A 55,733-nucleotide genomic window follows, 5' to 3' on the forward strand; every position below is an offset into this window, starting at 1 on the left:
TCAAATCAATTATGTGATTAGTACCAGGTTTACGCTGGAAAAGGGTTACCTCGTGGAGAGTAAGCGTGGCGGTGGCGGGTACATTCGTATCCAGAAGATTGAGCTTAAGAGCCATGGATCGATATTGGATCATATTTTTCGCACGATTCATACACACATAGATCAAGTCGCTTCTGAAGGACTCATTTACCAGCTGCTGGAGGGCCACTATATTTCAACACGAGAAGCGAATCTAATTCGGGCAGCAATATCCAGAGACGTGTTGACCTTCAAGCTCCCGCTGCGCGATGAAATTCGAGCTAAAATCCTTAAAGCGATGCTGATATCCTTGCTTAGCAGATGAGGAGGCATTTGAAATGATTTGTCAGGAATGCGGGAAACGACCGGCGACTCTTCATTTTACGAAGATTGTGAATGGAGACAAGAACGAGTTCCACATTTGTGAGAATTGCGCCCGCGAGAAGGGTGAAATGATTCCTGGGACATCTGGCGGGTTTTCGATTCATAATCTTTTATCAGGATTACTTGATTTCGACCCTTCCTCTTTATCCGCCGCGAAGTCCCAAGCGATCCGTTGTGAGAATTGTGGGTTAACGTACTCGCAGTTTAGTAAATTAGGCCGTTTTGGATGCGGATCCTGTTATCAGAGCTTTTCGGAAAAGTTAGATCCTCTGTTCAAAAGAGTGCACGGGAACACCGTACATGTGGGGAAAGTCCCCAAACGAAGCGGTGGCATTATCCAATGCAAGCGGGAAATCGATACGCTGAAGAAGGATATGATGACCTGCATTGAAGCAGAAGAATTCGAACAAGCGGCGAAGATCAGGGACCAAATTCGCGAGATAGAGAAGAAAATTGCCGGATTGTGATTTTGTAAGGAAGGTGTGAATCCAGTGACACTACAGCGGTTTACAGGAGATGCATTGAGCGAATGGATGAAGGGAGAGGGACCGGAGTCGGATATCGTCATCAGCAGTCGAATCCGTATTGCACGTAACCTCAGAGACTACCCTTACCCGATGCTGGCTACCAATCAACAATCACAAGAAGTACTGGATCAGTTGTCCGGCGTGCTGGAGAATGATGAGCTGGAGACGATCAGTAATTTTTCGCTTATTCCTCTGTCTGACCTTAACGAGCTTGAGCGAATGGTACTTGTTGAGAAGCATTTAATTAGCCCTAACTTAGCTAACGAATCCAGAAATGGTGCTGTTATTTTAAGCGAAAATGAATCCATCAGCATTATGATCAATGAAGAGGATCATCTTCGCATACAATGTTTGTGCCCAGGCTTCCAAATCAAAGAAGTTTGGGACTTGGCGAACCAGATTGATGATATTTTTGAAACCCAGCTGGATTACGGCTATGATGAAAAGAGGGGCTACCTTACAAGCTGCCCTACGAACGTCGGAACCGGCATTCGTGCTTCGGTAATGATGCATTTACCCGCTCTGGTGCTCAGCCAACAAATCAATCGGATTTTATCCGCTGTTACACAAGTTGGATTGACGGTTAGAGGATTATATGGGGAAGGCAGCGAAGCATTAGGTAATCTGTTCCAAATTTCGAATCAGATTACGCTAGGACAATCCGAAGACGAGATTATTGATAATTTACACAGTGTCGCAAGGCAAATTATTGAGCATGAGCGTGCTGCCAGGCATAAGCTGATGCAAGAGTCTAGAATGCGTATCATTGATCGCGTGAACCGCTCGCTTGGTATTTTGTCTTATGCAGGAATTATGGACTCTAAGGAGGCTGCACAGCGCCTGTCGGATGTGCGATTAGGCATAGACTTGGGGATTATCAATAATGTTTCTTCTAATGTTTTGAATGAACTGCTGGTTATGACACAACCTGGCTTTCTTCAGCAATTCGCTGGCGAGAAGCTGAACGCCGATGAGCGCGATATGCGCCGGGCCGAGCTGATTCGAGAGAAATTCGGCAGGATATAGTCAGTTAAGATTCATCCTTTAGGTTTTCCATAGATATACTACTTTTGGAGGTGTTCTCTATGATGTTTGGCAGATTTACAGAACGTGCGCAAAAGGTGCTTTCTTTGGCTCAAGAGGAAGCAGTTCGCTTAGGGCATAACAATATTGGTACTGAGCACATTTTGTTGGGTCTTATTCGTGAAGGGGAAGGTATCGCCGCGAAAGCACTCGTTGCTTTGGGTTTAGGTCTTGAAAAAATTCAAGATGAAGTCGAATCCCTGATCGGCAGAGGACAAGAGCAGCCTACCAACATTGCGTATACACCTAGAGCGAAAAAAGTCATTGAGTTGTCCATGGATGAGGCAAGAAAATTAGGTCACACGTATGTGGGGACTGAACATATTTTACTGGGGCTAATTCGTGAAGGTGAAGGCGTTGCTGCGAGAGTCCTTAACAATCTAGGTGTTTCTTTGAACAAAGCTCGCCAGCAAGTGCTTCAATTGTTAGGCAGCAGCGAGACAGTGTCTCCAAGCCACGGTAACACTCAGAATGTGAATACACCTACATTGGATGGTTTAGCGAGAGATCTGACCGCATACGCCAAAGAAGGGCATTTAGATCCCGTTATCGGCCGCAGCAAAGAAATCGAACGCGTGATTCAAGTGTTAAGCCGCAGAACGAAAAACAATCCGGTGTTGATCGGTGAGCCAGGGGTTGGTAAAACAGCAATTGCTGAAGGCCTCGCTCAGAAAATCATTAATAATGAAATCCCGGAAACGTTGAAGGATAAAAGAGTTATGACACTCGATATGGGATCTGTGGTAGCAGGGACCAAATATCGCGGTGAATTTGAGGATCGTCTCAAAAAAATTATGGACGAAATTCGTCAAGCAGGGAACATCGTGCTCTTCATCGATGAGCTTCACACGTTGATCGGTGCTGGTGGTGCAGAAGGTGCGATTGATGCCTCTAACATTTTGAAGCCGGCTTTGGCGAGAGGCGAGTTGCAGTGCATTGGTGCTACGACGCTGGATGAATACCGTAAATACATCGAAAAGGATGCTGCGCTGGAGCGTCGCTTCCAACCAATCACAGTGGATCAGCCGTCCCCTGAGGAAGCCATCCAAATTCTCTACGGACTGCGTGACCGCTACGAAGCTCACCACCGTGTGAAAATTACGGATGCTGCTATTCAAGAGGCCGTTAAGCTCTCTGATCGTTATATCACGGATCGTTTCTTGCCGGATAAAGCGATTGACTTGATTGATGAGGCTAGTTCCAAAGTGAGACTTCGCTCTTACACAATACCGCCTTCATTGAAACAGCTTGAGAACAAGCTGGAGGATATCCGTAAGGAGAAGGATGCCGCGGTTCAAAGCCAGGAGTTTGAGAAAGCAGCTGGGCTTCGCGACACGGAACAAAAGCTTCGTGAAGAACTGGATACAACGAAAAACGACTGGAAGGAAAAACAAGGTCGTTTGGATACTGAAGTAACGCCGGATGATATTGCTCAAATCGTAGCAAGCTGGACAGGAATTCCTGTGAGCAAGCTAGCGGAAGAAGAAACAGATCGTCTGCTCAAAATGGAGGACATTCTCCATGAACGCGTCATCGGACAGGAAGAAGCGGTGAAAGCCGTTAGCCGCGCGATTCGCCGTGCTAGAGCAGGCCTCAAAGATCCGAAGCGTCCAATGGGCTCCTTCATCTTCTTGGGACCTACTGGTGTGGGTAAAACTGAGCTAGCTCGTGCATTAGCAGAGTCTCTATTCGGAGACGATAACGCGGTAGTTCGGATCGACATGTCGGAATACATGGAGAAACACTCGACTTCTCGTTTGGTCGGAGCGCCTCCAGGGTATGTTGGCTATGAAGAAGGCGGCCAATTGACGGAGAAAGTTCGCCGCAAACCATACTCGGTTGTATTGCTCGATGAGATCGAGAAAGCACATCCAGAAGTTTTCAATATTCTGCTGCAAGTGCTGGAAGATGGCCGTCTGACGGATTCCAAAGGACGTACAGTCGATTTCCGCAACACATTGATCATCATGACTTCCAACGTTGGCGCGGAAATGATTAAGAAAAACTCCTCACTTGGCTTTACAGCCGCTCTGGATGCTGGTAAAGATTATACCAACATGAAAGATAAAGTGATGGGCGAGCTCAAGAAAAGTTTCCGTCCTGAATTCCTTAACCGGATCGACGAAATCATCGTCTTCCACTCTTTGGATGAGAAACATATCGCTGAAATCGTTTCTTTGATGGCGGATGATCTTCGCAAACGTCTGAAAGAACAAGAAGTTGACTTCTTGTTGACAGACAAAGCCAAAGCCTTCTTGGCCAAAGAAGGATACGATCCGACCTACGGCGCAAGACCGCTTCGCAGAGCGATTCAGAAGCATATTGAGGACCGTCTGTCTGAAGAGCTTCTCAGAGGCAACATCGCGAAGGGCGACTCCTTAACGATTGATGAGAGTGAAGGCGAGCTGGTTGTCCGGAAGGGCGAAGGCGTAGCAGCTAAATAAAAGCAAGCAAAGAAGCATTTTGCTGCATCCGTTGCTGGGTGTGGCAAAATGCTTTTTATTTTCAGATGACCTTTCATGGACTTCGTAAAAATGGTAAACTTTATTGGTAAGGATAGCCAAATATTGAATTTGAAAGATCTAAGGAGTCACTTACGTCATGAGTAAACAGAAGACGAAATTTTGCTGTCAAGAGTGCGGTTATGAATCCCCAAAATGGATGGGCAAATGCCCAGGTTGTCAATCTTGGAATACGATGGTGGAAGAAGTCGAAACGGTGGTACGTACAAAGGGGATGAATTCTTCTGCCCCTCGCACGAAAGAAAAACCGACCCCCATCATACATATAGAAAGTAGCCCAGAGCCTAGGGTTGTGACCAGCAACAAGGAATTGAATCGCGTCTTAGGCGGAGGTATTGTGCCTGGATCTTTGATTCTCGTAGGTGGAGATCCGGGAATCGGGAAATCAACGTTACTGCTCCAAACTTCTTTCGAGCTGACGCAAGCACATCAGAAGGTGCTTTATATATCGGGGGAAGAGTCCGTTAAACAGACGAAGCTTCGTGCGGATCGCTTGAATGCCTCATCTCCGCTGCTTTATGTTCTTTGTGAAACGAACCTTGAGCTTATTGAGGAAGCCATTCAAGAAATTGAACCCGATTTTCTGGTGATTGACTCTATTCAGACTGTCTACCACCCTGCCATCACATCGGCCCCGGGCACCGTTTCGCAAGTTCGGGAATGCACGGGTCACTTTATGAGAATAGCTAAGGGGAAAGGGATTGCAACGGTCCTTGTCGGCCATGTGACGAAGGAAGGCGCCATTGCGGGACCTAGGATGCTGGAGCACATGGTCGATTGTGTTCTTTACTTCGAAGGGGAGCGGCATCATTCCTACCGTGTACTCCGCGCAGTCAAGAATCGATTCGGGTCTACGAATGAAATCGGAATTTTTGAGATGCAGGAAGCAGGACTTGTCGAAGTGAGCAATCCCTCCGAGCTGTTCCTGTCCGAGAGACCGCTCGGTGTTGCCGGTTCTACCGTGGTTGCGAGTATGGAAGGAACACGTCCCGTATTGGTAGAGATTCAGGCGTTGGTTTCTTCGACGAATTTCCCATCTCCAAGAAGGATGGCGACTGGTGTCGATCACAACCGACTTTCTTTGATCATCGCCGTTTTAGAGAAACGCATGGGCATGTTCCTTCAGAATCAGGATGCTTATTTGAACGTGGCTGGCGGCGTCAAGCTTGATGAGCCTGCCGTTGATTTAGCCATTGCGATTAGTATCGCATCCAGCTTCCGGGATCATGCAACGAGACCTTTTGATGTCGTGTTCGGTGAGATCGGGTTGACCGGTGAAGTCCGTGGGGTGTCACGGATTGATCAAAGGGTGAAGGAAGCGGAGAAATTAGGATTCCGCAGAGTCATTATGCCAGAGAAAAGTTTGAAGGGGTGGACGCATCCGCCCGGTATGGAGATTATTGGGGTGAATACAGTGTCCGAAGCATTGAAAGCGGCACTGGATTAGCTCTGAATCATTCAACCTGCAAGCCTTCAGGAGGAAACTATGAGTAAAGAAGAGACAAAGCGAGACGTCATGAGCCAATTGCTGCAAATGGTAGCGCCTGGCACATCGTTCCGTGACGGTTTGGAGAATGTATTACGCGCCAAAACGGGCGGACTTATTGTTGTTGGATACAGCGCGGAAGTAAGGGAAATTGTCGACGGCGGCTTTTCGATCGATTGTGATTTTTCACCTAATTATTTATATGAACTTGCCAAAATGGATGGAGCGATCATCCTCAGCGAAGATATCAAACGTATTCTCTATGCAAATACGCAATTAATCCCGGATTCCTCCATTTCCTCATCGGAGACTGGAATCCGCCATCGGACTGCTGAACGTGTTGCGAAGCAAACCAATAAGCTGGTTGTTTCGATTTCGCAACGTCGCAATGTCATCACCCTTTATCAAGGAAACTTGCGCTATGCGCTCAAAGATATAGGCGTTATCTTAACGAAAGCCAATCAAGCCATCCAAACGTTGGAGCGGTACAAAGTGGTTTTGGATCAGTCGCTGACGAACCTGAGTGCGTCGGAGTTTGAAGAGCTGGTTACGCTCCACGATGTCACCAATGTCATTGCCCGATTTGAAATGGTGTTGCGCATTAAGGCGGAAATCAATCGCTATATTAACGAGTTGGGGAATGAAGGCCGTTTAATAAGCATGCAATTGGAAGAACTTGTTGGCAATGCGGAACTTGAAGCGCGTTTGCTCGTAAAAGATTATGTAAGGGAATTATCCGAAGACCGAGTCAAAGAAATGCAGGCTGGCTTGAAGCGATTATCTTCGGATGAGTTGCTGGAACCGCACCAAATCATTCGATTACTCGGCTATCCGCATACAAATTCTATTGTTGAAGAACCGGTTTCCCCACGTGGGTTCAGGGTTCTTGGGAAAATACCGCGGCTTCCCTCGATCATTATTGCGAATCTTGTAGAGAAATTTGGCTACCTGCCGCACATGATGATGGCAACGATTGAAGAACTGGATGAAGTTGATGGTATCGGTGAAGTGAGGGCGCGCGCTATTAAAGAGGGCCTCAAAAGAATTCAAGAACAAGTGTTCATTGACAGACATATTTAAAGTGGATACAATCATAAAGTATCTAATGTTGAGGTTTTATAAAGTCAAGTTTAGGGCATAGTAAATCCAGAGGTGGACAAAAACATATGTTAACGAAATCAATTCCCAGTCTTTTTACAGTAGGGAACTTATTCCTAGGTGTTCTGTCGATTATTCTTGCTTTCAGTGGTGAGCATGGAGTCGCAGCTGTACTTGTCATCGTTGCCATGCTGCTTGATGGTCTTGACGGCCGTGTAGCAAGGGCATTGAATGCACAGAGTGAATTTGGTAAAGAGCTAGACTCGCTTTCCGACGTTATTTCTTTCGGTGTAGCACCTGCCTTTATCATGTATGTAGTGGCTTTTAATGATCCGAGTGTGATCAGTCCGGCATTTGCTTGGATCGTCACGGCGATCTTCCCCATTTGTGGAGCACTTCGTTTGGCTCGTTTCAACGTTGTTGCTGGTACACCTGGTTATTTCATCGGTTTGCCGATTCCGGCTGCTGGTGGTGTACTTTGTACATTAGCGTTGTTCGTGAACGAAATTAACGTCTACGTGCTTTTGGTAAGTACGATTATGTTGTCATACTTAATGGTAAGTACAGTGAAGTACCCGAACTTCAAGAAAGCGGGTATTCCTAAAGCGGCAATCTGGATTACACCAGTTATCGTTGCCGTAGCTGTCCTGATTGCAATCAAATGGCCTGAGTCCATTTCCAAAATGATCTTCGTACCGCTCCTGTTGTACGCGCTTTATGGCTTAAAAAAAAACGTTGATGGGTTTTTCATCCGAATCCGCAGAAAGAACAAGCGACGCGGTGTAGACGATTCAAACTCCGTTAAGTCCGACGTTTAATCGGCAAATGGCAAAAATAAAAAGCATTTATTTTCTTCTGATCATCTCAGAGAAAATAAATGCTTTTTTGTTTGTTCATCTTCATGTTCATGACATGTTGAAAAGTCCTAGTGTTGTGCATTTCTTGGATTCATTCTCAACGACTTGTTCCAGGTTAACATCAAGAATGTTGCTTAGTGCGGACATATAGAACAAATTCCTGCCCAGTTCACTACTGACAACCTCGATGCATTGTTCACACAAGTGACCGGATACATGAGTGCCCAGCACATCCTTAGCCTCATTCAAGGTCATCTCTGGATGGTATTCTTGCTTCGCTGCGTTGACCTGAATACATCCACATTCTGTAATGGATTTCACCACGGAACGGTTAGCAGCTGCACCGGACTGTTGAAATTTGGATAAGACATCAAGCAGACTTCGGTGACGGAGCAACAATTCGGATACTTGATCTTGAAACTGCTTTAAAGTCAAGGAGCTCATTCCATCCACCTCGGGTGTGTTGGTAACTTCCAATTTCATTATAATGGAAGCCCCTTAATATTTCAATTTTACATCTGAATTAGTGATTAACGATGGATAAATTGGAACATAATTGTAATGAAGCTTTATCAATATGTTGATGCAGGAGGTGAATCTATGATGAGGAAATGGGTACAGTTCATTTTGGCCATCATGGGTGCTAGTTTAGGATTTGGATGGAGTGATGCCATCCTTCGAACGACAGGTTTCATGAATGAGTCAGGAAAAGCAATAGTCATCAATAGTTTATGCGCGCTAGTTATGTTCATTCTTTCAGCATGGGTTGCAGGCAAGGGGATGAAGCTGCTTGTCAAAGGGGAAAGAAATGTTGCGGACATCCCTGTGTCCGATCTGCTCTCAGGTACATTAGGACTAGTAATTGGACTGCTTATATCGGTATTGATGTTCCCTGTGCTCGATCAGGTGAAGTGGGCAAGTCCTATTTTACCCTTCGTCGTCTCGGGGGTTCTAGCAGTTATGGGGTTTCGCATTGGTTACAGCAAGCGGGAAGAGCTGGTTCAGATTATTGCGATGAGCCGGGTGGTCGCTCCAGAGAAGCAGACACACCGTCCTTACGAGGAACATAAGATTCTCGATACAAGTGTCATTATTGACGGGCGTATTGCGGATATTTGCAAAACAGGATTCATCGAAGGGACCCTCGTTATACCTGAGTTTGTACTTGAAGAGCTGCAGCATATTGCGGACTCATCGGACTTGCTCAAGCGGAATCGCGGGCGGCGCGGACTTGATATTTTGAACAAAATTCAAAAGGAACTCGAAGTGAAAGTGCTGATTTATGAAGGCGATTTCGAAGAGATTTCCGAAGTAGACAGCAAGTTGGTTCGTCTGGCGAAGGTGCTGCAAGGCAAAGTGATTACGAACGATTTTAACCTGAATAAAGTCTGTGAATTGCAAGGTGTTTCCGTGCTAAATATCAACGATTTGGCGAATGCCGTGAAGCCTGTTGTTCTGCCGGGTGAAGAAATTATTGTTCAAGTCATTAAAGATGGCAAAGAGCATGGACAAGGTGTCGCTTATCTTGACGATGGCACGATGATTGTCGTAGAAGGCGGTCGTGAGTTCATTGGCATGACGCTCGAAGTGATGGTTACTAGTGTGCTGCAAACATCGGCGGGCCGAATGATTTTCGCGAAACCGAAATTATTGGAAAAAGCGCAATAAAACCAGTATGATAAGGAGATGTAACATAGCACTTACTAGTTGATAGGAAAGCTTTCGAATAGAAAGCGCTCAGTTGGAGTTGGAGGGCTTAGGACTTATGGGGAAGCTAGGGGTTATCCTCGTGGCGGCGGGCAAGGGCTCGCGCATGGGAACGGCGGAAAGCAAACAATATTTACAACTGGGACAGAAGCCAATTCTGGTACATACGTTGCAATTATTTCAAAACATACATGAAGTGAATGAAATCATTTTAGTTGTAGGCGGAAATGACGTAGAGCGCTGTACAGGCTATGTGCAGAGCTATGCGCTTTCCAAGGTCACTCATGTGCTAGCAGGCGGGGCGGAGCGTCAGGACTCCGTCAGACGGGGCCTAGAAGCCCTAGAGCAGGATACCGCTTGGGTACTCGTACATGACGGTGTTCGTCCTTTCGTCAAAAAAGAACATGTGTTCGATTGTCTATTAAAGGCGAAAGAACAGGACGCGGCTGTGCTGGCGGTACCCGTGAAGGATACGATCAAAATCGTAGATTCCGAAAAGCGAATACAATCTACACCGGATAGACGAAGCTTGTGGGCCATCCAAACCCCGCAAGCTTTTCGGCTTTCTCTTTTACAGGAGGCGCACCAGCGTGCACTTCAGGAAAACTTCCTGGGGACAGACGATGCTATGTTGGTAGAGCGTATAGGAACAACGGTGCATGTTGTTGAAGGGGACTATTACAATATCAAGATAACTACACCGGAAGATTTGCCATGGGCAGAATGGATACTACAAAACGTAAGGGGAGAGGAACAACAATGATTCGCGTAGGACAAGGATTTGATGTTCATCAGTTGGTGGAAGGCCGTAAATGTATTATTGGAGGCGTGACGATTCCTTATGAAAAGGGGCTGCTCGGCCATTCCGATGCGGATGTGCTCCTGCATGCGGTTAGCGATGCGATTCTAGGCGCGCTGGGCTTAGGAGATATCGGGAAGCACTTCCCGGATACGGCGGCGGAATTCAAGGATGCGGACAGCCTGGTCCTTTTGAAACACGTATGGCAGCTTGCCAAAGATAGAGGATATCGTCTGGGGAACACAGATTCCACGATTATTGCCCAGAAGCCGAAGATGGCACCATATATCCCGCAAATGGTTGAAATTATTGCCGATGCATTAGAAGCGAAACCGGAGCAAGTCAATGTGAAAGCTACGACGACGGAGCAGCTAGGTTTCACGGGACGAGGCGAAGGGATTGCGGCGCAATCGGTTGTTTGTTTAATTCGAGATGTGCTAGAATAGCAGGTATTATTGGGGAGAGAGGGTATAGTCATGAACCAACCTTTACGTGTGCGCTATGCACCAAGTCCAACGGGACATTTACATATAGGCGGTGCTCGTACAGCACTTTTTGATTATTTATTGGCGCGTCGCCATGGCGGTGCCTTCGTTGTGCGGTTTGAAGATACGGATCAAACCCGTCACAAAGAATCCGGCATTGAGGATCAATTGAATGGTCTAAGATGGCTTGGATTAGAGTGGGATGAGAGCGTAGATATCGGGGGGCCGTATGGTCCTTATCGTCAGATGGAAAGACTTGATATTTATCAAACCCACCTCAACCAGCTTCTTCAAAGTGGTCATGCGTATCCTTGCTACTGTTCGGAAGCCGATTTAGAGCAGGAGCGAGCAGAACAGGAAGCGCGCGGCGAGATGGGCGGTTACTCCGGGAAATGCCGTCACTTGACGCCTGAGCAAATTGCCGCTTTTGAAGCGGAGGGCCGCAAGCCTTCGACTCGATTCCTTGTACCTGCGGACCGCATCATCGGCTTCGAAGACAAGGTTCGCGAGCATGTTGAGTTTGAATCCAATGGCATCGGCGATTTTATTATCGCGCGCCCTGACGGGATTCCTACGTATAACTTTGCTGTTATCGTGGATGACCACATGATGAAAATTAATTTGGTTATTCGCGGAGAAGAGCATCTGTCCAATACGCCTAGACAAATTCTGATGTATGAAGCTCTCGGCATGCCTGTTCCGGAATTCGCGCACTTGGCGCTGATTCTCAATCAGGACCGGAAGAAGATGAGCAAGCGGGATGAGTCTATTATCCAGTTCATCGAGCAGTACCGGGAGTTAGGTTATTTGCCGGAAGCCGTTGTGAACTTTATCGCTCTGTTGGGATGGTCTCCTGGTGGCGAAGAAGAGATGTTTACGAAGGAAGAATTGATCGCCCAGTTTGACCTCGACCGTGTGTCGAAGAGTCCAGCTGTGTTTGATATGGATAAATTGAACTGGATGAACAACGCCTATTTGAAAAAAGCTCCGCTCTCTCGCGTTGTTGAGCTGTGTGTACCTCATCTGCAAAAGGCCGGATACATCGAGCCGCAGTTGGATGAAGCGGGCCAGGCGTGGGTGACGGCTCTAATCGGCCTCAATCAAGAGAGAATGCGCTTCGCGGCGGAAATTGTCGAACTATCGAGCATCTTCTTCAAGGAAGAGCTTGTTATCGACGAGGAAGCGGCAGCTGTTTTGAAAGAAGAGCATGTGCCTGTCGTATTGACCAGCTTCTTGGGGCAAGTCGAGCAAGCTGAGTCTTTCACGGTAGAAGCAATCCCTGCTTTGTTGAAGCAAGTTCAGAAGGATACGGGTTATAAAGGGAAGCAATTGTTTATGTCGATCCGTTCTGCGCTGACAGGGCAAGTGCATGGACCTGATCTAAATGTGTCGCTTTACCTGCTTGGAAAAGAAAAAGTCGCTTCGCGTCTACGGAACTTGTTGTAATACAGGGTTCTTTTCGCTATACTTAATTCAATAAGGAACGCAATGATCAGGAGAGTACGTTTATTTAGGGATTTATCAGAGAGGATAATCGAAGCCGTCAGGCTTTGGCTGTGAGTTATCCATTCCCTGTAACCGGAAATGCACCTGGGAGCTGCCGCGCCGAATACTCGGATTCAGAGTAAGGTAGGCGCAGCCGAAATGCCCACGTTACGGGTTATTGAGTTGGGAGACTTCCGAGTCACCAAGCAGAGTGGAACCGCGATTAATTACGCCTCTGCAGCCATATGGCTGCGGGGGCTTTTTATTATACGCAGGAGTATGATTTCCTACAAAAGAAGGTGAGAGCATGTGGCGAACGATCAAATCTGATATTTCCGCCGTATTCGATAACGACCCGGCTGCACGCAGCTGGTTTGAGGTTGTGTTTACTTACTCTGGCCTGCACGCCATATGGGCCCATCGAGTCGGTCATTGGTTTTATAAAAGGAAGATGTTCACTATTGCCCGTATTGTTTCCCAGTGGAGCCGTTTCATGACAGGTATCGAGATTCATCCAGGTGCTACGATCGGCCAAAGATTGTTTATTGACCATGGGATGGGTGTCGTCATTGGGGAAACCTGTGAAATTGGCGACGATGTGATTTTGTATCAAGGGGTAACACTGGGGGGGACTGGGAAAGAAAAGGGTAAGAGACACCCAACTATTGGCAATAATGTAGTTATTGGATCAGGTGCCAAAATTTTGGGCTCCTTCCTTGTTGGCGAGAATTCACGAATTGGCTCCAATGCGGTCGTTATCCAAGAGGTTCCTTCGAACAGTACCGTTGTAACGATGCCTGCTAAGCTTGTGAAGCGGGATGGTGTGCGTGTGAACCGGTTGGACCATGGCAATTTGCCGGATCCGATTATTGATATATTCCAGGAAATGCAGCAGCAAATTAATGAATTACGAAGACAGTTAGAACTAGAACGGGTTAAGAATGGAGGAGCGAGAGAACATGACGCTCAGAATGTATAATACGCTAACACGCAAGAAGGAAGAGTTTGTGCCTTTAGAACCAGGTAAGGTAAAGATGTATGTGTGCGGCCCGACCGTATACAATTATATCCATATTGGCAATGGCAGACCGGTCATTTTCTTCGATGTTGTACGCCGCTTTTTAGAGTCTCAGAACTATGAAGTCACTTATATTACAAACTTTACCGATGTGGATGATAAAATGATTCGTAAAGCCGAGGAAATGGCTGTTACCGTTCCGGAGCTGGCAGAAACTTTCATTGCCGCCTTCTTGGAGGATATCCAAACGCTTGGGGTACATGACGCTACTTTGAATCCCCGCGTAACGGAAAATATTCAAGAAATCATTGAATTTATCGCTGCTTTAGTTGAGAAAGGCTTCGCTTATGAAGCACGCGGCGACGTCTATTACCGGACGACCAAATTCGCTGAATACGGCAAACTTTCACATCAAAATCTGGAAGAACTCCAATACGGAATTCGCATTGAAGTGGATGACCGCAAAGAGAATCCGCAGGATTTTGTTCTTTGGAAAGCGGCCAAACCGGGAGAGATCTATTGGGATAGCCCTTGGGGCCAAGGTCGTCCTGGCTGGCATATCGAGTGCTCTGCGATGGTGCGCAAATATCTGGGCGAAACGATTGATATTCACGGCGGCGGTCAAGATCTGACGTTCCCGCATCATGAGTGCGAAATCGCCCAAACCGAAGCGGTGACTGGCCAACCAATGGCCAATTACTGGTTGCACAATGCGTTCCTTAACATTGATAATGAAAAAATGTCCAAATCGCTGGGGAATGGCATTCTCATCCGCGATCTTGTGAAGCAAATCAAACCGGAAGTTTTCCGTTTCTTTATGTTATCCGCTCACTACCGCAATCCGTTGAACTTCAGCGATGAGAGCCTCAAACAAGCGGCTAATGCGTTGGAGCGCATTCAAAATGCAAATGATAACCTGAAGCATCGTCTGGCCACAGCCTCAATAACAGGCGAGATCGAGGCTGCTCATACGGAGCGTGTAGCGGCGATTGCCAGTCAGTTCGTCGAGAAGATGAACGACGACTTTAATACCCCGGATGCGATCACGGCGGTGTTCGACCTCGTTGCAGAAGCGAATCTGTACCTGCAGCAGGAGCGGGTGAATGCTGCCGCTTTGCGAATGTTCCTGGATCAGCTGCAGGTATTTGATCAGACGTTGGGGATTTTGTCGAAACAGGCTGACGAATTGTTGGACGAAGAAATTGAGCAGTTGATTGTCGATCGGACGGAAGCGAGGAAGTCGAAGAACTGGGCACGTGCGGACGAAATCCGCGATCTGCTCACAGAGAAAGGGATATTCCTTGAGGATACACCGCAGGGAATTCGTTGGCGCCGCAAATGAGTGAAACTTTTACTGATGCTGCGAATCTGTTCGTTTTTCCGCCGTCCAAGAGCCCTCATTTGCTGAATCCTCTTGTGCTTGCCTATATTGGCGATGCCGTCTATGAGGTCTATATTCGGCAATATGTGATTTCTGGCGGGAACCACCGGCCCAATCATTTGCACAAAGCAGCGACCGGCTATGTATCGGCTAAGGCGCAATCCAAGGTTTTGGATGCGTTGATGCCGATGCTGACGGAAGAAGAGATTGACATGGTGAAGCGCGGACGCAATGCCAAATCAGGAACGACAGCCAAAAACGCGGATGTGCTTGAATACCGGCATAGCACCGCGTTTGAGTGCTTAATTGGATATTTGTATTACAAGCAATCTTTTGAGCGGTTGAAGGAAATATTGGATTTTGTTCTGACACATAAGAATAAAGCTTAATCCTTTTTGGATGTAACTTTTGTTAAACGAGGAATTTTTAGGAGGAAGCAAGAGATGGATGAGGAATATATTGGCGGGAAGCACTCCGTAATGGAGGCGATCCGTGCCGGTCGAACAATCAACAAGATTTGGATTGCTGAGAATGCACAGAAGCAATTCGCTGGCCCGATTGTAGCGGAGGCCAAAAATTTAGGGATTCTTGTACAATTTACAGATAAACGCAAGCTTGATCAAATGGTAGAAGGGCTTCAGCACCAAGGAGTTATAGCGCAAGTAGCAGCCTATGAATACGTAGAAGTAGAGGATATTCTTGCTAAAGCTAAAGCGCTTGGCCAGGATCCTTTTATCCTCATTCTTGATGAGATTGAAGATCCGCATAATCTGGGTTCGATCCTGCGAACAGCGGATTGCACGGGAGTTCACGGTGTCATTATTCCCAAAAGACGTTCCGTAGGGCTGACAGCTACGGTTTCCAAGACATCGGCGGGAGCGGTAGAGTATGTTCCTGTTGCTCGAGTAACCAATATCTCGCAGACTATCGAGCAGCTCAAAAAGCAGGGAGTTTGGGTCGCGGGAACGGATGTGACTGCAGCGCAAGACGTATATAAAGCGAATTTCAGTATGCCCATAGCTCTTGTCATTGGCAACGAGGGGAAAGGTGTTGGAAGGTTGATTAAAGAGAGATGTGACTTCTTAGTTAAACTGCCGATGGCGGGACATGTGAACTCTCTGAATGCTTCTGTTGCCGCGGGTGTTTTGATGTATGAAGTGGTTCGCCAACGAAATAAGAGTTAAAGCAGATGGAAGAGTTTCTAATCGTAGACGGCTACAATATCATAGGCGCATGGCCTGAACTGAGTAAGCTGAAGGATACCGACCTGGAAGGGGCCCGCGATAAGTTAATTCATATGCTGGCGGAATACCAATCGTACTCGGGTATGAAGGTATACCTGGTTTTTGACGCTTACATGGTACCGGGGCTTGGGAAGAAGTATGTACAGAGCAAGTTGAACGTCCTCTACACCAAAGAGAAGGAAACCGCGGATGAACGGATCGAACGATTGGTTACGAATCTGATGGGAAGACGTAAACAAATCTATGTGGCCACCTCCGATATGATTGAGCAGCATGTTATTTTCGGTAAAGGAGCTCTTCGATTGCCGGCTGGTGAACTTCTCATCAAAATCAAACAGAATCGCAAAGAAGTTCGAGACCGCATTCAACCAGAAACGACAGCGAAACGCAATCCGTTTGAAGGCAAATTGAGCAACGAGTTGAAGGCGCAGTTCGAACGATGGCGAAGAGGGGAGTAATCCTCCAAATGCTAGAAATGGTGGGGGTCCCCGTTGACGGTGTGAGATTTCATCATGTATACTTAACCTAAACTTTTAATGTGAATCTGGGTAGTCCTGCAGGCCGGAGGGATTGTTGGTGAGTGTCGACCTCAAAGAACTGAGAATGTATGATTATGACCTCAAGCCAGATGAAGACATTGTCGAGGCAGTCCGTGAAGGCAGTAGCGAAGCGTTGGAATATCTTATCAACAAATATAAGAATTTCGTGCGTGCCAAAGCACGTTCTTATTTTTTGATAGGTGCAGACCGAGAAGATATTGTGCAGGAAGGAATGATAGGTTTATATAAATCTATCCGCGACTTCCGAGGAGACAAGCTTGCTTCTTTTAAAGCCTTTGCTGAACTGTGCATTACCCGACAGATCATCACGGCGATTAAGACAGCAACACGTCAGAAGCACATTCCTCTTAATTCCTACGTGTCACTGGACAAGCCTATCTATGATGAAGATTCTGATCGTACGCTGCTTGACGTCATCAGCGGTTCCAGGGTCACAGATCCTGAGGAGCTTGTGATTAATCAAGAAGAATTTACGGGACTTGAAGATAAAATGGGAGAGATATTGAGTGAATTAGAGCGTAGGGTTCTTATGCTCTATCTCGATGGGAGATCCTACCAAGAAATTGCGGTGGACCTTGATCGTCATGTCAAGTCGATTGACAATGCTCTTCAACGTGTGAAACGCAAGCTTGAACGCTATTTGGAAGTTAGAGATTTGTAGAATGTGCCCGCGCTGCCTTGCTTGGTCTTGGCTGCGCGGGCCTTTTATTTGTACGAGGTTTATTATCATACCGGAGCGTCTATACTGATATTACTCTTGCGATTGTGAGACTTCTTCCTTGACACTCTGTAACCGGTTGTGATAAAGTATTTCAGGTAGCCCTAAAAGTCGCTTTCTTTTTGACGCGCTTCGAAGGGCTTTAATTAGAACGTGTCTGTAGGAGGTGTACATCATGCGGGTCATCATCACATTAGCGTGCACAAATTGCAAACAAAGAAACTATGCATCCACTAAAAATAAGCGCAACAATCCCGACCGTATTGAGTTGAAGAAATATTGCAAATTTTGCAATGAACATACTGCTCATCGCGAGACTAGGTAGTTCTTTGGAGGTGTAGTTTGTGGGGTTCTTGGCTAGAATGAGACAAAGCTTCGGATCCACTTTTTCCTTCTTCACCGACAGTTGGACAGAACTCAAAAAGGTCAAGTGGCCAAGTCGCAAAGAGATGATCACCTATACGCTTGTTGTGTTGGGTACTGTAGCTTTTGTTGCTATTTATTTTTTTGTGCTGGATCTTGGAATTTCTGAGTTGCTGCGCCTTGTTTTTAAATAAACAGGACTATAGGTGAATTTATTCATGGAAAAAAGATGGTACGTCGTACATACCTATTCAGGGTATGAGAACAAAGTGAAAGCCAACCTGGAGAAACGTGTTGAATCCATGGAAATGACGGACAAGATCTTCCGTGTGCTTGTGCCTATGGAAGAGGAACTGGTAAATAAAGACGGCAAGAAAAAAGTCGTCATGCGTAAAGTTTATCCAGGTTATGTTCTCGTAGAAATGATTCAGACGGACGACTCTTGGTACGTAGTTCGTAATACGCCAGGAGTCACTGGATTCGTAGGCTCTACGGGATCCGGCTCTAAACCGACTGCATTATTACCTGAGGAAGTTGAATCTATTTTGAAGCATATGGGAATGGAAGAGCCGAAGGCGAAGATCGACTTCGAACTCAAAGAGACCGTACGCGTCAAGGTGGGACCTTTCGCAAACTTTGTCGGATCTGTTGAGGAAATTGTGGCTGACAAGGGTAAACTTAAGGTGCATGTCAACATGTTTGGTAGGGAAACCCCGCTTGAGCTCGATTTCGACCAAGTGGAAAAGCTATAACACAAGACAACCAAGGGTTTCTACCAGGTCTATTCCTCGGGATAGACCTTCGTTAGTGGGATCTATATTATAAACAGGAGGTGTCTAACATGGCAAAAAAGGTTATTAAAATCGTGAAGCTTCAAGTTCAAGCTGCGAAAGCAAATCCAGCACCACCGATCGGTCCAGCATTGGGTCAAGCAGGTGTGAACATTATGGCTTTCTGTAAAGAGTTTAACGCTCGTACTGCTGATCAAGTAGGCCTTATCATTCCGGTTGAGATTACAGTATTCGAGGATCGTTCCTTTACATTCATCACTAAAACGCCTCCGGCTGCAGTTCTTCTTCGCGTCGTTGCTGGTATCGAAAAAGGATCCGGTGAACCAAACAAAAAGAAAGTTGCAACTGTGAAACGTGCAAAAGTTCGCGAAATCGCAGAACAAAAAATGCCTGACCTGAATGCTGCATCCGTTGAGGCTGCAATGCGTATGGTTGAAGGTACAGCTCGCAGCATGGGAATCACTATCGAAGATTAATTCCGCAAGGAATGCGGCTGTGTAAACAGCGGTTTACGTAGAAGTTTTCTTGGAAAACTTTGAGGTCGCTCGGTGGGAGGATTATCCGCTAATACCACTAAGGAGGATATACATTATGCCTAAACACGGTAAGAAATACCGCGAAGTATCTCAGCTTGTTAATGCTGAAACTTTGTACGATCCGTCAGAAGCAATCGAGCTTGTTAAGAAAACAGCTCCTGCTAAATTTGATGAAACTGTAGATGTTGCAGTTCGTCTGGGTGTAGACCCAAGAAAACAAGACCAGGCTGTTCGTGGTGTCGTAGTACTTCCACACGGTACTGGTAAAACGAAACGTGTACTTGTATTTGCTAAAGGCGAGAAAGCGAAAGAAGCTGAAGCAGCTGGTGCAGATTTTGTTGGTGATGCTGACATGATCAACAAAATTCAACAAGGTTGGTTCGAGTTCGACGTTTGCGTAGCTACTCCAGACATGATGAGCGAAGTTGGTAAACTGGGTCGTATCCTCGGGGGTAAAGGTTTAATGCCGAACCCTAAAGCAGGAACAGTTACTTTCGACGTTACGAAAGCTGTTCAGGAGATCAAAGCTGGTAAAATCGAGTATCGTCTTGACAAAGCAGGACAAATTCATGCTCCACTTGGTAAAGTATCTTTCGATGCAGACAAGTTGAACGAAAACTTCAAAGCATTGGTTGATGCGCTTGTAAGAGCGAAACCAGCAGCTGCTAAAGGTGTTTACCTGAAAAACATTGCTGTATCCTCCACAATGGGACCAAGTGTTCGAGTGAACGTAAGCTCCTTCAGATAAGTAATAGCTTCCAGTTGACTTCGGTTGCTGGGCGTGATACTCTATCAAAGGTCATAAAAATGAATATGCAAACCGTAGACAGTAGGTGCCTCGTGCTTAATTTCCTACCGAGGTGTTATGATATATATAGCGATTTCTTTGTACATCAGGGAAAAAGTGAACACATCATGCCTTCGTAGCGTCTACGAAGGCATTTCTTATTGTTATAAGGAATGCTGATGCTCCTACAGTTTGTGATATTGAATCATAAATGCATAAGAAGTGAGGTGTACTATGGCAAACGCGAAAATTCTTGCAGAGAAACAACAAGCGGTAGCTGAAGTAACTGAAAAGTTCAAAGCTAGTGCTTCTACAATCATCGCTGACTACCGCGGTTTGAACGTAGCTCAAGTAACTCAGCTGCGTAAAACCCTGCGCGAAGCTGGTATTGAATTCGTAGTTCTCAAGAACTCGTTGGCTAGACGCGCATCGGCAAATGCTGAACTAAGTGAATTGGATGAGTACCTAACAGGTCCTACTGCCATTGCTTTCAGCAAAGACGATCTAGTTGCTCCAGCGAAAATCTTGACTGAATTTGCGAAAAAGAATGATCAATTGAGCGTAAAAGGTGGCGTGGTCGAAGGCCGCGTAGTTGGATACGATCAAATTAAAGCACTTGCTGAACTTCCATCCAGAGATGGTCTTCTCTCCATGTTGCTTAGCGTTCTTCAAGCTCCTGTTCGTAACTTTGCACTTGCTGTTAAAGCAGTTGCTGAGAAAAAAGAAGCTGAAGGTCAAGCTTAATTTCAGTTTACGAAGTGTTTTACAACAACAAACTAATTTATTAATGATAATGGAGGTTTAACCATGAGCACAAATGCAACGATCCTAGAAGCAATCAAAGGCATGACAATCTTGGAATTGAACGACCTGGTTAAAGCAATTGAAGAAGAGTTTGGCGTAACAGCAGCAGCTCCAGTAGCAGCTGGCGGTGGCGCAGCAGTAGCAGTAGAAGAAGCTCAAACTGAGTTTGATGTTATCTTGACTAGCGCTGGTGCTTCCAAAATCAACGTAATTAAAGTAGTTCGCGAAATCACAGGTCTTGGCCTGAAAGAAGCGAAAGATCTAGTTGACGGCGCTCCAAAACCAGTAAAAGAAAAAGTTAGCTCCGAAGAAGCAGAAGCTGTTAAAGCTAAGCTTACAGAAGCTGGCGCATCTGTAGAAGTTAAGTAATTTCTTTTCAGGAAACCTCTTGAAGCTTGCCTTCAAGAGGTTTTTTTACCTAAGCTTTTACCCTTAGGAAAGCCTTAGGAACGCTCGCAGTTATTTGATTTTCCTATTGGTAAAAATGAGGAGGGAATCTTAACGTGTCAGAGCATTATTATACGCAGCGTCCTACAGTTAAGCATGATGTCAATGTAGCGCAAGAGGAACTGCGTGGCAGAAAGTACACATTCCTGACGGATGCTGGCGTCTTTTCGAAAAAAGGTGTGGATTATGGAAGCAAACACTTAATCGAAACGATGCAGTTGAAAGAGGATGCCAAGGTGCTTGATGTTGGTTGTGGTTATGGACCGATTGGCTTATCAGCAGCGGTGATGTGTCCGAAGGGGCATGTGACAATGGTCGACATTAATGAACGGGCTATTGAGCTAAGTACTGAAAATGCACGGCGCAATGGAATTACTAATGTGTCGATCCTACAGAGCGATCTTCTGGAGGAGGTGAAAGAGCAACGTTTCGATGTTGTGCTCACCAATCCTCCAATTCGCGCCGGTAAAGAAATTGTACACCGCATTTTTACAGATGCCTATGATTGTTTGGTTGATGGCGGATCGATATGGGTTGTCATTCAGAAAAAACAAGGTGCGCCTTCAGCGATGAAGAAACTTGAGTCTGTCTACAACGAAGTTGTCGAAGTATCCAAGGACAAAGGGTATAAAATACTCAAGGCCACAAAGTAAGGCTTCAGTATTATGTAAGCGGAAGTCTTATCTGACAATCGTGGAAATTAGTTTGACTTGATTTTTCATATGTGGTATTATTAAAAAATGTCAGTATTAAGATGGGACACATGTCTTTAGTTAACAAAAATGTCAAGTCTTTTTTTCCTCCAGGATGAATAAAATTTGAACTCGTAACGTATAATGTTTGAATTTTAGGAAACTCTAACAGGATGGGAAGAAATATTTGGAAAGTCTTATTGATTACAGGGAAAAATCTTCATCCATACAGTCGCTTAATTCGGACGGGCTCCAATAACGGAGGCGTCCTGAGTGTACGTCGGTCGAAGTTTTTCTTCTTCTTTTTATTTATTGAGTAGAGTTGAGGGGTGAATGAAAGTTGGCGGGACATCTTGTTCAATTTGGACGACGTAAACGCAGGACTTATGCACGAATTAATGAGGTGCTGGGCATTCCAAACCTGATTGAAATCCAGCAAAAATCGTATGAGTGGTTTTTGGAAGAGGGATTACGTGAGATGTTTCAGGATATCTCTCCGATTCAAGATTTCACAGGTAACCTAGTACTGGAGTTTATTGACTATAGCTTAGGCGATCCTAAGTATTCGGTTGATGAATCCAAAGAACGCGACGTAACCTATGCGGCGCCGTTAAGAGTCAAAGTCCGTTTGATTAATAAGGAAACCGGCGAGGTCAAGGAACAGGAAGTGTTCATGGGGGATTTCCCTATTATGACCGATACGGGAACGTTCATTATTAACGGTGCGGAGCGTGTAATCGTCTCCCAGCTCGTTCGTTCCCCCAGTGTTTATTATAGCACGAAAGTGGATAAAAACGGCAAAAAAACTTACACGGCAACGGTTATTCCGAACCGTGGGGCTTGGTTGGAGCTTGAGACGGATGCGAAGGATATTATCTATGTTCGTATCGATCGCACGCGCAAAATTCCAGTTACGGTATTGCTTCGTTCTTTAGGATTTGGCACAGATGCAGAGATTTTGGATTTGCTCGGTGACAACGAATATATCCGTAATACGCTCGATAAAGATAACACGGATTCTACGGAAAAAGCGTTAATCGAAATCTATGAGCGTCTTCGTCCGGGTGAGCCACCTACGCTTGATAATGCAAGAAGCTTGATCGTTGCTCGTTTCTTTGATCCGAAGCGTTATGATTTGGCTAACGTAGGTCGTTACAAAATCAATAAAAAATTACACATCAAAAATAGATTGTTCAACCAACGTCTAGCTGAAACTTTGGTAGATTCCGAAACGGGAGAAATCATCGCCGAAGCAGGACAATTGCTGGATCGTCGTGTATTAGACGAAATCCTTCCTTTTATCGAAAAAGGAGCAGGCTACAAAGAGTTCTCCATTCCAAAAGGTGTAACTGGCGCGGATACAATCCCTGTTCAGTGCATTAATGTGTACTCACCTACAGAAGAAGGCAAGGTTGTTAAAGTAATCTCTAACGGGGTTATCGACAAACAAGTTAAAAACATCACGCCTGCCGATATCATTTCATCCATTAACTATTTCATCAACTTGCTGCATGGCATCGGGAATACGGATGATATTGACCACTTAGGTAACCGTAGACTTCGTTCTGTTGGTGAGTTGCTGCAAAACCAATTCCGTATCGGTTTATCCCGTATGGAACGTGTTGTTCGTGAACGTATGTCCATTCAAGACGCGAATGTCATTACGCCGCAAGCATTGATCAACATTCGACCAGTTATTGCGTCGATTAAAGAGTTCTTTGGTAGCTCTCAGCTTTCTCAATTTATGGACCAAACGAACCCGCTTGCTGAGTTGACGCACAAAAGACGTCTATCTGCACTCGGACCGGGCGGTTTGACGAGAGAACGCGCAGGGATGGAAGTTCGTGACGTGCATCACTCTCACTATGGCCGTATGTGTCCAATTGAGACTCCAGAGGGACCGAACATTGGTTTGATCAACTCCTTGTCTACGTTTGCCCGTATTAATGAGTATGGCTTCATTGAAGCTCCATACCGTTGGGTAGATCCGAAGACGGGAACTGTTACTGACCAAATCGCTTACCTGACTGCTGACGAAGAAGATAACTACGTTATCGCGCAAGCGAACGCGCAGTTGACGGAAGATAACAAGTTCGTTGATTCAGCGATTATCGTACGTTACAAGGATGATAACTTAACGCTGCCGGTTGAACGTGTCGACTATATGGACGTTTCTCCGAAGCAAGTTGTTTCCGTTGCGACTGCGTTAATTCCGTTCCTTGAAAACGATGACTCCAACCGTGCGTTGATGGGATCCAACATGCAGCGTCAAGCGGTACCGCTTTTGATTCCAAAAGCACCTCTTGTTGGTACAGGTATGGAGCACAAAGTCGCTAAGGACTCGGGAGTATGTATTGTCTCCAAATTTGATGGAATTATTGAGAAAGCTGCTGCAAATGAAATTTGGCTGCGCCGCCAGGAAATGGTAGACGGCAAATTGGTTAGCGGTAATATCGTCAAATATAAGCTTCACAAATTCATGCGTTCCAACCAAGGTACGTGCATTAATCAACGCCCGATCGTGAAGAAGGGTCAATTGATTAAAGCTGGAGATATTCTTGCTGATGGACCATCGACCGAGCAAGGCGAATTGGCTTTGGGTCGTAACGTTGTCGTTGCCTTCATGACTTGGGAAGGTTACAACTACGAGGATGCGATCTTGTTAAGCCAGAAGCTTGTGAAAGAAGATGTCTACACATCCATTCACATTGAGGAATATGAGTCAGAAGCACGTGACACGAAGCTGGGACCTGAAGAGATTACGCGCGATATCCCGAACGTTGGGGAAGATGCGTTGAAGAATCTTGACGAGCGCGGAATTATCCGTGTCGGTGCTGAGATCGGCGCAGGCGATATCCTTGTTGGTAAAGTAACACCTAAGGGTGTAACTGAACTTACTGCGGAAGAAAGATTGCTGCATGCGATCTTCGGAGAGAAAGCTCGTGAAGTTCGTGATACGTCCCTTCGCGTACCGCATGGTACAGATGGTATCGTTGTTGATGTGAAAGTATTTACTCGTGAGAACGGCGATGAGCTGCCTCCAGGCGTGAACCAACTCGTACGTGTCTACATTGCGCAAAAACGGAAAATTTCCGAAGGCGACAAAATGGCGGGACGTCATGGTAACAAAGGGGTAGTAGCACGTATTCTCCCTGAAGAAGATATGCCTTTCCTTCCGGATGGTACGCCGGTTGAAGTTGTACTGAATCCACTAGGGGTTCCTTCTCGGATGAACATCGGTCAAGTGCTTGAAGTCCACTTAGGTATGGCTTCCAAGTACCTTGGTATCCATGCAGCTACGCCTGTATTCGACGGAGCGCGTGAGTACGACGTATTTGATGCAATGGAAGAAGCCGGCATGCAACGCAGCGGTAAAACGATTCTGTACGATGGTCGTACAGGGGAGTCGTTCGAACGTGAAGTTACGGTTGGCGTCATGTACATGATCAAATTGGCACACATGGTTGATGATAAAATCCATGCCCGTTCCACAGGACCTTACTCCCTTGTTACTCAGCAGCCGCTGGGTGGTAAAGCACAGTTTGGTGGACAACGTTTCGGGGAGATGGAGGTATGGGCGCTTGAAGCATACGGTGCTGCCTATACGCTGCAAGAAATTCTTACTGTGAAGTCCGATGACGTCGTGGGACGTGTGAAAACATATGAGTCCATTGTCAAAGGTGAGAATGTTCCAGAACCGGGTGTTCCGGAATCATTCAAAGTTTTGATCAAAGAACTTCAAAGCTTAGGTATGGATGTCAAAATCCTTTCCGGCGACGAAGAAGAGATCGAAATGCGAGAAGCCGATGATGACGATGAAGTCACTAGCGATAAATTAAACCTAAATTTAGAGGGCTCTGAATTAGGAGTCAACGAATAAAGAACGCCACAATAGATCGAGATCGATTCACTGCATAGTGGGTTTAAATTCTTAAAGGAGGGTTGCTCCTTGATGGACGTTAACAACTTCGAGTTTATGAAAATCGGTTTGGCATCACCCGATAAAATTCGCTCTTGGTCCCGTGGGGAAGTAAAGAAGCCGGAAACCATTAACTACAGAACTTTAAAGCCTGAGAAAGAAGGTCTTTTCTGTGAAAAGATCTTCGGGCCAACCAAAGATTGGGAATGTCATTGCGGTAAATACAAACGCGTCCGTTACAAGGGCGTCGTTTGTGACCGTTGTGGTGTTGAAGTAACCCGCCAAAAAGTGCGCCGCGAGCGTATGGGTCACATCGAGCTTGCAGCTCCTGTATCCCATATCTGGTACTTTAAAGGCATCCCAAGCCGCATGGGGCTTGCGTTAGATATGTCTCCAAGATCTTTGGAGGAAATCATCTACTTCGCTTCCTACGTGGTAACTGATCCAGGGGATACACCTTTGGAGAAAAAGCAGTTGCTTTCCGAAAAAGAGTACCGTAGCTACCGTGAGAAGTATGGCTATGCGTTCCAGGCTGGTATGGGTGCTGAAGCCGTTAAAAAGCTTCTGATCGATATCGACATCGAACGTGAAGTAGATACACTCAAAGAAGAATTGAAAACAGCGCAAGGTCAACGACGTAATCGTGCGATCAAGCGCTTGGAAGTTATGGAAGCTTTCCGTAACTCGAAGAACCTTCCAGGTTGGATGATTCTAGATGTACTTCCTGTCATCCCGCCGGAGCTTCGTCCGATGGTACAGCTTGACGGAGGACGCTTCGCGACTTCCGACTTGAATGATCTCTATCGCCGAGTTATCAATCGTAACAACCGTCTCAAAAGATTGCTCGACCTAGGGGCACCGGACATCATCGTTCAAAATGAGAAGCGCATGCTGCAAGAAGCAGTAGATGCTCTTATCGACAACGGTCGTCGCGGCCGTCCAGTAACGGGTCCTGGTAACCGTCCATTGAAATCCCTCAGCCACATGCTGAAAGGTAAACAAGGGCGTTTCCGTCAAAACTTGCTCGGTAAACGTGTTGACTACTCCGGTCGTTCCGTTATCGTAGTAGGTCCTAACCTGAAGATGTACCAATGTGGTCTTCCGAAGGAAATGGCGCTTGAATTATTCAAGCCTTTCGTAATGAAGGAGCTTGTGAATAAAGGGTTGGCCCATAACATTAAGAGTGCGAAGCGTAAAGTCGAGCGCGTAAGTCCAGATGTATGGGATGTTCTTGAAGAAGTCATTAAGGAGCACCCGGTTCTTCTGAACCGTGCCCCCACACTGCACAGACTCGGGATTCAGGCGTTCGAGCCGATTCTCGTTGAAGGTCGTGCCATCAAGCTGCATCCGCTAGTATGTACAGCGTATAACGCTGACTTCGACGGTGACCAAATGGCGGTCCACGTTCCATTGTCATCTGAAGCTCAAGCTGAAGCTCGTCTGCTAATGCTGGCATCAGGTAACATTTTGAACCCGAAAGACGGTAAACCGGTTGTTACGCCTTCACAGGATATGGTTCTTGGAAGCTTCTATTTAACAACGGATAACAAATTTGCTAAAGGTGCTGGTTCTATCATTAGAACTGTACATGAAGCAATCTCGTCCTACCAATCGGGCAAAATGGCGTTGCATGCACGTGTTGCGATTCCGGCTAAAGCGTTGAACAAAACTAGCTTTACCGAAAAACAACAAAATGCGATGTTGATTACGACAATCGGTAAAATCATTATGAACGAAATCTATCCAAGTGATTTCCCGTTCATCAATGAGCCTACCAAAACGAACTTGCTGAATGGTATTCCGGATTCTCACTTTGTATTTGACAAAGGTGCTGATCTAAGAGCCATCATGCTTGAGCGTCCTGAGAATAAAGCGGTTGGTAAGGAATACCTTGGCTCCATCATTGCTGAGTGTTTCCGTAAATACCACACGACGCAAACATCGATGATCCTTGATAAAATTAAAGAGCTTGGATTCACGTATTCCACTAAAGCGGGTATTACCGTAGCTGTCTCTGACGTAGTTGTTCCGACTGAAAAAGAAGGAATTCTTAAAGATTGTGAAGAGAAAGTACGCGTAGTAACGAACCAATACCGCCGCGGTTTGATTACGGATGAAGAGCGTTATGACCGTGTTATCGCGATCTGGAGTAAAGCGAAGGATGAAATCACAGATATTCTGATGAAATCCCTTGATAAATACAACTCCATTTCTATGATGGTTGAGTCCAAAGCACGGGGTAACAAATCACAGATTACACAGCTTGGCGGTATGCGTGGTTTGATGGCGAATCCATCCGGTAAAATTATGGAGTTGCCGATTAAATCGAACTTCCGTGAAGGTCTGACAATCTTGGAGTACTTTATCTCCACGCACGGTGCGCGTAAAGGTCTTGCCGATACAGCGCTTCGTACAGCTGACTCCGGTTACTTGACTCGTCGTCTCGTAGACGTAGCGCAGGACGTTATCGTTCGTGAGGACGATTGCGGTACGGATAAAGGTTTCATGGTTAGCAAAATCCAAGACGGTAAAGAGGTTATTGAGGATCTCTACGACCGTATTGAAGGTCGCTATGCATTTGAAACGGTTCGTAATCCACAAACAGGCGAAGTTATCGTTCAACGCAACGAATTGATCGAGTCTGAAATTGCGGATGCGATTATCGATGCTGGCATTGAAAGACTTCAAATTCGTTCCGTTCTTAGCTGCCGTACGAACCACGGCGTTTGTAAGAAATGTTATGGACGCAACTTGGCGACTGGCCAATTCGTTGAGATCGGTGAGGCTGTAGGTATTATTGCCGCTCAATCCATCGGTGAGCCAGGAACACAGTTGACAATGCGTACGTTCCATACCGGTGGTGTTGCCGGAGACGATATTACGCAAGGTTTGCCGCGTATTCAAGAGCTTTTCGAAGCTCGGAATCCGAAAGGTCAAGCGATCATTTCCGAGATCGACGGTGTCGTCAAAGAAATCCGCGAAGCCAAAGATCGTCGTGAAATTGAAGTCCAAGGTGAAGCGGAATCCAAGGTATATGCAGTTCCTTACGGTTCCCGCGTACGTGTATCCCTGAACCAACAAGTGGAAGCCGGAGACGAGCTGACAGACGGATCTATCGATCCGAAAGAAATGCTTCGCATCAAAGGTATCCGCGGCGTGCAGAACTACATTCTGCAAGAGGTTCAACGTGTTTACCGTAACCAAGGGGTAGAAATTAACGATAAGCATATTGAAGTTATGGTTCGTCAAATGTTGCGGAAAATCCGCATCGTTGATGCTGGAGACACAACTCTGCTTCCAGGTTCCTTCGTAGACATTCATGAATATGAAGCAGCCAACAAAGTAGCCTTGTTCGCCGGCAATGAGCCAGCCGTTGCAAGACCTATCTTGCTCGGTATCACCAAAGCGTCTCTTGAAACTGATTCCTTCTTGTCTGCGGCGTCCTTCCAAGAAACAACTCGTGTCTTGACGGATGCAGCTATCAAAGGTAAGGTCGACCAATTGCTTGGTCTGAAAGAGAACGTTATTATCGGTAAACTCATTCCTGCAGGAACGGGTATGCCTCGTTACCGGAACATCCGTATTACGGATCCTAACGAAGTGCTCGTGCAAGATGAGGATCTCGAAAAAGAAACAGTAGCCGTTGAATAACGACTATTCATCTGAGAGGGATGGCCACATGTGCTGTCCCTCTTGGTTTTTCTTGGGAATCTATGATTATGTCAAAAGATAAGAAGTTCTTCCTTGACACTGGAACACCAAAATGCTAATATATCGTAGTGTGCCTAAGTTGATATTCTTTCCTTTCTCTGGAGGGGGTGCCTTATGTCTTATGATAAAGTCAAACAGGCGAAGAATATAAGTGTAGGGACGAAGAAAGTCACTAAGACGGTCGAGCAAGACAGGGCTGTTGAAGTTTTTGTTTCTAAAGATGCAGATCCGCGATTGACGATAAAGCTGGTAGCTCTCTGTAATCAAAAGGGTGTGCCAATAACCTACGTAGATTCTATGAAGATGCTAGGTAAAGCATGTGGAATTGAAGTTGGAGCTGCGGTAGCAGCTGTTGTAAATGAATAAACGCTCAAGACGTTTTTGTTAGTGGGATAGCGTACATAAGTTTTCGTGACTTTTTGCTGCTGCCCTTGGCAAAGACTTTCTCTTTGCTCATTTATGACTCGCCTGGATCTGTGGGCTTGCAAGAAGTTTATCATGTTATGAATGTAGGGAGGAGGTGGCGATATGCCAACAATTAACCAACTAGTACGTAAAGGTCGTCAAGCGAAGGTGGATAAGTCTAAATCACCAGCTTTGCAAAAAGGTTTTAACGCTTTGAAAAGAGAAGCAACGGATTTGAGTGCACCTCAAAAACGTGGTGTCTGCACGCGTGTAGGTACTATGACTCCTAAGAAGCCTAACTCCGCACTTCGTAAATATGCTCGTGTTCGTTTAACGAACCGTGTAGAGGTGACAGCATACATTCCAGGTATCGGTCACAACCTGCAAGAGCACAGCGTTGTATTGATCCGTGGAGGTAGAATTAAAGATCTTCCAGGGGTACGTTATCACATCGTGCGTGGCGCGCTGGATACTTCCGGTGTTAACAACCGTAAGCAATCCCGTTCCAAATACGGTACTAAACGTCCGAAAGTAAAAAAATAAGAAATAATAATCAGGGATGATTCTTATAAGAAAGGGGGATAACTATGCCTCGTAAAGGTCCAGTTACTCGCAGAGACGTATTGCCAGATCCGATTTATAATAGCAAACTTGTTACTCGTCTTATCAATCGTATTATGATCGATGGAAAAAGAGGGGTAGCACAGTCCATTCTATATAACGCTTTTAACCTCGTGAAAGATCGTACAGGTAAAGAGCCGATGGAAGTGTTCGAAGCTGCTATCAAAAACATCATGCCAGTTCTTGAAGTTAAAGCTCGCCGCGTAGGTGGAGCGAACTATCAAGTGCCGATCGAAGTTAAACCAGAGCGTCGTACGACACTTGGTTTGCGTTGGTTGGTCAACTATTCCCGTCTTCGCGGTGAGAAGACGATGGAAGAAAGATTGGCTTATGAAATTATCGATGCTAGCAATAGCACAGGTTCTTCCGTTAAGAAACGTGAAGATACACACAAGATGGCTGAAGCTAACAAAGCGTTCGCTCACTATCGTTGGTAGAATATTAAAACAGATTATAGAAAGGAGACATAACGACCTATGGCTAGAGAGTTCTCCTTAAAAAACACACGTAATATCGGGATCATGGCTCATATTGATGCTGGTAAGACAACTACTACAGAGCGCATTCTGTACTACACTGGTAAAGTTCACAAAATCGGAGAGGTGCACGAAGGTGCTGCTACGATGGACTGGATGGAGCAAGAACAAGAGCGCGGAATCACGATTACTTCCGCCGCTACAACTGCGCAATGGGAAGGTCACCGCATCAATATTATCGATACCCCGGGGCACGTTGACTTTACCGTTGAGGTAGAGCGTTCCCTTCGTGTGTTGGATGGAGCAGTTGGTGTATTTAGTGCGAAAGAGGGCGTTGAGCCTCAATCGGAAACGGTTTGGAGACAAGCTGATAAATACAACGTTCCTCGTATTGCTTACGTAAACAAAATGGATATCATCGGTGCAGACTTCCTGCAAGTAGTTGATTCCATGCGTCAAAAACTTGGTGCAAATGCTGTTGCTATTCAACTTCCAATCGGTGCTGAGAGTGATTTCAAAGGTATCATTGATTTGGTTGAAGAAGTGGCGTATATGTACAAAGACGATCTTGGCAAGGATATCGAGAAAGTTGAAATTCCTGCTGAGTTCAAAGATCAAGTTGCAGAACTTCGTTTGGAACTAATCGAGAAAGTTGCTGAGCTTGATGAAGAGCTTACAATGAAATATCTCGAAGGTGAAGAACTGACTATCGACGAGATCAAAGCAGCTCTACGTAAAGGTGTCTGCGAAGTGAAAATCTTCCCAGTTATCGTAGGGTCTTCTTACAGAAACAAGGGTGTTCAATTGATGTTGGATGCAGTTATTAACTACCTGCCATCCCCACTTGATGTACCTGACATTAAAGGTGTACTTGACGATGGTACTGAAGTGACTCGTAAGTCTGCTGACGATCAACCGTTCTCAGCGCTTGCATTCAAAATCATGACAGATCCTTTCGTTGGTCGTCTTACATTCTTCCGTGTATACTCTGGTACCTTGAACTCCGGTTCCTATGTCGTTAACGCGACTAAAGGCAAACGTGAGCGTGTTGGCCGTATCCTGCAAATGCATGCGAACAGCCGTCAAGAGATCAGCATTGTATACGCTGGTGACATCGCCGCAGCCGTTGGATTGAAAGATACAACGACTGGTGATACACTATGTGATGAGAAAAACCCAGTTATTCTTGAGAAAATGGTCTTCCCTGAACCGGTTATCCAGCTTGCTGTTGAACCGAAGACGAAAGCCGATCAAGATAAAATGGGTATCGCATTGCAAAAGCTTGCTGAAGAAGATCCGACTTTCCGTGCTTCCACAGACGAAGAAACAGGACAAACGATCATCGCAGGTATGGGTGAGCTTCACCTTGAGATCCTCGTTGACCGTATGCTTCGCGAGTTCAAAGTAGAAACCAACGTAGGTAAACCACAAGTTGCTTATCGTGAAACATTCCGCGCTGCGGCTAAAGTTGAAGGTAAATTCGTTCGTCAATCCGGTGGTCGTGGTCAATACGGACATTGTTGGGTTGAGTTCGAACCTCAAGAAGCGGGTGCAGGTTTCATTTTCGAAAGCAAAGTAGTGGGCGGATCTATTCCAAGAGAATACATCGCACCTATTCAAGCTGGTATCGAAGAGTCCATGAAAAACGGTGTAATCGCAGGATTCCCGCTTGTGGACATCAAAGCCACAGTTGTTGATGGATCTTACCATGATGTTGACTCCAATGAAATGGCGTTCAAAATCGCGGGTTCCATGGCACTTAAAGCTGCGAAAGAAAAATGTAAACCGGTTCTTCTTGAACCAATCATGAAGGTTGAAGTTACTGTGCCAGAAGAGTACATGGGCGATGTTATGGGTGACCTTAACTCCCGTCGTGGACGTATTGAAGGTATGGATAACCGTCATGGCGCTCAAATCATCCGTGCTAAGGTACCTCTTTCCGAAATGTTTGGATATTCCACAACACTTCGTTCGAGAACACAAGGCCGTGGTGTTTACTCCATGGAACTTTCACATTATGAAGAAGTACCTAAGTCCATTGCAGAAGAAATCATTGCAAAAGGCAAAGGCGCTTAATATAAAACTAATAGTTACTCTAAGGAGGAATCGTTTAAAATGGCAAAGGCTAAATTTGAACGTAATAAACCGCATGTTAACATCGGTACTATCGGTCACGTTGACCATGGTAAAACAACTTTGACAGCTGCTATCACAACTGTATTGTCCAAAAGATACGGTGGAGCTGCAGTAGCTTTCGACCAAATCGATAAAGCACCAGAAGAGCGCGAGCGCGGTATCACAATCTCCACAGCTCACGTTGAGTACGAAACTCCTAACCGTCACTACGCACACGTTGACTGCCCAGGACATGCTGACTATGTTAAAAACATGATCACTGGTGCTGCTCAAATGGACGGAGCGATCTTGGTTGTATCCGCAGCTGACGGCCCTATGCCGCAAACTCGTGAGCACATCCTTCTTTCCCGTCAAGTAGGCGTACCTTACATCGTAGTATTCCTTAACAAATGTGACATGGTTGAAGACGAAGAGTTGCTTGAATTGGTTGAGATGGAAGTTCGCGACCTTCTTAACGAATACGAGTTCCCAGGCGATGATACTCCAATCATCCGCGGTGCTGCTCGTGAAGCTCTTCAAAACCCAGATGGCGCATGGGCTGATAAAATTGTTGAGTTGTTTGAACAAGTTGACACTTATATCCCAACTCCAGAGCGTCAAACTGACAAACCGTTCCTTATGCCTGTTGAGGATGTATTCTCCATCACTGGTCGTGGAACAGTTGCTACTGGCCGTGTTGAGCGTGGAACTGTTAAAGTTCAAGAAGAAGTTGAAATCGTTGGTATCGCTGAAGAAACTCGCAAATGCGTAGTAACAGGCGTAGAGATGTTCCGCAAATTGCTTGACTCCGCTCAAGCTGGTGACAACATCGGTGCCCTTCTTCGTGGTGTTGACCGTAAAGATATCGAGCGTGGACAAGTACTTGCGAAACCAGGTTCTGTTAAACCACACACGAACTTCACAGCTCAAATCTACGTACTAACTAAAGAAGAGGGTGGCCGTCACAAGCCTTTCTTCACTGGTTACCGTCCACAGTTCTACTTCCGTACAACTGACGTAACAGGTATCATCAACCTTCCAGAAGGTACTGAAATGGTTATGCCAGGTGATAACATCACAGTTACAGTTGAACTGATCAACCCAATCGCTATCGAAGAAGGAACTCGTTTCGCGATTCGTGAAGGCGGACGTACTGTTGGTGCGGGCGCGGTTGCTACGATTCAAAAGTAATTCCTTTTTATAGAAGAAACACTCATCGTTTAGGCGATGAGTGTTTTTTTATGCGAATGCCTAAAGTTTTGCTTGCATTTCCTTTTTGAATTTTATATAATATAAAACGTTGGTCTGTGACGTTGCGATGATGCGAAAGGTTGCCGACACACCCGGACCCTTTGCCATGGGAAAGGTTGTTGGAGAATTTTCGCGGAGTATGTCCGATACTAAATTGGGCGATAGAAGGAGGGACTTATATGGCAAAGCAAAAAATTCGTATCCGTTTGAAAGCTTATGATCACAGAATCATTGATCAATCAGCTGAGAAAATCGTGGAAACTGCCAAGCGTTCCGGTGCAGGTGTATCCGGTCCGATTCCGCTTCCGACAGAGAAGCAAATCATCACGATTCTTCGTGCGGTACACAAGTACAAGGATTCGCGTGAGCAATTCGAAATGCGTACGCATAAGCGTCTAATCGATATTGTGAATCCAACACCACAAACAGTTGATGCTCTAATGCGTTTGGACTTACCGTCTGGCGTAGACATCGAGATCAAACTGTAAAACAACTATAGAATGAACGTTTAGGAAGGAAAAGAGGTGTCAACGATGAAAGGTATCTTAGGAAAAAAACTAGGGATGACTCAGTTGTTTACTCCGGAGGGTAATGTAGTTCCGGTAACTGTCATTCAAGCGGGACCATGTGTGGTTCTTCAAAAGAAAGATGTGGATAACGACGGATATGAGTCAATCCAAATCGGTTTTGATGATGTGAAAGCTAGCCGTATCATTAAACCAGAGCTTGGCCATGCGAAAAAAGCAGGGGCAACGCCTAAGCGCTACGTTAAAGAAATTCGCGGCATTCAATTGGGTGACTATGAAGTTGGCCAAGAATTGAAAGCAGATCTGTTCACAGAGGGCGAATTCGTTGATGTAACGGGTACTTCCAAAGGTAAAGGTTTCCAAGGTAATATCAAAAGACATAACCAGTCAACAGGCCCTATGGCTCACGGCTCCCGTTACCACCGCGGACCAGGTTCGATGGGTTCCATTCAAGCGAACCGCGTTCCAAAAGGTAAAAAGTTGCCAGGACACATGGGTAACGAGACTGTAACTTTACAAAATCTTCAAATCATTAAAGTAGATGCTGAGCGTAATGTATTGCTAGTTAAAGGTTCCATTCCGGGTCCTAAAAACAGCTACGTTAGCGTGAAGTCTGCTGTTAAAAAGTAAGAAAGGAGGAAGACAGATGCCAAAAGTAGCTTTATATAATGTAACAGGTGCTCAGGTAGGAGAAGTTGAACTGTCTGACGTTGTTTTCGGAATTGAGCCTCACGTTCATGCGATTCACGAAGCTGTTCTTTTGCAACAAGCAGCTGTGCGTCAAGGAACTCACAAAACAAAAGGTCGTTCGGAAGTTCGCGGCGGTGGTCGTAAACCTTGGAAACAAAAAGGAACAGGCCGTGCTCGTCAAGGTAGTATCCGCGCTCCACAGTGGAAAGGCGGCGGTACCGTATTCGGACCAACTCCTCGTAGCTATGGTTTCAAATTGCCAAGAAAAGTTCGTCGCTTAGCGATCAAATCCGCTTTGTCCTCGAAAGTTCTTGATAACAACTTGATCGTATTGGATCAACTTCAATTGAATGCTCCTAAAACGAAAGAATTTGTAGCAATCTTGAACAACCTGAAAGTTGATCGCAAAGTATTGGTTGTAGGCGTAGATAACGACTCCAACGTAGCTTTGTCTGCTCGTAACATCCCAGGTGTGAAATTCGTTGCTGCTAATGGCGTAAATGTTCGTGATGTCATGTTGTATGACAAATTGATCATTACGCAAGAAGCTGTACAGAAAGTTGAGGAGGTGCTTGCACAATGAAAAATCCACGCGACATTATCAAGCGCCCGATCATCACTGAGCGTACAAGCGACCTAATGGCTAACAAAAAGTATGTTTTCGAAGTGGATCTTCGCGCTAACAAAACAGAAATCAAACAAGCCATCGAAGCAATCTTCAAAGTGAAAGTTACAAATGTAAACACACTTAGAATGCCAGCTAAGCCAAAACGTTATGGTCGTCACTCTGGTTACACTTCCATCTGGAAGAAAGCTATCGTGTCCCTAAGCGCAGAAAGCAAAGAATTGGAATTCTTTGAATCGGTATAAACCATTTCTTAAAGTAAGGAGGAAATCAGAGTGCCAATTAAAAAATATAAACCAACCTCACCAGCTCGTCGTGCGATGTCGGTTTCTACTTTTGAAGAAATCACAACATCAACACCGGAGAAATCATTGCTTGCTCCTTTGTTCAAGCATGCTGGTCGTAATAACCAAGGTAAAATTACAGTTCGTCACCATGGCGGCGGACACAAACGTAAATACCGTATTATCGATTTCAAACGTACTAAAGATGGAATACCAGGACGCGTTGCTACAATTGAGTACGATCCTAACCGTTCCGCAAACATCGCATTGATCCATTATGCTGATGGTGAGAAAAGATACATCATCGCTCCTAAAGGTCTTAAAGTGGACGATCGTATCGTATCCGGACCACAATCCGACATCAAAATCGGTAACGCTCTTCCTTTGGAAAACATTCCAGTAGGTACAGTTATCCACAACATCGAGTTGAAGCCTGGTAAAGGTGCACAACTAGTGCGCGCTGCTGGTACGGAAGCTCAACTTCTTGGTAAAGAAGAAACTTATGTAACAATTCGCCTATCCTCTGGTGAAGTTCGTAAAGTTCTTAAAGTTTGCCGCGCAACTGTAGGTTCTGTTGGTAACGAAGATCACGAACTCGTGAAAATCGGTAAAGCAGGACGTAATCGTTGGAAAGGCAATCGTCCTCAAGTTCGTGGGGTTGTAATGAACCCGAATGATCACCCACACGGTGGTGGTGAAGGACGCGCACCAATCGGACGTAAATCACCTATGTCTCCATGGGGTAAACCGACGCTTGGTTTCAAAACTCGTAAAAAAGGTAAAGCATCCGATAAATACATTGTACGTCGTCGTACGAAGTAATCTAGGATATATGAATTTTCTTGAGGTTCAAGGAAGGGAGGAACACCCATGGGTCGCAGCTTAAAGAAAGGTCCATTTATCGATGGATACTTACTGAAAAAAGTAGAAGACTTGAACACATCCAGCAAAAAGTTGGTTATCAAAACGTGGTCCCGTCGTTCTACGATTTACCCGCAATTCGTTGGTCACACTTTCGGAGTGTACGATGGAAGAAAACACGTGCCTGTATACGTAACAGAAGATATGGTTGGACATAAGCTTGGTGAATTTGCTCCAACACGTACTTACAAAGGTCACGATGACGATAAGAAAACCGGTAAACGTTAATTTCAATTTTTAACCGAGAGGAGGTACTACCATGCAAGCTAAAGCAATATTGAACCACGCTCGGATTGCTCCTCGTAAAGCAAAGCTAGTTGTTGACTTGATTCGGGGAAAAGCGGTAGGTGAAGCGATCGCGATTCTGCGTCATACACCTAAAGCAGCTTCTCCAATCCTGGAGAAACTTCTAAACTCCGCAATTGCCAATGCAGAGCATAACTACTCATTAGATCCTAATAAGCTAGTGGTTTCTGAGACGTTTGTTAACCAAGGACCAACAATGAAAAGGTTCCAACAACGTGCAATGGGCCGCGCTAGCGCGATCAAAAAACGTACCAGCCACATTACAATCGTGGTATCTGAGAAATAAGGAGGGATAACGTGTGGGTCAGAAAGTCAACCCGGTAGGCCTAAGAATTGGTATTATTCGTGATTGGGAGTCCAAATGGTTTGCAGAGAAAGATTTCGGAACTCTGTTGCTTGAAGACGTCAAAATCCGCGAATACTTAAAAAATAAACTTAAAGATTCTGCAGTTTCCCACATCGACATCGAGCGCGCGGCTAACCGTGTGAACGTAACGATTCATACTGCAAAACCAGGAATGGTTATTGGTAAAGGCGGAGCTGAAGTTGAAGTTATTCGCAACTACATCGCTGGCTTGTCCAATAAAAAAGTTCACATCAACATTTCTGAAATCAAAAGCCCTGACCTTGATGCTATCCTAGTAGCTGAAGCAGTTGCACTTCAATTGGAGCGTCGTGTTTCTTTCCGTCGTGCAATGAAACAAGCTATGCAAAGAACAATGAGATCCGGAGCAAAAGGTATCAAAGTAGCAACTAGCGGACGTCTTGGCGGCGCTGAGATCGCTCGTACGGAAGGATATAGCGAAGGAACTGTTCCACTTCATACGCTTCGTGCTGATATCGACTACGGTACTGCAGAAGCGCACACTACTTACGGACGTATTGGTGTAAAAGTATGGATCTATCGTGGAGAAGTGCTTCCGACAGCTAAGAAAAAGGCTCAGCCGGAAGGAGGAAATTAAATCATGTTAGTACCTAAACGTGTAAAACACCGTAAAGAACACCGCGGTAGCATGAAAGGTCGCGCTAAAGGCGGAACGGAAGTAGCTTTTGGCGAATATGGTCTGCAAGCAGTTGAACCGGCTTGGGTAACCAACCGTCAAATCGAAGCAGCTCGTATTGCCATGACACGTTATATCAAACGTGGCGGTAAAGTTTGGATTAAAATTTTCCCAGCTAAACCAGTTACACAAAAACCGCTTGAAGTTCGTATGGGTAGCGGTAAAGGTAACGTGGAGAAATGGGTTTCCGTAGTAAAACCGGGCAAAATTTTGTTTGAACTTGCTGGTGTTAGTGAAGAGGTCGCTCGCGAAGCGATGCGTCTTGCTGCTCACAAGCTTCCAATCAAAACGAAGTTCGTGAAAAGAGAAGAAGTAGGCGGTGAAGCAAATGAAGGGTAGTGAATTCCGGAACTTAACCACTGCTGAAATCGAGCAAAAAGTTAATGGTTTTAAAGAAGAACTCTTTAACCTCCGTTTTCAACTAGCTACTGGTCAATTGGACAATCCGACTCAAATTCGTGATTTGCGTAAAGAGATCGCTCGTGCCAAGACTATTTTGCGTGAAAGAGAATTGGGTATTGGGTAACCAAATCTAGAAGGGAGGCTTCCTTAGATGGCTGAACGTAACGATCGTAAAGTTCTGATCGGTAAAGTTGTCAGCGATAAAATGGATAAAACCATTGTTGTTGCTGTTGAAACTTACAAAAAACATGATCTCTACCACAAGAGAATCAAATATACGAAGAAATTCAAAGCTCATGATGAAAACAATCAAGCTAAAATCGGTGACACTGTGAAAATTTCCGAAACTAGACCATTGTCCAAAGATAAATCTTGGAGACTTGTTGAAGTTCTTGAAGTTGCAGTTGTTATCTAATAATCTAGATATGAACCCCGAAAGGAGGGAATACGATGATTCAACCATTTACTCGTTTGGCTGTCGCTGACAACTCCGGTGCTAAGCAATTGATGTGTATCCGTGTTTTGGGTGGTACTGGTCGTCGCGTTGGTCACATTGGTGATTTGATCGTATGTTCAGTAAAAGAAGCAACACCTGGTGGCGTTGTCAAAAAAGGTGACGTTGTTAAAGCAGTTATCGTTCGTACGAAGAGCGGTGCTCGCCGTAAAGACGGATCATATATCTCATTTGATGAGAATGCGGCTGTTATCGTGAAAGAAGATAAAAGTCCACGTGGTACACGTATCTTTGGACCAGTTGCACGCGAACTTCGTGACAGAGACTTCATGAAGATCGTATCCTTGGCTCCAGAAGTTATCTAAGAACAGTTAGTCTGTTTTCCTTACGGGAAACCTCAGGAGGTGTAGAAGCTAATGCCAAGAACTAAAAAGAGATTAGAATCTCATAACAATAAACTGCACGTGAAAAAAGACGATACGGTTTTTGTAATCACTGGTAAAGACAAAGGTAAGAAGGGCCGTGTAATCGCTGCTTATCCTCGTCAAAACCGTGTACTGGTTGAAGGTGTAAACATGGTTAAGAAACATGCGAAACCATCCCAACAAAACCCACAAGGCGGTATCTTGAATCAAGAAGCTGCAATCCACGTTTCTAACGTGATGCTGATTGATCCTAAGAGCGGCAAACCTACTCGCGTAGGATACAAAGTATTGGATAACGGAACGAAAGTTCGTATCGCGAAAAAATCCGGCGAAGTTATCGACTAATACAAACAAGCATGGAAAGGAGGCAATTGAGTCATGGCAGTAAGAATGAAAGATCGTTATTTGAACGAAATTACTCCAGCGTTAATTCAAAAGTTTAACTACTCAACAGTTATGCAAGTTCCTAAAATCGAGAAAATCGTTATCAACATGGGTGTTGGTGAGGCTGTATCGAATTCCAAAGTGCTTGATACTGCAGTAGAAGATCTTCAAAAAATCGCTGGTCAAAAACCAGTTGTAACTAAATCCAAAAAAGCAATCGCGGGTTTCAAACTTCGTGAGAACATGCCAATCGGTGTGAAGGTTACACTTCGCGGCGAGCGCATGTATCATTTCTTGGATAAACTTTTCAACGTATCACTTCCACGTGTACGTGACTTCCGCGGTATTTCCAACAAGGCTTTTGATGGCCGTGGGAACTACACGCTTGGTTTGAAAGAACAACTCATTTTCCCTGAAATTGAGTATGATAAGGTTGATAAAGTTCGTGGTATGGATATCGTTATCGTAACAACGGCTAAGTCCGACGAGGAAGCTCGCGAGCTTTTAACACAACTCGGAGCGCCTTTCGTTAAATAGGTTCCAGGTCGTACCTATCAGGAGGTGTTATATTAAGTGGCAAAAACTTCGATGAAAGTCAAACAACAACGTACCCCGAAGTTTAAAGTGCAAGCATACACACGTTGTGAGCGCTGCGGACGTCCGCATTCAGTGCTTCGCAAGTTCAAAATTTGTCGGATTTGTTTCCGCGAATTAGCACACAAAGGTCAGATTCCAGGCGTGAAAAAAGCAAGCTGGTAATCACCCTATTTTCGGGAAGGAGGTTTACACAAATGGTCATGTCAGATCCAATTGCAGATATGCTAACTCGCATTCGTAATGCGAATATCGTACGTCATGAGACAGTTGAAATCCCTGCATCAAAAGTGAAAAGGGAAATCGCTGAAATCCTTAAAAAAGAAGGATTTATCCGTGATGCTGAGTACGTTGAAGATAGCAAACAAGGTATCATTCGTTTGTTCCTGAAATACGGTTCAAACAATGAGCGTGTTATCTCCGGTTTGAAGAGAATCTCCAAACCAGGACTACGCGTTTACACAAAATCACAAGAAATCCCTCGTGTATTGGGCGGATTAGGGATTGCCATCATCTCCACATCTAAAGGAGTTATGACGGATAAAGATGCTCGTCAATCCAAAGCTGGCGGAGAGGTTATCTGCTACGTTTGGTAATACAATTGTAATTGAATGGAGGTGCAAACATGTCTCGTATTGGTCGCAAACCAATCACCATTCCAAGTGGTGTAAATGTAACACTAGAGAATACTCAAATCACGGTTAAAGGTCCTAAAGGTTCTTTGTCCCGTGAACTTCATAAAGATATGAAAGTAAGTGTTCTAGAAAACGAGATTTCCGTTGAGCGCCCTTCCGACAATAAGCTCCACCGTGCTTTGCATGGTACAACACGCAGTGTTGTTGCCAACATGGTAAGTGGTGTAACGGAAGGTTTCGCGAAATCTTTGGATCTAGTAGGTGTAGGTTACCGTGCTAACAAAAGCGGTGACAAACTGGTTCTTAACGTAGGGTACTCTCACCCAGTTGAAATCACTCCAGAGGGCGGTATTGAGTTTGAAGTTCCTTCAAACACTAAAATTATCGTTCGCGGAATTGATAAAGAACTCGTTGGTGCTATGGCAGCTAAAGTTCGTGCAGTACGTGAGCCTGAGCCGTATAAAGGTAAAGGTATCAAGTATGAAGGCGAGCGTATTCTTCGTAAAGAAGGTAAAGCTGGTAAGAAGAAATAAGATCGTAAGATCGCGGGTAATAGCTAAGAGCTTTCGTGAGAAAGCTTGCTATCTAAGCATAAGCCTCGCATCATAAGTGATGAAAGGAGTGTAAGTATAGATGATTACTAAAGGCGATAAAAACAAAGCACGTTTGAAAAGACACCTTCGCGTTCGTAAGAAAATTGAAGGTACTACTGCTCGCCCACGTTTGAACATTTTCCGTTCTTCCAAACACATGTATGCACAACTGATTGATGACACTACTGGTGTTACAATTGCTGCAGCATCCACTCAAGATAAAGATCTGAAAAGTGATATCGGTAACGGTGGTAACGTAGAAGCTGCTCGTAAAGTTGGCGCATTGATCGCAGCACGTGCGAAAGAAAAAGGTGTAAACCAAGTGGTATTTGACCGCGGTGGATACCTTTATCATGGACGTGTGCAAGCATTGGCTGACGCAGCTCGTGAAGCTGGACTAGAATTCTAGGAAATAGATATATAAGGAGGTAAAAGACTTGCGTGTAGATCCTAATACTTTAGAGCTAACAGAAAAAGTTGTTAATATTAATCGCGTAGCTAAAGTAGTAAAAGGCGGACGTCGTTTCAGCTTCAGCGCACTTGTTGTCGTTGGCGATGGCAATGGCTGGGTTGGCGCAGGAATCGGTAAAGCTTCCGAAGTTCCTGATGCAATCCGCAAAGGAATTGAAGATGCGAAAAAGAACTTGATTCATGTTCCAATCGTAGGCACTTCTATTCCTCACCTTGTAACTGGTAAGTTTGGAGCAGGACGCGTTCTGCTTAAACCAGCTTCCCAAGGTACAGGAGTTATCGCAGGTGGACCAGTTCGTGCAGTACTTGAACTTGCTGGTATCGGCGATATTTTGACAAAATCCCTGGGTTCATCGAACTCTATGAACATGGTTAACGCAACGCTTGAAGGCTTAAGCCGTTTGAAAAAAGCGGAAGAAGTTGCAAAGCTTCGTGGTAAAACTGTTCAAGAGTTACTAGGTTAGGAGGGGTAAACATGGCGAAACAACTACAAATTACCCTAAAACGCAGCCTGATTGGCCGCCCTGAAACGCAACGTGTTACTGTGAAAACTCTTGGTCTGCGCAAGCTGCACCAAACTGTTCTTCACCAAGATAACGCAGCAATCAGAGGTATGGTTAATCAAGTGAGCCATTTGGTAGAAGTTAAAGAAATCGAAGCATAATTGCACGATATTAAGATCTAGAGGAGGTGTACAACGATGAAGTTACATGAACTAAGTTCTGCTACAGGCGCTCGTCAAACTCGCAAACGTGTTGGACGTGGAACAAGTAGTGGTATGGGTAAAACATCAACTCGCGGACACAAAGGTCAAAACGCACGTTCCGGTGGTGGCGTTCGTCCTGGATTCGAGGGTGGACAAAATCCATTATACCGTCGTTTACCTAAACGTGGTTTCACGAACCGTTTCCGTACGGAGTACGCAATCGTGAACCTTGAAGATTTGAACAATTTCGCAGCTGGTACCGAAGTTACTCCAGAAGTTTTGATGGAGTCTGGTATTGTTAAAGCTCCTAAAGACGGCATCAAGATTTTAGGAAACGGTGAAATCACAGTAAAATTAACCGTTAAAGCGAATAAGTTCTCTCAATCAGCGATTGAGAAAATCCAAGCTGCCGGCGGTCAAACCGAGGTGATTTAATGTTCAGTACCATAGCCAACATCTTCAAGGTAGAGGATTTGCGTAGAAGGATTGTATTTACACTCATCTTGTTAATCGTCTACCGCTTAGGTGCGTTCATTCCGGTGCCTAATATAAATACAGATGTTCTTAAACTTCAAGACCAAGCGAATCAGAGCGATGTCTTTGGTTTGCTTAACACGTTTTCCGGCGGTGCGCTCTTCCAGTTCTCCATCTTCGCGATGGGAATTATGCCTTACATCACAGCTTCTATCATCGTTCAGCTTTTGTCCATGGATGTAGTCCCGCGCTTTGCGCAATGGGCGAAAGAAGGCGATGTTGGAAGAAAGAAGATGACGCAAGTTACTCGCTACGGTACGATCATCCTAGGTATTGTGCAAGCATTCGGTCTTTCAATCGGGTTCAACCGCTTATATAGCGGGCTCGTTATCGATCCAGGTATCGCAACATTTGCTTTGATTGCTATCGTATTGACTGCTGGTACAGCTTTCTTGATGTGGCTCGGGGAGCAAATCACTGAATTTGGGATTGGCAACGGTATTTCCATTATCATCTTTGCAGGTATCGTCGCGGCGATTCCTACAAGCATACAGCAAATCTACAAGTCACTGTTTGCGACCGAAGGAGCTTTGTTCCTGAATATCGTAAAACTGATCATTATTGCTATCGTTGTTGTGCTGATTATTGCTGGTGTCATCTTTGTACAACAAGGGGTTCGTAAGATTCCTGTACAATATGCTAAGCGTGTAGTTGGTCGTAAAATGTATGGTGGTCAAACTACGCACATTCCACTTAAAGTGAATGCTGCTGGTGTAATCCCAGTTATCTTCGCACTGTCGTTATTAATGTTCCCTCCAACGATCGCAAGTTATTGGAGAGGTAATGTCGTTGCAGAATGGATTATTAACAACTTGAGTATTAACCAGACTGCTCCGTTAGCGATTGTTCTGTATGTACTGTTGATTATCGGTTTCACATACTTCTACACTTTCGTACAAATTAATCCAGTTCAAATGGCTGATCAGATGAAGAAAAATGGTGGCTACATACCGGGGATCAGACCTGGTAAAACAACTTCTGTTTATCTGACTCGTGTAATGACTAGAATTACTCTTTCTGGAGCTCTGTTTCTCTCAGCAATCTCGATTCTTCCAATGCTTTTTGGAGGTCTTGCAGGCTTGCCAAGTTCGGTTCGGATTGGCGGTACATCTTTACTTATCGTAGTAGGCGTTGGTCTTGAAACAATGAAACAAATCGAGAGCCAATTGATTAAACGGCATTACAAAGGGTTTATCAATAAATAGCAAATAGGTTCTGATGGGGCAAATTATGCGACATCGGCACCTATTGTGCTGTTCGTAATGCCGAGTGCGATGGGAGGATTTAAAGTTGAACGTAATTTTTATGGGGCCTCCTGGTGCAGGCAAAGGTACGCAAGCTGAAAAGATCGTAACTGAATTTCAAATTCCTCATATTTCAACTGGTGATGCGTTTCGCTTGGCGATGAGCCAGGGAACACCACTTGGTGTTGAAGCCAAAGGTTATGTGGATAAGGGTCTTCTTGTTCCTGATGAAATCACGAACGGTATTGTAAGAGAGCGTCTTGCTCAACCGGACTGCGATAAAGGTTTCCTGCTTGACGGGTTCCCGAGAACTGTTGCTCAGGCAGATGCTTTGGCTGAAATTGTAGATTCCTTAGGCAAGAAGATTGAATTAGTAATCAATCTTTCCGTTGATCGCAGCTTTTTGCTCGCACGACTAACCGGCCGAAGAATTTGTAAATCCTGTGGTGCTACGTATCATGTAATCTTCAACACACCAAAGCAAGAAGGCGTATGCGATAAGTGTTCAGGTGAGTTGTACCAACGATCTGATGATACGGAAGAGAAAGTCGGAACGCGTTTGGATGAGTACATCAACAAAACCGCTCCGCTACTGGATTACTACCAAAAGAGGGAATTATTGCGTGAGGTTAACGGGGAACAAGACATTCATGCGGTAACCGAACAAATTAGTTCACTACTACGAGGTCTAGCGTAATGATCATTTGTAAGTCCGAGGTTGAACTAGACCTTATGCGAGAAGCAGGTCGTATCGTAGCAGAAACGCACCGCTTATTGGCAAGGGCAATTCGTCCGAACATTACAACGAAAGAACTTGATCAGATCGCAGAGGATTACATTCGCAGTCAGGGAGCAATTCCATCTTTCAAAGGCTATAACGGTTTTCCTGGAAGCATTTGTGCTTCAGTCAACGAAGAATTAGTTCATGGTATTCCTGGTCCAAGAAAGCTGGTTGAGGGCGATATTATCTCTGTTGATATTGGCGCTCAGTATAAAGGTTATCATGGAGATTCTGCTTGGACGTATCCTGTCGGTGAGATATCTGAAACAGCCAAACGTTTGTTAGCCGTGACAGAAGAATCGCTGTATCGAGGCATAGCAGAAGCTAAACCGGATGCTAGACTCTACACGTTGTCGCATGCAATCCAAACTTGTATTGAAGACGCAGGCTTCTCCGTGGTTATAGAGTATGTCGGTCACGGTATCGGAACGGATCTTCACGAAGAACCACAAATTCCGAATTACGGTGTACCTGACAAAGGTCCCCGTCTCAAACCAGGCATGGTCCTAGCCATTGAACCCATGGTGGTCGTTGGCGAAAGATTCGTCCAAACACTCGAAGACGATTGGACTGTTGTCACCGCGGATCGTACATTATGCGCTCATTTTGAACATACGGTTGCAATAACGGCTGCTGGTTACGAAATATTAACCTTGCCTAGATCGTAGGTGATGATGAATGGATAGGTTGATGCCGAAGGTGGGTCAAATCGTAAAGGTGCTTCGCGGTAGAGACCCCGGAGAATATGCGGTCGTGATTGCCATTGTCGATGATCGCTTTGTCTGGCTTGCAGACGGCGTACATCGGAAATTCGATCAGCCGAAGAAGAAGAACCTGAATCATCTTCAAATACAAGAAACGATTAGTAGTGAAGTGGAGTCAAGCATTAGGGAAACAGGTCGTGTTACTAATGGAAAGTTGCGCTTCGCAATTGCCAAATTCGTTGAACTCAAGCAAGTTGAAGCACAAGAGAAAGGAGAATGACTGTGGCCAAAGAAGATGTAATTGAAGTAGAAGGTACAGTGATTGAACCTCTTCCGAATGCAATGTTTAAGGTTGAATTGGAAAATGGTCATAAAATCCTAGCCCATGTATCTGGTAAAATCAGAATGCACTTTATCCGCATTTTACCTGGAGACAAGGTTACCGTAGAATTATCGCCTTATGATTTAACGAGAGGCCGTATAACCTACCGCTTTAAATAAATGTTCGGCTTACATGTAAGTTACTCTCTCAAGGCGTATGCTTACGAAGCAAGTTTTCTAACAGAAAACGCAACATGGTTGCTTACGATGATAAGGAGGGCTTAGAAATGAAAGTTAGACCATCGGTTAAACCGATTTGCGAGAAATGCAAAGTTATTCGCCGTAAAGGTAACATTATGGTAATTTGCGAAAATCCAAAGCACAAACAAAAACAAGGTTAAAAGGAGGTGCAATCTGTAGATGGCACGTTTAGCTGGAGTTGACTTACCTCGTGACAAACGAGTAGTAATCGCGTTGACTTACATTTTCGGAATCGGCACTACAACTGCTCAGAAAATCATCGCTACAACAGGTATTGACGGCAGCACTCGCGTTCGCGACCTGACGGAAGATGAAGTGAGCAAAATCCGTGATGTAATTGACAAAACCCTTAAAGTAGAAGGCGACCTTCGCCGTGAGATTTCCCTAAACATCAAACGTCTAATCGAAATCGGATCCTACCGTGGTCTTCGTCACCGCCGTGGTCTTCCTGTTCGTGGTCAACGTACTAAAACTAATGCTCGTACACGTAAAGGTCCTCGTCGTACAGTAGCTAATAAGAAGAAATAATAAAGGGGGTTAGAGCTAATGGCAAAACCTAAAAAAGTAGTCCGTACAAAACGTCGTGACCGTAAAAATATTGAGTCCGGAGTTGCACACATCCGTTCAACATTTAACAATACGATCGTAACGATCACGGATCCTCATGGCAACGCAATTTCCTGGGCATCCTCAGGAAACCTTGGATTCAAAGGTTCCCGTAAAAGTACTCCTTTTGCGGCACAAATGGCAGCTGAAAAAGCAGCTAAAGCAGCTATGGAGCACGGCTTGAAAACTGTTGAAGTTATGGTTAAAGGTCCAGGCGCTGGCCGCGAAGCAGCAATCCGCTCTTTGCAAGCAGCAGGTCTTGAAGTAAACCTGATTAAAGACGTGACTCCGGTTCCTCACAATGGCTGCCGTCCTCCAAAACGTCGTCGCGTATAATTCAGGATTACTTTGTAGTATAATTATCTTAAAAACGTGAATAATGGTTTGAAGGATAGGCATACTATGAAATTTTGAAGCGAAGTATCCAGAGGGAAACGACGTATTGAATGGAGGGTACATTTCATGATCGAAATCGAAAAGCCAAAAATAGAAACCGTAGCATTAAGTGAAGACGGCGCTTATGGAAGATTTATCATAGAGCCTTTGGAGCGTGGCTATGGTACAACATTAGGTAACTCACTACGTCGTATTTTACTGTCCTCTTTACCCGGGGCTGCAGTAACCTCTGTCCAAATCGATGGCGTTTTGCATGAGTTTTCAACGATTCCTGGCGTGCTTGAGGATGTAACGGAAATTATCCTTAATCTTAAAGGACTTTCGTTGAAAATTCACTCCGATGAGGAGAAAGTGCTTGAAATTGATGCAGAAGGAGAAGGTAATATTACTGCGGCAGATATCCGCGGTGATAGCGATGTGGAGATTCTTAACCCGGATCTGCATATTGCAACCTTATCTCCGGATGCGCGTCTTCACATGAGGATTCATGCGGGCAGAGGACGCGGTTACGTCCAATCGGACAAAAATAAGCATGAAGAACAACCAATTGGTGTCATTCCAATTGATTCGATCTACACGCCTATTACCCGAGTAAATTACAGTATCGAGAATACTCGCGTCGGCCAAGTGACGAACTATGATAAGTTGACCCTCGAAGTGTGGACCGATGGAAGTATCAGACCAGAAGAAGCAGTAAGCTTGGGCGCCAAAATCTTAACTGAACATCTGAACTTATTCGTCGGTTTGACGGACGAAGCCAAAGATGCTGAGATTATGGTGGAGAAAGAAGAAGATAAGAAAGAGAAAGTTCTGGAGATGACTATCGAAGAGCTGGATCTATCTGTTCGTTCTTACAACTGCCTCAAGCGTGCAGGGATTAACACCGTACAAGAGCTAATTACCAAAACAGAAGAAGACATGATGAAAGTTCGGAACTTAGGTCGCAAATCGCTTGAAGAAGTTCAAGAAAAGCTCGAAGAGCTTGGTTTGGGTCTTCGTACCGAGGAATAGTCTTGTCAGAAGGAGGTTAATTCAATGAACTACAGGAAGTTGAACCGCGATTCCAGTAATCGTAAAGCATTGTTCCGTGATCTGGTTACAGATTTGTTCATACATGAACGCATTCAAACTACAGAAGCAAAAGCAAAAGAAATTCGTTCCATCGCTGAGAAGTTAATCACTCTTGCGAAACGCGGAGATCTTCATGCACGCCGTCAGGTTGCTGCTTTTGTTCGTAGAGAGGCTGCAAACGAAAACCAAGATGCGATTCAAAAACTTTTCTCCGATTTGGCTACTCGTTACTCCGAGCGTCCAGGTGGATACACTCGTATCCTTAAACTGGGACCACGCCGCGGTGACGCAGCACCAATGGTATACCTAGAGCTAGTAGATCGCGCATAAGACGGATGGGAAAGGGTGGACGGAATCATAGATTCTGGTGAAGCCCTTTTTTTGCAGTCTTTTACCTGACCTATAAGGTAGGAAGGATGACTCATGGAGGAACAAGCCTTGAGAAATCTACGGTTTACCATAAGCTATGATGGCACAGCATACTCAGGCTTTCAGATTCAACCCAATGCGGATACCATCCAGCAGCGGTTAGAACAGGCTGTTTATCTGTTGACTGGTGAGCAAGTGAAAGTGGCCTCCTCGGGGCGCACTGACGCTGGTGTTCACGCCAAAGCGCAAGTTATTAATTTTACCACGAATTCCAAGATACCTGTGGAACGTTGGTGTTTAGCCCTAAACGCTAGACTACCCAAGGACATCGTCGCTCATACGGCGGAGGAGGTCCCCCCATCTTTTCACTCCCGCAAAGCCGCGAAACGCAAGACTTACTGTTACACGATTCGTTCGGTGCGCTTCCCTGATGTCTTTCACCGCAATTATGAATACCATCACCCTACGCATTTAAACGTGGAAGCCATGAGAGAGGCGCTCCCTTGTTTGCTAGGAGAGCATGATTTCACTTCGTTTTGCACGGTGAGAACGGATAAGGAAGTAAAGGTGAGAACCCTCTACGAGGCTCGTATGGTGCTTGAAACCGATGAGTTAACCGGCGGGGGTCAGGTTGAAAGGATTCGTATCATTGTGACGGGGAACGGCTTCCTTTATAACATGGTTAGGATCATTGTAGGCACGTTAATTCAGATTGGCGAAGGTAAGAGACCTAGCAGCGATATGCAGCGCATTCTTGAGGCCAGAAACCGGGCTGAAGCAGGGCCAACTGCCGAAGCGATGGGGTTAATGTTGTGGAAAGTAGAGTATTAAAAAACTTGAAACTTTTCTTGCTTCTTCACTAGATTTCGTGTAAAATATAACTTGGCGTTTCGTGATCGGCTATCCCACAGCCCCTGATCCGCAGCTGCCACAACCATCCATCGTTTATGTAAGTTAACTATAATAAATATGTATTTGAGATATATTTTTAGGAGGATTCAGCATGCGCACGACATATATGGCGAAGCCAAATGAAGTAGAGCGTAAATGGTACATTGTTGACGCTGCAGGCCAAACACTTGGCCGTCTTGCAAGTGAAGTTGCTAGCATTATCCGCGGTAAGCACAAACCGGAGTTTACTCCACACGTAGATACTGGTGATTTCGTAGTTGTTATCAATGCTTCCCAAATTAAGCTTACTGGTAAAAAAATGCAAAACAAAATGTACTACCGTCACTCTTTATACCAAGGTGGTTTGAAAGTGACTTCCGCTCAGGACTTGCTTAACAGCAAACCTGACCGTATGATCGAATTTGCCGTACACGGTATGCTTCCTAAGAACCGTCTTGGCGACAGCTTGAAAACAAAGCTTAAAGTATACGGTGGAGCAGAACACCCACATCTAGCACAACAACCAGAAGTTTGGAATCTTCGCGGTTAATATAAGGAGGAACGTTTCGTGGCACAAGTTCAATATTATGGAACGGGTCGTCGTAAACATTCGGTAGCGCGTGTGCGCCTAGTACCGGGTGAAGGACGCATCATTATCAACAAACGTGATCTAGATGAGTATTTCGGTCTAGAAACTTTGAAACTTATCGTTAAACAACCTTTGGCTTTGACAGAAACTGTCGGTAAATACGACGTTTTGGTTCTTGCTAATGGTGGTGGAATCAGCGGACAAGCTGGAGCAATCCGTCACGGTATCTCCCGCGCTTTGTTGAAAGCTGATCCTGAATACCGTGGATCCTTGAAAAAAGCTGGATTCCTAACACGTGATTCCCGTATGAAAGAGCGTAAAAAATATGGATTGAAAGCCGCTCGTCGTGCTCCTCAATTCTCCAAACGTTAAAATCTTGCGCTTCGGCGCTCGAAAGAAACCTTCCTGGCAGCTTGCTGGGGAGGTTTTTTCTGTCTTTACGCAGGTTTTTATCTTTTTCGCTGAAAAGTATTCTCAATTCATGTCGTTTTTTATCGTCATTTTCATCAAAGTATTTAAAACAGGTAAAGTTAATACCAAAATGATGAAAAGTCATTGACAGCAAGAAGAACTCAGCTATAATTAAATATAAATCATACAATATCACTCGGAATTAAAAATGGAGGTAATGTACCAATGAATCTTTTCGAAAAAGAAGCCTTTGTTAATAAAGCCGCTGAAGAATTTGAAAATCAGCCTGCTGAAGCTGTTTTGAGATTAGCTGTTGAAAAATTCCCCAGTTTAACGCTTGCATGCAGTTTTGGTGCGGAAGATGTTGTGCTTGTTGATATGCTGCAAAAGATTAATCCGAACGTAGATATTTTTTACTTGGATACGAACGTTCATTTTCCAGAAACATATGAGACTCGGGATCGTCTTGAGCAGCATTATGGAACGAAATTCGTTCAAGTACTGCCTAAGCTTACGCTTGAAGAACAAGCAGAGAAATTTGGCGATGAGCTTTGGAAAAGCGATGCAAACCAATGCTGCAACATTCGTAAGGTGGATCCGCTCACAGATATTCTAAAAAACTACGATGCATGGATTACCGGGATCCGCCGCGACCAAGCTCCGACTCGTGCGAATGCTAAAAAAGTAGAATATGATGTGAAATTTGGGCTGATTAAATTCAATCCGTTGGCTAACTGGACGTCAGAAGATGTATGGAATTACATTCGTGGGAATAATGTAATTTATAACCCGTTGCATGATCGTAACTATCCAAGCATCGGCTGCTCGCATTGCACGCGTCAAGTAGCAGAAGGAGAAGATCCACGCGCAGGCCGATGGGCGAATACGGAAAAAACGGAGTGCGGACTCCACAAATAAGAATAGCGGAATGATGGGGGGACTACGTCAATGACGAGGATCAAACCACATGGTGGCGAATTAATCAATCGCTTGGTACCGGCAGAGCATAGAGAAGAATTGCTCAAAATCGCGGCATCCTTGAAACAAATTCGTGTAAACTCATGGACCATTTCTGACCTTGATCTTATTGCAGTAGGTGCTTTTTCCCCTCTAATCGGTTTTCTTGATGAAGCAAATTACAATACGGTTGTAGAAACTATGCGCTTAACAGATGGGACGGTTTGGAGTATTCCAATTACGTTGTCCATTCCTCCGGACGTTGCTGCTTCCATTACCATTGGTGAGCAGGTTGCGCTTGTCGGCGAAGAAGATGGCGTACCCTATGCTATTTTAGACACGACTAGCATCTACAAAGTCGACCAAGTGAATGAAGCTGTTAAAGTTTTCAAAACGGATGATTCGGAACATCCAGGTGTTAATAAGCTGTTTTCTCGATCCTCTACTAATATCGGTGGACCGATCCAGATGCTGAACCGTCCTAAGCCGAAGAAGTTTGAAGAGTTCTACTATGATCCATCGGAGACACGTCGTATTTTTGCGGAAAAGGGTTGGAAAACCGTTGTTGGTTTCCAAACACGTAATCCAGTCCATCGTGCGCATGAATACATCCAGAAATCTGCGATGGAGATCGTGGATGCTTTATTTCTCAACCCGCTTGTTGGTGAAACAAAGTCCGACGATATTTCCGCTGATGTTCGGATGAAAAGCTATCTTGTTCTCCTCGAGAACTACTATCCAAAGAATCGCACGCATCTAGGCGTTTATCCGGCCGCTATGCGCTATGCAGGGCCCCGTGAGGCGATTCTGCACGCTATAGTTCGTAGAAACTATGGTTGCACTCATTTTATCGTAGGACGCGACCACGCGGGCGTAGGTGACTACTACGGTACGTATGAAGCTCAAGAGATTTTTAGCAGTTTTACAGCAGATGAATTGGGGATCACACCTCTATTTTTTGAGCACAGCTTCTTCTGCACGAAATGCGGTAACATGGCATCTAGTAAAACTTGTCCACATGATAAGTCATACCACATGCACCTCTCCGGTACTAGGGTACGCGGCCTTCTTAGAGATGGACAGTGCCCACCGCCGGAGTTTACACGTCAAGAGGTTGCTCAAGTTTTAATTGAAGGGCTTCGTGACCCTGATTATCACGTGTAAGCAAGGTATATTTGTCCACCCTGTCCCATATAGATGATACAGAGTCTATGGGGAACAGAGGTGGATTTTTTATGCGTAAAAGGAAGAAGCGGTTGGTCGTCTGGCTGACTATTCACAGTAGCCTCAAGCTGGCACTTTCGACTTTATTGGTAGCGCTCGTGGTTTTTATCTATGCCTATGAGCTTCCGGCGACGAAAACATGGTCAGACTGGACATTACCGTTATCGGGTAAAACCATAGCGCTGGATGCGGGGCATGGTGGTCCGGACGGCGGGGCTTCGAGCAAAGAAGGTGTGATTGAGAAAGATATCAATCTTGCCATTACTTTGCAATTGCGTGATTATTTACAGCAAGCAGGGGCGCTCGTTGTGATGACCAGAGAAACCGATACAGATCTAGCGGACCCAGGTACCAAAGGGTACAGCAAAAGAAAAACCGAAGATCTCCACAATCGCGCGGATATGATAAATGAGAAAAATGCAGATATGTTCTTGAGCGTACATTTGAACAGTATTCCATCGCCGAAATGGAAAGGCGCACAAACGTTCTACTACACAAATAATCCCAACAACTCCAACCTTGCTGCGCTAATTCAACTCGAATTAAAAAGAAATTTGGAAAATACGGATCGTATCGCCAAGCCTGCAGATAAAACGGTCTATTTGTTAAAAACATTAAAAATTCCAAGTGCACTCGTAGAAGTAGGGTTCCTTTCTAATCCGGATGAAGCAAGACTTCTTGCTGACGAGAAATATCAAAAAATGGTCGCGGCAGCCATTTATCAGGGTGTTCTTAGATTTTATGCCGGTGAGAAAGTGGGTTCTGAATCATAATGTGTTATAATAAAGGCCACTAATATAATTACGATCTCTTAATAAAGGTGAGTGGCTATGATAAATAAAGAGCAGCTATTAGAAGCTTTAAAACCTCTGCAAGAGCCTCGATATAACCAAAGTGTTGTCGAGCTGAATTTGGTTCGGGATATCCTAATAAAAGAAGAAAGTGTCTCGCTGAGTTTGATTGTTGCAACGGATGATGAAGCTTATAAAGAAACAGCGAAGAAATTTATTCGTGAAGCTATAGAACAACTAGGAGCAGATCAGGTTCATATTCGATTTAGATTGATGACTGACTATGAACGTAATCAGATTGAAGAGCTGAATAAACCAACCTCAACTGCTTCAGATAAGCCTAAGGATAGCAAACCGGTACAACCTCCTATCGATCAGCCCATCTTAGGTGAAGCATCCAAGGTACAATTTATTGCTGTGGCCAGTGGTAAAGGGGGCGTCGGGAAATCGACGGTGACGGTTAATCTAGCTGTTGCTCTGGCACGCCAAGGGAAAAAAGTAGGCATCATCGATGCGGATATTTACGGCTTCAGCATTCCGGATATGATGGGCATTGAAGAACAGCCTAAGCTTGTCGATAATGTCATCATGCCGGTAGAGAAATTCGGTGTCAAAGTGATTTCCATGGGATTCTTTGTTCAAGATAATGCACCGGTTATCTGGCGCGGGCCGATGCTTGGTAAGATGCTGCGGAACTTTTTCAACGAAGTGAACTGGGGGGATGTTGAGTATATCCTTCTCGATCTTCCACCTGGTACAGGAGATGTTGCACTTGATGTGCATCAGCTAATTCCACAAAGCAAAGAAGTGATCGTTACTACGCCACATGCGACTGCGGCTTTTGTAGCGGCTAGAGCTGGTGCAATGGCAATTCAAACGAACCATGAAGTCTTAGGGATTGTTGAGAATATGTCCTACTATGAGTGCAAAGATTGCGGCAGCAAAGATTATGTCTTTGGAAAAGGTGGCGGAGCTAGACTGGCGGATGATCTGCACAGTGAACTATTAGCTCAAATTCCGCTAGGAGCTCCTGATAATCACATTTCAGAAATTGATTATTCACCGTCGGTGTATAAACAAGACTCCAAAACCGGTCAAATCTATCTGGATATAGCCGCGAATATCATCGCCAAATTAGAAAAGTAATAGAAAAGGGCTGGCGGAGAACTTCTCCGTTAGCCCTTTTTCGTGTTCTATTGCGAATCGGATGAACCG

The 55,733-nt window shown here is 45.0% G+C and carries 72 protein-coding genes and 1 other annotated feature (2 of these 73 only partly in view); of the genes, 70 read left to right on the plus strand and 2 right to left on the minus strand.

Annotated elements, in window-relative coordinates; all coding sequences use genetic code 11:
* From ACUN27_RS02090 to pssA, 7 genes are all read left to right on the plus strand, one after another.
* Window positions 1-343, plus strand: the 3' portion of a protein-coding gene (locus tag ACUN27_RS02090; protein ID WP_145669433.1) for a CtsR family transcriptional regulator. 119 nt of this gene lie to the left of the window's left edge; the window shows 343 of its 462 coding nt (coding positions 120-462); its start codon lies off the left edge, out of view; the stop codon is at window positions 341-343.
* A gap of 13 nt (window positions 344-356) precedes the next feature.
* Window positions 357-869: a UvrB/UvrC motif-containing protein gene (locus ACUN27_RS02095; RefSeq protein ID WP_127457567.1), complete on the plus strand. Its 513-nt coding sequence runs from the start codon at window positions 357-359 to the stop codon at window positions 867-869.
* A gap of 66 nt (window positions 870-935) precedes the next feature.
* Entirely contained in the window at window positions 936-1,955 is a 1,020-nt protein-coding gene (locus ACUN27_RS02100; protein ID WP_157326770.1) for a protein arginine kinase, read from the plus strand.
* Between the two features lie 59 nt (window positions 1,956-2,014).
* Window positions 2,015-4,456, plus strand: a complete 2,442-nt coding sequence (gene clpC / locus ACUN27_RS02105; RefSeq protein ID WP_315956008.1) for an ATP-dependent protease ATP-binding subunit ClpC — start codon at window positions 2,015-2,017, stop codon at window positions 4,454-4,456.
* A gap of 157 nt (window positions 4,457-4,613) precedes the next feature.
* Entirely contained in the window at window positions 4,614-5,981 is a 1,368-nt protein-coding gene (gene radA / locus ACUN27_RS02110) for a DNA repair protein RadA (protein ID WP_315956007.1), read from the plus strand.
* 39 nt (window positions 5,982-6,020) lie between these two features.
* The gene (gene disA, locus ACUN27_RS02115; RefSeq protein WP_315956006.1) at window positions 6,021-7,100 is read left to right on the plus strand and encodes a DNA integrity scanning diadenylate cyclase DisA; all 1,080 of its coding nucleotides are present in this window, start codon (window positions 6,021-6,023) and stop codon (window positions 7,098-7,100) included.
* 86 nt (window positions 7,101-7,186) lie between these two features.
* Entirely contained in the window at window positions 7,187-7,936 is a 750-nt protein-coding gene (pssA, locus tag ACUN27_RS02120; RefSeq protein ID WP_127457562.1) for a CDP-diacylglycerol--serine O-phosphatidyltransferase, read from the plus strand.
* A gap of 87 nt (window positions 7,937-8,023) precedes the next feature.
* On the opposite strand, the gene ACUN27_RS02125 is transcribed toward pssA, so the two are convergent.
* Window positions 8,024-8,419, minus strand: coding sequence for a DUF1573 domain-containing protein (locus ACUN27_RS02125; protein ID WP_127457569.1), 396 nt, complete (start codon window positions 8,417-8,419; stop codon window positions 8,024-8,026).
* 156 nt (window positions 8,420-8,575) lie between these two features.
* Here ACUN27_RS02125 and ACUN27_RS02130 point away from each other — a divergent pair, with 156 nt between their 5' ends.
* From ACUN27_RS02130 to ACUN27_RS02440, 63 genes are all read left to right on the plus strand, one after another.
* On the plus strand, window positions 8,576-9,643 hold the full coding sequence (locus ACUN27_RS02130; protein WP_315956005.1) for a PIN/TRAM domain-containing protein: 1,068 nt from the start codon (window positions 8,576-8,578) through the stop codon (window positions 9,641-9,643).
* Between the two features lie 97 nt (window positions 9,644-9,740).
* Window positions 9,741-10,445 carry a 2-C-methyl-D-erythritol 4-phosphate cytidylyltransferase gene (gene ispD, locus ACUN27_RS02135; RefSeq protein ID WP_315956004.1) on the plus strand — a complete coding sequence of 235 codons (705 nt, stop codon included), beginning with the start codon at window positions 9,741-9,743 and terminating at the stop codon, window positions 10,443-10,445.
* Entirely contained in the window at window positions 10,442-10,927 is a 486-nt protein-coding gene (gene ispF / locus ACUN27_RS02140) for a 2-C-methyl-D-erythritol 2,4-cyclodiphosphate synthase (protein WP_157326760.1), read from the plus strand. Before ispD ends, ispF begins: the two co-directional genes overlap by 4 nt.
* A 30-nt stretch (window positions 10,928-10,957) precedes the next feature.
* The gene (gene gltX / locus ACUN27_RS02145) at window positions 10,958-12,412 is read left to right on the plus strand and encodes a glutamate--tRNA ligase (protein ID WP_315956002.1); all 1,455 of its coding nucleotides are present in this window, start codon (window positions 10,958-10,960) and stop codon (window positions 12,410-12,412) included.
* Between the two features lie 346 nt (window positions 12,413-12,758).
* Window positions 12,759-13,430, plus strand: coding sequence for a serine O-acetyltransferase (gene cysE / locus ACUN27_RS02150; RefSeq protein ID WP_315956001.1), 672 nt, complete (start codon window positions 12,759-12,761; stop codon window positions 13,428-13,430).
* Window positions 13,411-14,811: a cysteine--tRNA ligase gene (cysS, locus tag ACUN27_RS02155; protein ID WP_326063007.1), complete on the plus strand. Its 1,401-nt coding sequence runs from the start codon at window positions 13,411-13,413 to the stop codon at window positions 14,809-14,811. Before cysE ends, cysS begins: the two co-directional genes overlap by 20 nt.
* Window positions 14,808-15,239, plus strand: a complete 432-nt coding sequence (locus ACUN27_RS02160) for a Mini-ribonuclease 3 (RefSeq protein ID WP_326063008.1) — start codon at window positions 14,808-14,810, stop codon at window positions 15,237-15,239. The genes cysS and ACUN27_RS02160 overlap by 4 nt, the downstream gene beginning before the upstream one ends.
* Window positions 15,240-15,293: 54 nt before the next feature.
* A complete protein-coding gene (gene rlmB / locus ACUN27_RS02165; protein ID WP_445558317.1) occupies window positions 15,294-16,034 on the plus strand; it encodes a 23S rRNA (guanosine(2251)-2'-O)-methyltransferase RlmB in 741 nt (246 codons plus the stop codon).
* Between the two features lie 5 nt (window positions 16,035-16,039).
* Window positions 16,040-16,552, plus strand: coding sequence for an NYN domain-containing protein (locus ACUN27_RS02170; protein ID WP_315955997.1), 513 nt, complete (start codon window positions 16,040-16,042; stop codon window positions 16,550-16,552).
* A 118-nt stretch (window positions 16,553-16,670) separates the two neighbouring features.
* Window positions 16,671-17,315 (plus strand): RNA polymerase sporulation sigma factor SigH, encoded by a 645-nt coding sequence (gene sigH / locus ACUN27_RS02175; protein ID WP_315955996.1) that lies wholly within the window; start codon window positions 16,671-16,673, stop codon window positions 17,313-17,315.
* A gap of 232 nt (window positions 17,316-17,547) precedes the next feature.
* On the plus strand, window positions 17,548-17,697 hold the full coding sequence (gene rpmG / locus ACUN27_RS02180; RefSeq protein WP_079418041.1) for a 50S ribosomal protein L33: 150 nt from the start codon (window positions 17,548-17,550) through the stop codon (window positions 17,695-17,697).
* Between the two features lie 19 nt (window positions 17,698-17,716).
* Complete coding sequence (gene secE, locus ACUN27_RS02185; RefSeq protein ID WP_127457552.1) at window positions 17,717-17,929, plus strand: preprotein translocase subunit SecE; 213 nt, start codon at window positions 17,717-17,719, stop codon at window positions 17,927-17,929.
* 24 nt (window positions 17,930-17,953) lie between these two features.
* Window positions 17,954-18,487 carry a transcription termination/antitermination protein NusG gene (nusG, locus tag ACUN27_RS02190; protein ID WP_126144113.1) on the plus strand — a complete coding sequence of 178 codons (534 nt, stop codon included), beginning with the start codon at window positions 17,954-17,956 and terminating at the stop codon, window positions 18,485-18,487.
* Window positions 18,488-18,576: 89 nt separating this feature from the next.
* On the plus strand, window positions 18,577-19,002 hold the full coding sequence (rplK, locus tag ACUN27_RS02195; protein ID WP_029196472.1) for a 50S ribosomal protein L11: 426 nt from the start codon (window positions 18,577-18,579) through the stop codon (window positions 19,000-19,002).
* A gap of 115 nt (window positions 19,003-19,117) precedes the next feature.
* Entirely contained in the window at window positions 19,118-19,810 is a 693-nt protein-coding gene (gene rplA, locus ACUN27_RS02200; protein ID WP_127457551.1) for a 50S ribosomal protein L1, read from the plus strand.
* 54 nt (window positions 19,811-19,864) lie between these two features.
* Window positions 19,865-20,018: a sequence feature (ribosomal protein L10 leader region), on the plus strand.
* Between the two features lie 65 nt (window positions 20,019-20,083).
* Window positions 20,084-20,593 (plus strand): 50S ribosomal protein L10, encoded by a 510-nt coding sequence (gene rplJ, locus ACUN27_RS02205; protein ID WP_127457550.1) that lies wholly within the window; start codon window positions 20,084-20,086, stop codon window positions 20,591-20,593.
* Between the two features lie 63 nt (window positions 20,594-20,656).
* A complete protein-coding gene (rplL, locus tag ACUN27_RS02210) occupies window positions 20,657-21,022 on the plus strand; it encodes a 50S ribosomal protein L7/L12 (protein WP_127457549.1) in 366 nt (121 codons plus the stop codon).
* Between the two features lie 134 nt (window positions 21,023-21,156).
* Complete coding sequence (locus ACUN27_RS02215; RefSeq protein ID WP_326063010.1) at window positions 21,157-21,753, plus strand: class I SAM-dependent methyltransferase; 597 nt, start codon at window positions 21,157-21,159, stop codon at window positions 21,751-21,753.
* Window positions 21,754-22,132: 379 nt separating this feature from the next.
* Window positions 22,133-25,672, plus strand: a complete 3,540-nt coding sequence (gene rpoB, locus ACUN27_RS02220) for a DNA-directed RNA polymerase subunit beta (RefSeq protein WP_315955994.1) — start codon at window positions 22,133-22,135, stop codon at window positions 25,670-25,672.
* 69 nt (window positions 25,673-25,741) lie between these two features.
* Window positions 25,742-29,362, plus strand: coding sequence for a DNA-directed RNA polymerase subunit beta' (gene rpoC, locus ACUN27_RS02225; RefSeq protein ID WP_445558318.1), 3,621 nt, complete (start codon window positions 25,742-25,744; stop codon window positions 29,360-29,362).
* A gap of 174 nt (window positions 29,363-29,536) precedes the next feature.
* Window positions 29,537-29,788 carry a ribosomal L7Ae/L30e/S12e/Gadd45 family protein gene (locus ACUN27_RS02230; protein WP_145669483.1) on the plus strand — a complete coding sequence of 84 codons (252 nt, stop codon included), beginning with the start codon at window positions 29,537-29,539 and terminating at the stop codon, window positions 29,786-29,788.
* Between the two features lie 162 nt (window positions 29,789-29,950).
* The gene (rpsL, locus tag ACUN27_RS02235) at window positions 29,951-30,370 is read left to right on the plus strand and encodes a 30S ribosomal protein S12 (RefSeq protein ID WP_028557500.1); all 420 of its coding nucleotides are present in this window, start codon (window positions 29,951-29,953) and stop codon (window positions 30,368-30,370) included.
* Between the two features lie 44 nt (window positions 30,371-30,414).
* Window positions 30,415-30,885 (plus strand): 30S ribosomal protein S7, encoded by a 471-nt coding sequence (gene rpsG, locus ACUN27_RS02240; RefSeq protein ID WP_127457544.1) that lies wholly within the window; start codon window positions 30,415-30,417, stop codon window positions 30,883-30,885.
* A gap of 39 nt (window positions 30,886-30,924) precedes the next feature.
* A complete protein-coding gene (gene fusA, locus ACUN27_RS02245; RefSeq protein WP_315955992.1) occupies window positions 30,925-33,000 on the plus strand; it encodes an elongation factor G in 2,076 nt (691 codons plus the stop codon).
* A 39-nt stretch (window positions 33,001-33,039) separates the two neighbouring features.
* Window positions 33,040-34,230 carry an elongation factor Tu gene (gene tuf, locus ACUN27_RS02250; protein WP_145669490.1) on the plus strand — a complete coding sequence of 397 codons (1,191 nt, stop codon included), beginning with the start codon at window positions 33,040-33,042 and terminating at the stop codon, window positions 34,228-34,230.
* Between the two features lie 239 nt (window positions 34,231-34,469).
* Window positions 34,470-34,778 carry a 30S ribosomal protein S10 gene (rpsJ, locus tag ACUN27_RS02255; protein WP_028557496.1) on the plus strand — a complete coding sequence of 103 codons (309 nt, stop codon included), beginning with the start codon at window positions 34,470-34,472 and terminating at the stop codon, window positions 34,776-34,778.
* Window positions 34,779-34,823: 45 nt separating this feature from the next.
* A complete protein-coding gene (gene rplC, locus ACUN27_RS02260) occupies window positions 34,824-35,447 on the plus strand; it encodes a 50S ribosomal protein L3 (RefSeq protein WP_029196463.1) in 624 nt (207 codons plus the stop codon).
* 16 nt (window positions 35,448-35,463) lie between these two features.
* On the plus strand, window positions 35,464-36,090 hold the full coding sequence (rplD, locus tag ACUN27_RS02265) for a 50S ribosomal protein L4 (protein ID WP_127457541.1): 627 nt from the start codon (window positions 35,464-35,466) through the stop codon (window positions 36,088-36,090).
* A complete protein-coding gene (rplW, locus tag ACUN27_RS02270; RefSeq protein WP_127457540.1) occupies window positions 36,087-36,377 on the plus strand; it encodes a 50S ribosomal protein L23 in 291 nt (96 codons plus the stop codon). The genes rplD and rplW overlap by 4 nt, the downstream gene beginning before the upstream one ends.
* A gap of 30 nt (window positions 36,378-36,407) precedes the next feature.
* Window positions 36,408-37,238 carry a 50S ribosomal protein L2 gene (gene rplB / locus ACUN27_RS02275; RefSeq protein WP_315955991.1) on the plus strand — a complete coding sequence of 277 codons (831 nt, stop codon included), beginning with the start codon at window positions 36,408-36,410 and terminating at the stop codon, window positions 37,236-37,238.
* A gap of 48 nt (window positions 37,239-37,286) precedes the next feature.
* Complete coding sequence (gene rpsS / locus ACUN27_RS02280) at window positions 37,287-37,565, plus strand: 30S ribosomal protein S19 (RefSeq protein ID WP_029196461.1); 279 nt, start codon at window positions 37,287-37,289, stop codon at window positions 37,563-37,565.
* Window positions 37,566-37,596: 31 nt separating this feature from the next.
* Window positions 37,597-37,929, plus strand: coding sequence for a 50S ribosomal protein L22 (rplV, locus tag ACUN27_RS02285; RefSeq protein WP_028557490.1), 333 nt, complete (start codon window positions 37,597-37,599; stop codon window positions 37,927-37,929).
* A 13-nt stretch (window positions 37,930-37,942) separates the two neighbouring features.
* Window positions 37,943-38,605 carry a 30S ribosomal protein S3 gene (rpsC, locus tag ACUN27_RS02290; protein WP_167067701.1) on the plus strand — a complete coding sequence of 221 codons (663 nt, stop codon included), beginning with the start codon at window positions 37,943-37,945 and terminating at the stop codon, window positions 38,603-38,605.
* A gap of 3 nt (window positions 38,606-38,608) precedes the next feature.
* A complete protein-coding gene (rplP, locus tag ACUN27_RS02295) occupies window positions 38,609-39,043 on the plus strand; it encodes a 50S ribosomal protein L16 (protein WP_157326751.1) in 435 nt (144 codons plus the stop codon).
* Window positions 39,033-39,230 carry a 50S ribosomal protein L29 gene (rpmC, locus tag ACUN27_RS02300; RefSeq protein ID WP_028557487.1) on the plus strand — a complete coding sequence of 66 codons (198 nt, stop codon included), beginning with the start codon at window positions 39,033-39,035 and terminating at the stop codon, window positions 39,228-39,230. Before rplP ends, rpmC begins: the two co-directional genes overlap by 11 nt.
* Window positions 39,231-39,257: 27 nt before the next feature.
* Entirely contained in the window at window positions 39,258-39,521 is a 264-nt protein-coding gene (gene rpsQ / locus ACUN27_RS02305) for a 30S ribosomal protein S17 (protein ID WP_157326750.1), read from the plus strand.
* Window positions 39,522-39,556: 35 nt separating this feature from the next.
* Complete coding sequence (gene rplN, locus ACUN27_RS02310; RefSeq protein ID WP_028557485.1) at window positions 39,557-39,925, plus strand: 50S ribosomal protein L14; 369 nt, start codon at window positions 39,557-39,559, stop codon at window positions 39,923-39,925.
* 51 nt (window positions 39,926-39,976) lie between these two features.
* A complete protein-coding gene (gene rplX, locus ACUN27_RS02315) occupies window positions 39,977-40,330 on the plus strand; it encodes a 50S ribosomal protein L24 (protein WP_209856245.1) in 354 nt (117 codons plus the stop codon).
* Window positions 40,331-40,363: 33 nt separating this feature from the next.
* Window positions 40,364-40,906, plus strand: a complete 543-nt coding sequence (rplE, locus tag ACUN27_RS02320; RefSeq protein WP_157326749.1) for a 50S ribosomal protein L5 — start codon at window positions 40,364-40,366, stop codon at window positions 40,904-40,906.
* 36 nt (window positions 40,907-40,942) lie between these two features.
* Complete coding sequence (locus ACUN27_RS02325; RefSeq protein ID WP_029196455.1) at window positions 40,943-41,128, plus strand: type Z 30S ribosomal protein S14; 186 nt, start codon at window positions 40,943-40,945, stop codon at window positions 41,126-41,128.
* Window positions 41,129-41,160: 32 nt separating this feature from the next.
* A complete protein-coding gene (rpsH, locus tag ACUN27_RS02330) occupies window positions 41,161-41,559 on the plus strand; it encodes a 30S ribosomal protein S8 (RefSeq protein WP_029196454.1) in 399 nt (132 codons plus the stop codon).
* Window positions 41,560-41,588: 29 nt separating this feature from the next.
* Entirely contained in the window at window positions 41,589-42,131 is a 543-nt protein-coding gene (gene rplF, locus ACUN27_RS02335) for a 50S ribosomal protein L6 (protein WP_315955990.1), read from the plus strand.
* Window positions 42,132-42,231: 100 nt separating this feature from the next.
* Entirely contained in the window at window positions 42,232-42,600 is a 369-nt protein-coding gene (gene rplR / locus ACUN27_RS02340) for a 50S ribosomal protein L18 (RefSeq protein WP_157326747.1), read from the plus strand.
* Between the two features lie 28 nt (window positions 42,601-42,628).
* Window positions 42,629-43,126 (plus strand): 30S ribosomal protein S5, encoded by a 498-nt coding sequence (gene rpsE, locus ACUN27_RS02345; RefSeq protein WP_029196451.1) that lies wholly within the window; start codon window positions 42,629-42,631, stop codon window positions 43,124-43,126.
* An 11-nt stretch (window positions 43,127-43,137) separates the two neighbouring features.
* Complete coding sequence (gene rpmD, locus ACUN27_RS02350; RefSeq protein ID WP_079417994.1) at window positions 43,138-43,326, plus strand: 50S ribosomal protein L30; 189 nt, start codon at window positions 43,138-43,140, stop codon at window positions 43,324-43,326.
* 36 nt (window positions 43,327-43,362) lie between these two features.
* Complete coding sequence (rplO, locus tag ACUN27_RS02355; RefSeq protein WP_127457532.1) at window positions 43,363-43,803, plus strand: 50S ribosomal protein L15; 441 nt, start codon at window positions 43,363-43,365, stop codon at window positions 43,801-43,803.
* Window positions 43,803-45,107: a preprotein translocase subunit SecY gene (gene secY, locus ACUN27_RS02360; RefSeq protein WP_445558319.1), complete on the plus strand. Its 1,305-nt coding sequence runs from the start codon at window positions 43,803-43,805 to the stop codon at window positions 45,105-45,107. The genes rplO and secY overlap by 1 nt, the downstream gene beginning before the upstream one ends.
* Window positions 45,108-45,192: 85 nt before the next feature.
* Entirely contained in the window at window positions 45,193-45,843 is a 651-nt protein-coding gene (locus ACUN27_RS02365) for an adenylate kinase (protein ID WP_445558320.1), read from the plus strand.
* Window positions 45,843-46,595: a type I methionyl aminopeptidase gene (gene map, locus ACUN27_RS02370; protein WP_315955988.1), complete on the plus strand. Its 753-nt coding sequence runs from the start codon at window positions 45,843-45,845 to the stop codon at window positions 46,593-46,595. Before ACUN27_RS02365 ends, map begins: the two co-directional genes overlap by 1 nt.
* A 10-nt stretch (window positions 46,596-46,605) precedes the next feature.
* Window positions 46,606-46,911 (plus strand): KOW domain-containing RNA-binding protein, encoded by a 306-nt coding sequence (locus tag ACUN27_RS02375; protein WP_315955987.1) that lies wholly within the window; start codon window positions 46,606-46,608, stop codon window positions 46,909-46,911.
* Between the two features lie 2 nt (window positions 46,912-46,913).
* The gene (gene infA / locus ACUN27_RS02380; RefSeq protein ID WP_009676800.1) at window positions 46,914-47,132 is read left to right on the plus strand and encodes a translation initiation factor IF-1; all 219 of its coding nucleotides are present in this window, start codon (window positions 46,914-46,916) and stop codon (window positions 47,130-47,132) included.
* Window positions 47,133-47,239: 107 nt separating this feature from the next.
* Window positions 47,240-47,353, plus strand: coding sequence for a 50S ribosomal protein L36 (gene rpmJ / locus ACUN27_RS02385; protein ID WP_029196444.1), 114 nt, complete (start codon window positions 47,240-47,242; stop codon window positions 47,351-47,353).
* Window positions 47,354-47,372: 19 nt separating this feature from the next.
* Window positions 47,373-47,741 carry a 30S ribosomal protein S13 gene (rpsM, locus tag ACUN27_RS02390; protein ID WP_127457527.1) on the plus strand — a complete coding sequence of 123 codons (369 nt, stop codon included), beginning with the start codon at window positions 47,373-47,375 and terminating at the stop codon, window positions 47,739-47,741.
* An 18-nt stretch (window positions 47,742-47,759) separates the two neighbouring features.
* On the plus strand, window positions 47,760-48,155 hold the full coding sequence (rpsK, locus tag ACUN27_RS02395) for a 30S ribosomal protein S11 (RefSeq protein ID WP_028557470.1): 396 nt from the start codon (window positions 47,760-47,762) through the stop codon (window positions 48,153-48,155).
* A 126-nt stretch (window positions 48,156-48,281) separates the two neighbouring features.
* On the plus strand, window positions 48,282-49,226 hold the full coding sequence (locus tag ACUN27_RS02400; RefSeq protein ID WP_029196443.1) for a DNA-directed RNA polymerase subunit alpha: 945 nt from the start codon (window positions 48,282-48,284) through the stop codon (window positions 49,224-49,226).
* A gap of 24 nt (window positions 49,227-49,250) precedes the next feature.
* The gene (gene rplQ, locus ACUN27_RS02405; RefSeq protein ID WP_057304263.1) at window positions 49,251-49,616 is read left to right on the plus strand and encodes a 50S ribosomal protein L17; all 366 of its coding nucleotides are present in this window, start codon (window positions 49,251-49,253) and stop codon (window positions 49,614-49,616) included.
* A gap of 108 nt (window positions 49,617-49,724) precedes the next feature.
* Entirely contained in the window at window positions 49,725-50,486 is a 762-nt protein-coding gene (gene truA, locus ACUN27_RS02410; protein ID WP_315956009.1) for a tRNA pseudouridine(38-40) synthase TruA, read from the plus strand.
* A 172-nt stretch (window positions 50,487-50,658) separates the two neighbouring features.
* On the plus strand, window positions 50,659-51,096 hold the full coding sequence (rplM, locus tag ACUN27_RS02415; protein WP_127457525.1) for a 50S ribosomal protein L13: 438 nt from the start codon (window positions 50,659-50,661) through the stop codon (window positions 51,094-51,096).
* Between the two features lie 18 nt (window positions 51,097-51,114).
* Window positions 51,115-51,507 carry a 30S ribosomal protein S9 gene (rpsI, locus tag ACUN27_RS02420; RefSeq protein ID WP_090826682.1) on the plus strand — a complete coding sequence of 131 codons (393 nt, stop codon included), beginning with the start codon at window positions 51,115-51,117 and terminating at the stop codon, window positions 51,505-51,507.
* Window positions 51,508-51,771: 264 nt separating this feature from the next.
* Window positions 51,772-52,464, plus strand: a complete 693-nt coding sequence (locus ACUN27_RS02425; protein WP_445558321.1) for a phosphoadenylyl-sulfate reductase — start codon at window positions 51,772-51,774, stop codon at window positions 52,462-52,464.
* Window positions 52,465-52,494: 30 nt separating this feature from the next.
* The gene (gene sat, locus ACUN27_RS02430; protein ID WP_445558322.1) at window positions 52,495-53,667 is read left to right on the plus strand and encodes a sulfate adenylyltransferase; all 1,173 of its coding nucleotides are present in this window, start codon (window positions 52,495-52,497) and stop codon (window positions 53,665-53,667) included.
* Window positions 53,668-53,738: 71 nt separating this feature from the next.
* Window positions 53,739-54,500: an N-acetylmuramoyl-L-alanine amidase CwlD gene (gene cwlD / locus ACUN27_RS02435; protein ID WP_445558323.1), complete on the plus strand. Its 762-nt coding sequence runs from the start codon at window positions 53,739-53,741 to the stop codon at window positions 54,498-54,500.
* 57 nt (window positions 54,501-54,557) lie between these two features.
* Window positions 54,558-55,664, plus strand: a complete 1,107-nt coding sequence (locus ACUN27_RS02440) for an Mrp/NBP35 family ATP-binding protein (RefSeq protein WP_445558324.1) — start codon at window positions 54,558-54,560, stop codon at window positions 55,662-55,664.
* A 47-nt stretch (window positions 55,665-55,711) separates the two neighbouring features.
* On the opposite strand, the gene gerD is transcribed toward ACUN27_RS02440, so the two are convergent.
* Window positions 55,712-55,733: the final stretch of a spore germination lipoprotein GerD gene (gene gerD / locus ACUN27_RS02445; RefSeq protein ID WP_445558325.1), read on the minus strand. Its footprint extends 728 nt past the window's final position; 22 of the gene's 750 nt are visible here — the last part of the coding sequence; its start codon lies beyond the right edge, outside the window; it ends in the stop codon at window positions 55,712-55,714.

The organism is Paenibacillus sp. WC2504, from assembly GCF_052682475.1.

Coding starts and splice junctions, on each gene's coding strand:
- ACUN27_RS02095 (WP_127457567.1), top strand. CDS start 357: ATGATTTGTCAGGAATGCGGGAAACGACCGGCGACTCTTCATTTTACG.
- ACUN27_RS02100 (WP_157326770.1), top strand. CDS start 936: ATGAAGGGAGAGGGACCGGAGTCGGATATCGTCATCAGCAGTCGAATC.
- clpC (WP_315956008.1), top strand. CDS start 2,015: ATGATGTTTGGCAGATTTACAGAACGTGCGCAAAAGGTGCTTTCTTTG.
- radA (WP_315956007.1), top strand. CDS start 4,614: ATGAGTAAACAGAAGACGAAATTTTGCTGTCAAGAGTGCGGTTATGAA.
- disA (WP_315956006.1), top strand. CDS start 6,021: ATGAGTAAAGAAGAGACAAAGCGAGACGTCATGAGCCAATTGCTGCAA.
- pssA (WP_127457562.1), top strand. CDS start 7,187: ATGTTAACGAAATCAATTCCCAGTCTTTTTACAGTAGGGAACTTATTC.
- ACUN27_RS02125 (WP_127457569.1), bottom strand. CDS start 8,419: ATGAGCTCCTTGACTTTAAAGCAGTTTCAAGATCAAGTATCCGAATTG.
- ACUN27_RS02130 (WP_315956005.1), top strand. CDS start 8,576: ATGATGAGGAAATGGGTACAGTTCATTTTGGCCATCATGGGTGCTAGT.
- ispD (WP_315956004.1), top strand. CDS start 9,741: ATGGGGAAGCTAGGGGTTATCCTCGTGGCGGCGGGCAAGGGCTCGCGC.
- ispF (WP_157326760.1), top strand. CDS start 10,442: ATGATTCGCGTAGGACAAGGATTTGATGTTCATCAGTTGGTGGAAGGC.
- gltX (WP_315956002.1), top strand. CDS start 10,958: ATGAACCAACCTTTACGTGTGCGCTATGCACCAAGTCCAACGGGACAT.
- cysE (WP_315956001.1), top strand. CDS start 12,759: ATGTGGCGAACGATCAAATCTGATATTTCCGCCGTATTCGATAACGAC.
- cysS (WP_326063007.1), top strand. CDS start 13,411: ATGACGCTCAGAATGTATAATACGCTAACACGCAAGAAGGAAGAGTTT.
- ACUN27_RS02160 (WP_326063008.1), top strand. CDS start 14,808: ATGAGTGAAACTTTTACTGATGCTGCGAATCTGTTCGTTTTTCCGCCG.
- rlmB (WP_445558317.1), top strand. CDS start 15,294: ATGGATGAGGAATATATTGGCGGGAAGCACTCCGTAATGGAGGCGATC.
- ACUN27_RS02170 (WP_315955997.1), top strand. CDS start 16,040: ATGGAAGAGTTTCTAATCGTAGACGGCTACAATATCATAGGCGCATGG.
- rpmG (WP_079418041.1), top strand. CDS start 17,548: ATGCGGGTCATCATCACATTAGCGTGCACAAATTGCAAACAAAGAAAC.
- nusG (WP_126144113.1), top strand. CDS start 17,954: ATGGAAAAAAGATGGTACGTCGTACATACCTATTCAGGGTATGAGAAC.
- rplK (WP_029196472.1), top strand. CDS start 18,577: ATGGCAAAAAAGGTTATTAAAATCGTGAAGCTTCAAGTTCAAGCTGCG.
- rplA (WP_127457551.1), top strand. CDS start 19,118: ATGCCTAAACACGGTAAGAAATACCGCGAAGTATCTCAGCTTGTTAAT.
- rplJ (WP_127457550.1), top strand. CDS start 20,084: ATGGCAAACGCGAAAATTCTTGCAGAGAAACAACAAGCGGTAGCTGAA.
- rplL (WP_127457549.1), top strand. CDS start 20,657: ATGAGCACAAATGCAACGATCCTAGAAGCAATCAAAGGCATGACAATC.
- ACUN27_RS02230 (WP_145669483.1), top strand. CDS start 29,537: ATGTCTTATGATAAAGTCAAACAGGCGAAGAATATAAGTGTAGGGACG.
- rpsL (WP_028557500.1), top strand. CDS start 29,951: ATGCCAACAATTAACCAACTAGTACGTAAAGGTCGTCAAGCGAAGGTG.
- rpsG (WP_127457544.1), top strand. CDS start 30,415: ATGCCTCGTAAAGGTCCAGTTACTCGCAGAGACGTATTGCCAGATCCG.
- fusA (WP_315955992.1), top strand. CDS start 30,925: ATGGCTAGAGAGTTCTCCTTAAAAAACACACGTAATATCGGGATCATG.
- tuf (WP_145669490.1), top strand. CDS start 33,040: ATGGCAAAGGCTAAATTTGAACGTAATAAACCGCATGTTAACATCGGT.
- rpsJ (WP_028557496.1), top strand. CDS start 34,470: ATGGCAAAGCAAAAAATTCGTATCCGTTTGAAAGCTTATGATCACAGA.
- rplC (WP_029196463.1), top strand. CDS start 34,824: ATGAAAGGTATCTTAGGAAAAAAACTAGGGATGACTCAGTTGTTTACT.
- rplD (WP_127457541.1), top strand. CDS start 35,464: ATGCCAAAAGTAGCTTTATATAATGTAACAGGTGCTCAGGTAGGAGAA.
- rplW (WP_127457540.1), top strand. CDS start 36,087: ATGAAAAATCCACGCGACATTATCAAGCGCCCGATCATCACTGAGCGT.
- rpsS (WP_029196461.1), top strand. CDS start 37,287: ATGGGTCGCAGCTTAAAGAAAGGTCCATTTATCGATGGATACTTACTG.
- rplV (WP_028557490.1), top strand. CDS start 37,597: ATGCAAGCTAAAGCAATATTGAACCACGCTCGGATTGCTCCTCGTAAA.
- rplP (WP_157326751.1), top strand. CDS start 38,609: ATGTTAGTACCTAAACGTGTAAAACACCGTAAAGAACACCGCGGTAGC.
- rpmC (WP_028557487.1), top strand. CDS start 39,033: ATGAAGGGTAGTGAATTCCGGAACTTAACCACTGCTGAAATCGAGCAA.
- rpsQ (WP_157326750.1), top strand. CDS start 39,258: ATGGCTGAACGTAACGATCGTAAAGTTCTGATCGGTAAAGTTGTCAGC.
- rplN (WP_028557485.1), top strand. CDS start 39,557: ATGATTCAACCATTTACTCGTTTGGCTGTCGCTGACAACTCCGGTGCT.
- rplX (WP_209856245.1), top strand. CDS start 39,977: ATGCCAAGAACTAAAAAGAGATTAGAATCTCATAACAATAAACTGCAC.
- rplE (WP_157326749.1), top strand. CDS start 40,364: ATGGCAGTAAGAATGAAAGATCGTTATTTGAACGAAATTACTCCAGCG.
- rpsH (WP_029196454.1), top strand. CDS start 41,161: ATGGTCATGTCAGATCCAATTGCAGATATGCTAACTCGCATTCGTAAT.
- rplF (WP_315955990.1), top strand. CDS start 41,589: ATGTCTCGTATTGGTCGCAAACCAATCACCATTCCAAGTGGTGTAAAT.
- rplR (WP_157326747.1), top strand. CDS start 42,232: ATGATTACTAAAGGCGATAAAAACAAAGCACGTTTGAAAAGACACCTT.
- rpmD (WP_079417994.1), top strand. CDS start 43,138: ATGGCGAAACAACTACAAATTACCCTAAAACGCAGCCTGATTGGCCGC.
- rplO (WP_127457532.1), top strand. CDS start 43,363: ATGAAGTTACATGAACTAAGTTCTGCTACAGGCGCTCGTCAAACTCGC.
- secY (WP_445558319.1), top strand. CDS start 43,803: ATGTTCAGTACCATAGCCAACATCTTCAAGGTAGAGGATTTGCGTAGA.
- map (WP_315955988.1), top strand. CDS start 45,843: ATGATCATTTGTAAGTCCGAGGTTGAACTAGACCTTATGCGAGAAGCA.
- ACUN27_RS02375 (WP_315955987.1), top strand. CDS start 46,606: ATGGATAGGTTGATGCCGAAGGTGGGTCAAATCGTAAAGGTGCTTCGC.
- rpmJ (WP_029196444.1), top strand. CDS start 47,240: ATGAAAGTTAGACCATCGGTTAAACCGATTTGCGAGAAATGCAAAGTT.
- rpsM (WP_127457527.1), top strand. CDS start 47,373: ATGGCACGTTTAGCTGGAGTTGACTTACCTCGTGACAAACGAGTAGTA.
- rpsK (WP_028557470.1), top strand. CDS start 47,760: ATGGCAAAACCTAAAAAAGTAGTCCGTACAAAACGTCGTGACCGTAAA.
- ACUN27_RS02400 (WP_029196443.1), top strand. CDS start 48,282: ATGATCGAAATCGAAAAGCCAAAAATAGAAACCGTAGCATTAAGTGAA.
- rplQ (WP_057304263.1), top strand. CDS start 49,251: ATGAACTACAGGAAGTTGAACCGCGATTCCAGTAATCGTAAAGCATTG.
- rplM (WP_127457525.1), top strand. CDS start 50,659: ATGCGCACGACATATATGGCGAAGCCAAATGAAGTAGAGCGTAAATGG.
- ACUN27_RS02425 (WP_445558321.1), top strand. CDS start 51,772: ATGAATCTTTTCGAAAAAGAAGCCTTTGTTAATAAAGCCGCTGAAGAA.
- sat (WP_445558322.1), top strand. CDS start 52,495: ATGACGAGGATCAAACCACATGGTGGCGAATTAATCAATCGCTTGGTA.
- cwlD (WP_445558323.1), top strand. CDS start 53,739: ATGCGTAAAAGGAAGAAGCGGTTGGTCGTCTGGCTGACTATTCACAGT.
- ACUN27_RS02440 (WP_445558324.1), top strand. CDS start 54,558: ATGATAAATAAAGAGCAGCTATTAGAAGCTTTAAAACCTCTGCAAGAG.